52 protein-coding genes (2 of these 52 cut by a window edge) are annotated in these 57,671 nt (G+C 32.1%); 28 read left to right on the forward strand and 24 right to left on the reverse strand.

The window, feature by feature from the left end; genetic code table 11:
• A protein-coding gene (locus NMK29_RS14355) for a spondin domain-containing protein (RefSeq protein ID WP_108803567.1) crosses the window boundary here: on the forward strand, window positions 1-190 show its 3' end. It extends 722 nt beyond the left edge of the window; the window shows 190 of its 912 coding nt (coding positions 723-912); the start codon falls outside the window, past its left edge; its stop codon occupies window positions 188-190.
• 1 nt (window position 191) lies between these two features.
• Here NMK29_RS14355 and NMK29_RS14360 read toward each other — a convergent pair whose 3' ends face one another.
• The 5 genes from NMK29_RS14360 to NMK29_RS14380 form a co-directional block, all read right to left on the reverse strand.
• Window positions 192-1,229 (reverse strand): quinone-dependent dihydroorotate dehydrogenase, encoded by a 1,038-nt coding sequence (locus NMK29_RS14360; RefSeq protein WP_108803566.1) that lies wholly within the window; start codon window positions 1,227-1,229, stop codon window positions 192-194.
• Window positions 1,230-1,313: 84 nt separating this feature from the next.
• Window positions 1,314-3,512: a PepSY domain-containing protein gene (locus NMK29_RS14365; RefSeq protein WP_108803565.1), complete on the reverse strand. Its 2,199-nt coding sequence runs from the start codon at window positions 3,510-3,512 to the stop codon at window positions 1,314-1,316.
• Between the two features lie 13 nt (window positions 3,513-3,525).
• Entirely contained in the window at window positions 3,526-4,014 is a 489-nt protein-coding gene (locus NMK29_RS14370) for a DUF2271 domain-containing protein (RefSeq protein ID WP_027392282.1), read from the reverse strand.
• A 27-nt stretch (window positions 4,015-4,041) separates the two neighbouring features.
• Complete coding sequence (locus tag NMK29_RS14375; protein ID WP_108803564.1) at window positions 4,042-5,544, reverse strand: ankyrin repeat domain-containing protein; 1,503 nt, start codon at window positions 5,542-5,544, stop codon at window positions 4,042-4,044.
• A 1-nt stretch (window position 5,545) separates the two neighbouring features.
• Window positions 5,546-6,457, reverse strand: coding sequence for a DUF6607 family protein (locus NMK29_RS14380; protein ID WP_108803563.1), 912 nt, complete (start codon window positions 6,455-6,457; stop codon window positions 5,546-5,548).
• Window positions 6,458-6,574: 117 nt separating this feature from the next.
• On the opposite strand from NMK29_RS14380, the gene NMK29_RS14385 reads away from it, so the two are divergent.
• The 4 genes from NMK29_RS14385 to NMK29_RS14400 all read left to right on the forward strand — a co-directional run bounded on the left by NMK29_RS14385 (window position 6,575) and on the right by NMK29_RS14400 (window position 11,893).
• The gene (locus tag NMK29_RS14385) at window positions 6,575-8,734 is read left to right on the forward strand and encodes a TonB-dependent siderophore receptor (RefSeq protein ID WP_108803562.1); all 2,160 of its coding nucleotides are present in this window, start codon (window positions 6,575-6,577) and stop codon (window positions 8,732-8,734) included.
• A gap of 11 nt (window positions 8,735-8,745) precedes the next feature.
• Entirely contained in the window at window positions 8,746-9,492 is a 747-nt protein-coding gene (locus NMK29_RS14390; protein WP_108803561.1) for an HmuY family protein, read from the forward strand.
• 156 nt (window positions 9,493-9,648) lie between these two features.
• A complete protein-coding gene (pepT, locus tag NMK29_RS14395; RefSeq protein WP_108803560.1) occupies window positions 9,649-10,884 on the forward strand; it encodes a peptidase T in 1,236 nt (411 codons plus the stop codon).
• Window positions 10,885-11,014: 130 nt separating this feature from the next.
• Window positions 11,015-11,893, forward strand: coding sequence for a mechanosensitive ion channel family protein (locus tag NMK29_RS14400; RefSeq protein ID WP_108803559.1), 879 nt, complete (start codon window positions 11,015-11,017; stop codon window positions 11,891-11,893).
• 74 nt (window positions 11,894-11,967) lie between these two features.
• Here NMK29_RS14400 and yajC read toward each other — a convergent pair whose 3' ends face one another.
• From yajC to NMK29_RS14420, 4 genes are all read right to left on the reverse strand, one after another.
• Window positions 11,968-12,267, reverse strand: a complete 300-nt coding sequence (gene yajC / locus NMK29_RS14405; protein WP_027392289.1) for a preprotein translocase subunit YajC — start codon at window positions 12,265-12,267, stop codon at window positions 11,968-11,970.
• A gap of 5 nt (window positions 12,268-12,272) precedes the next feature.
• Entirely contained in the window at window positions 12,273-12,752 is a 480-nt protein-coding gene (locus NMK29_RS14410; protein ID WP_027392290.1) for a DUF1573 domain-containing protein, read from the reverse strand.
• Window positions 12,753-12,801: 49 nt separating this feature from the next.
• Entirely contained in the window at window positions 12,802-13,713 is a 912-nt protein-coding gene (gene nusB, locus NMK29_RS14415; protein WP_108803949.1) for a transcription antitermination factor NusB, read from the reverse strand.
• Window positions 13,714-13,876: 163 nt separating this feature from the next.
• Window positions 13,877-14,971 carry a Glu/Leu/Phe/Val dehydrogenase gene (locus tag NMK29_RS14420; RefSeq protein WP_108803558.1) on the reverse strand — a complete coding sequence of 365 codons (1,095 nt, stop codon included), beginning with the start codon at window positions 14,969-14,971 and terminating at the stop codon, window positions 13,877-13,879.
• A 141-nt stretch (window positions 14,972-15,112) separates the two neighbouring features.
• Here NMK29_RS14420 and NMK29_RS14425 point away from each other — a divergent pair, with 141 nt between their 5' ends.
• The 4 genes from NMK29_RS14425 to NMK29_RS14440 all read left to right on the forward strand — a co-directional run bounded on the left by NMK29_RS14425 (window position 15,113) and on the right by NMK29_RS14440 (window position 20,699).
• Entirely contained in the window at window positions 15,113-16,870 is a 1,758-nt protein-coding gene (locus tag NMK29_RS14425) for an ABC transporter ATP-binding protein (RefSeq protein ID WP_108803557.1), read from the forward strand.
• A 78-nt stretch (window positions 16,871-16,948) separates the two neighbouring features.
• On the forward strand, window positions 16,949-17,344 hold the full coding sequence (locus tag NMK29_RS14430) for a PUR family DNA/RNA-binding protein (protein ID WP_027392294.1): 396 nt from the start codon (window positions 16,949-16,951) through the stop codon (window positions 17,342-17,344).
• Window positions 17,345-17,449: 105 nt separating this feature from the next.
• On the forward strand, window positions 17,450-19,963 hold the full coding sequence (locus tag NMK29_RS14435) for a M14 family metallopeptidase (RefSeq protein WP_108803556.1): 2,514 nt from the start codon (window positions 17,450-17,452) through the stop codon (window positions 19,961-19,963).
• An 85-nt stretch (window positions 19,964-20,048) separates the two neighbouring features.
• Window positions 20,049-20,699, forward strand: a complete 651-nt coding sequence (locus NMK29_RS14440) for an alpha/beta hydrolase (protein WP_108803555.1) — start codon at window positions 20,049-20,051, stop codon at window positions 20,697-20,699.
• Between the two features lie 45 nt (window positions 20,700-20,744).
• On the opposite strand, the gene NMK29_RS14445 is transcribed toward NMK29_RS14440, so the two are convergent.
• On the reverse strand, window positions 20,745-21,629 hold the full coding sequence (locus tag NMK29_RS14445) for an alpha/beta fold hydrolase (RefSeq protein ID WP_199915047.1): 885 nt from the start codon (window positions 21,627-21,629) through the stop codon (window positions 20,745-20,747).
• On the reverse strand, window positions 21,616-22,080 hold the full coding sequence (locus tag NMK29_RS14450; protein ID WP_108803554.1) for a DUF962 domain-containing protein: 465 nt from the start codon (window positions 22,078-22,080) through the stop codon (window positions 21,616-21,618). The genes NMK29_RS14445 and NMK29_RS14450 overlap by 14 nt, the downstream gene beginning before the upstream one ends.
• A 90-nt stretch (window positions 22,081-22,170) precedes the next feature.
• Here NMK29_RS14450 and NMK29_RS14455 point away from each other — a divergent pair, with 90 nt between their 5' ends.
• Window positions 22,171-22,728, forward strand: a complete 558-nt coding sequence (locus tag NMK29_RS14455) for a thioredoxin family protein (RefSeq protein WP_027392299.1) — start codon at window positions 22,171-22,173, stop codon at window positions 22,726-22,728.
• Between the two features lie 14 nt (window positions 22,729-22,742).
• On the opposite strand, the gene NMK29_RS14460 is transcribed toward NMK29_RS14455, so the two are convergent.
• The 5 genes from NMK29_RS14460 to NMK29_RS14480 form a co-directional block, all read right to left on the reverse strand.
• Window positions 22,743-23,264 carry a YfiT family bacillithiol transferase gene (locus NMK29_RS14460; protein WP_108803553.1) on the reverse strand — a complete coding sequence of 174 codons (522 nt, stop codon included), beginning with the start codon at window positions 23,262-23,264 and terminating at the stop codon, window positions 22,743-22,745.
• A gap of 8 nt (window positions 23,265-23,272) precedes the next feature.
• Window positions 23,273-24,073, reverse strand: a complete 801-nt coding sequence (locus tag NMK29_RS14465; RefSeq protein WP_108803552.1) for a hypothetical protein — start codon at window positions 24,071-24,073, stop codon at window positions 23,273-23,275.
• 255 nt (window positions 24,074-24,328) lie between these two features.
• Window positions 24,329-25,261 carry a peptidylprolyl isomerase gene (locus tag NMK29_RS14470; RefSeq protein WP_108803551.1) on the reverse strand — a complete coding sequence of 311 codons (933 nt, stop codon included), beginning with the start codon at window positions 25,259-25,261 and terminating at the stop codon, window positions 24,329-24,331.
• A 149-nt stretch (window positions 25,262-25,410) separates the two neighbouring features.
• A complete protein-coding gene (locus tag NMK29_RS14475; RefSeq protein ID WP_108803550.1) occupies window positions 25,411-26,208 on the reverse strand; it encodes a tol-pal system YbgF family protein in 798 nt (265 codons plus the stop codon).
• Window positions 26,205-26,771: an RNA polymerase sigma factor gene (locus NMK29_RS14480; protein ID WP_108803549.1), complete on the reverse strand. Its 567-nt coding sequence runs from the start codon at window positions 26,769-26,771 to the stop codon at window positions 26,205-26,207. Before NMK29_RS14480 ends, NMK29_RS14475 begins: the two co-directional genes overlap by 4 nt.
• A 104-nt stretch (window positions 26,772-26,875) precedes the next feature.
• Here NMK29_RS14480 and NMK29_RS14485 point away from each other — a divergent pair, with 104 nt between their 5' ends.
• The 7 genes from NMK29_RS14485 (at window position 26,876) to NMK29_RS14515 (ending at window position 34,225) form a co-directional block, all read left to right on the forward strand.
• A complete protein-coding gene (locus tag NMK29_RS14485) occupies window positions 26,876-27,439 on the forward strand; it encodes a hypothetical protein (protein ID WP_159092226.1) in 564 nt (187 codons plus the stop codon).
• Window positions 27,440-27,449: 10 nt separating this feature from the next.
• On the forward strand, window positions 27,450-30,182 hold the full coding sequence (locus tag NMK29_RS14490; RefSeq protein ID WP_108803547.1) for a CHAT domain-containing tetratricopeptide repeat protein: 2,733 nt from the start codon (window positions 27,450-27,452) through the stop codon (window positions 30,180-30,182).
• Window positions 30,183-30,406: 224 nt separating this feature from the next.
• Window positions 30,407-30,652 (forward strand): hypothetical protein, encoded by a 246-nt coding sequence (locus NMK29_RS14495; protein WP_108803546.1) that lies wholly within the window; start codon window positions 30,407-30,409, stop codon window positions 30,650-30,652.
• A gap of 207 nt (window positions 30,653-30,859) precedes the next feature.
• Window positions 30,860-31,108, forward strand: coding sequence for a hypothetical protein (locus NMK29_RS14500; RefSeq protein ID WP_159092225.1), 249 nt, complete (start codon window positions 30,860-30,862; stop codon window positions 31,106-31,108).
• A 77-nt stretch (window positions 31,109-31,185) separates the two neighbouring features.
• Window positions 31,186-32,391, forward strand: coding sequence for a lanthionine synthetase C family protein (locus NMK29_RS14505; protein WP_108803544.1), 1,206 nt, complete (start codon window positions 31,186-31,188; stop codon window positions 32,389-32,391).
• A 279-nt stretch (window positions 32,392-32,670) separates the two neighbouring features.
• Window positions 32,671-33,876: a hypothetical protein gene (locus NMK29_RS14510; RefSeq protein ID WP_108803543.1), complete on the forward strand. Its 1,206-nt coding sequence runs from the start codon at window positions 32,671-32,673 to the stop codon at window positions 33,874-33,876.
• A 169-nt stretch (window positions 33,877-34,045) separates the two neighbouring features.
• A complete protein-coding gene (locus NMK29_RS14515) occupies window positions 34,046-34,225 on the forward strand; it encodes a hypothetical protein (RefSeq protein WP_027392313.1) in 180 nt (59 codons plus the stop codon).
• A gap of 64 nt (window positions 34,226-34,289) precedes the next feature.
• On the opposite strand, the gene NMK29_RS14520 is transcribed toward NMK29_RS14515, so the two are convergent.
• Complete coding sequence (locus NMK29_RS14520; protein ID WP_108803542.1) at window positions 34,290-36,497, reverse strand: ATP-dependent DNA helicase RecQ; 2,208 nt, start codon at window positions 36,495-36,497, stop codon at window positions 34,290-34,292.
• Between the two features lie 230 nt (window positions 36,498-36,727).
• Here NMK29_RS14520 and NMK29_RS14525 point away from each other — a divergent pair, with 230 nt between their 5' ends.
• The 4 genes from NMK29_RS14525 (at window position 36,728) to lptB (ending at window position 39,702) form a co-directional block, all read left to right on the forward strand.
• Complete coding sequence (locus tag NMK29_RS14525) at window positions 36,728-37,693, forward strand: SIS domain-containing protein (protein WP_108803541.1); 966 nt, start codon at window positions 36,728-36,730, stop codon at window positions 37,691-37,693.
• Window positions 37,693-38,535 (forward strand): twin-arginine translocase subunit TatC, encoded by an 843-nt coding sequence (tatC, locus tag NMK29_RS14530; RefSeq protein WP_234424272.1) that lies wholly within the window; start codon window positions 37,693-37,695, stop codon window positions 38,533-38,535. Before NMK29_RS14525 ends, tatC begins: the two co-directional genes overlap by 1 nt.
• On the forward strand, window positions 38,532-38,888 hold the full coding sequence (locus NMK29_RS14535; RefSeq protein ID WP_108803540.1) for a carboxymuconolactone decarboxylase family protein: 357 nt from the start codon (window positions 38,532-38,534) through the stop codon (window positions 38,886-38,888). Before tatC ends, NMK29_RS14535 begins: the two co-directional genes overlap by 4 nt.
• Before the next feature lie 73 nt (window positions 38,889-38,961).
• The gene (lptB, locus tag NMK29_RS14540) at window positions 38,962-39,702 is read left to right on the forward strand and encodes an LPS export ABC transporter ATP-binding protein (RefSeq protein ID WP_027392318.1); all 741 of its coding nucleotides are present in this window, start codon (window positions 38,962-38,964) and stop codon (window positions 39,700-39,702) included.
• A 12-nt stretch (window positions 39,703-39,714) separates the two neighbouring features.
• Here lptB and NMK29_RS14545 read toward each other — a convergent pair whose 3' ends face one another.
• From NMK29_RS14545 to NMK29_RS14560, 4 genes are read right to left on the reverse strand one after another with little or no spacing between them, the layout of a single operon-like run.
• On the reverse strand, window positions 39,715-40,683 hold the full coding sequence (locus NMK29_RS14545) for a CapA family protein (RefSeq protein WP_108803539.1): 969 nt from the start codon (window positions 40,681-40,683) through the stop codon (window positions 39,715-39,717).
• On the reverse strand, window positions 40,677-43,148 hold the full coding sequence (locus NMK29_RS14550; RefSeq protein ID WP_108803538.1) for a DUF3160 domain-containing protein: 2,472 nt from the start codon (window positions 43,146-43,148) through the stop codon (window positions 40,677-40,679). Before NMK29_RS14550 ends, NMK29_RS14545 begins: the two co-directional genes overlap by 7 nt.
• A gap of 12 nt (window positions 43,149-43,160) precedes the next feature.
• Entirely contained in the window at window positions 43,161-43,709 is a 549-nt protein-coding gene (locus NMK29_RS14555) for a hypothetical protein (RefSeq protein ID WP_199915046.1), read from the reverse strand.
• 8 nt (window positions 43,710-43,717) lie between these two features.
• The gene (locus NMK29_RS14560; protein ID WP_108803537.1) at window positions 43,718-44,497 is read right to left on the reverse strand and encodes a phosphatidylcholine/phosphatidylserine synthase; all 780 of its coding nucleotides are present in this window, start codon (window positions 44,495-44,497) and stop codon (window positions 43,718-43,720) included.
• Window positions 44,498-44,624: 127 nt separating this feature from the next.
• Between NMK29_RS14560 and NMK29_RS14565 the strand changes: the two genes are divergently transcribed.
• Window positions 44,625-45,713 (forward strand): PorV/PorQ family protein, encoded by a 1,089-nt coding sequence (locus tag NMK29_RS14565; RefSeq protein ID WP_027392322.1) that lies wholly within the window; start codon window positions 44,625-44,627, stop codon window positions 45,711-45,713.
• 96 nt (window positions 45,714-45,809) lie between these two features.
• Window positions 45,810-47,396: an apolipoprotein N-acyltransferase gene (lnt, locus tag NMK29_RS14570; RefSeq protein WP_108803536.1), complete on the forward strand. Its 1,587-nt coding sequence runs from the start codon at window positions 45,810-45,812 to the stop codon at window positions 47,394-47,396.
• A gap of 62 nt (window positions 47,397-47,458) precedes the next feature.
• Here the strand turns inward: lnt and NMK29_RS14575 are convergent, their stop codons facing one another.
• Window positions 47,459-48,907 carry a hypothetical protein gene (locus NMK29_RS14575; RefSeq protein ID WP_108803535.1) on the reverse strand — a complete coding sequence of 483 codons (1,449 nt, stop codon included), beginning with the start codon at window positions 48,905-48,907 and terminating at the stop codon, window positions 47,459-47,461.
• Between the two features lie 153 nt (window positions 48,908-49,060).
• On the opposite strand from NMK29_RS14575, the gene NMK29_RS14580 reads away from it, so the two are divergent.
• The 4 genes from NMK29_RS14580 (at window position 49,061) to NMK29_RS14595 (ending at window position 53,804) form a co-directional block, all read left to right on the forward strand.
• Window positions 49,061-50,926 (forward strand): ABC-F family ATP-binding cassette domain-containing protein, encoded by a 1,866-nt coding sequence (locus NMK29_RS14580; protein ID WP_108803534.1) that lies wholly within the window; start codon window positions 49,061-49,063, stop codon window positions 50,924-50,926.
• Window positions 50,927-50,950: 24 nt separating this feature from the next.
• Entirely contained in the window at window positions 50,951-51,523 is a 573-nt protein-coding gene (locus NMK29_RS14585; protein WP_234424271.1) for a hypothetical protein, read from the forward strand.
• Window positions 51,524-51,588: 65 nt separating this feature from the next.
• Window positions 51,589-52,275 (forward strand): ABC transporter ATP-binding protein, encoded by a 687-nt coding sequence (locus NMK29_RS14590; protein ID WP_027392326.1) that lies wholly within the window; start codon window positions 51,589-51,591, stop codon window positions 52,273-52,275.
• 71 nt (window positions 52,276-52,346) lie between these two features.
• Entirely contained in the window at window positions 52,347-53,804 is a 1,458-nt protein-coding gene (locus tag NMK29_RS14595) for a sodium:solute symporter (protein WP_108803533.1), read from the forward strand.
• On the opposite strand, the gene NMK29_RS14600 is transcribed toward NMK29_RS14595, so the two are convergent.
• A complete protein-coding gene (locus tag NMK29_RS14600; RefSeq protein ID WP_108803532.1) occupies window positions 53,781-54,149 on the reverse strand; it encodes a CoA-binding protein in 369 nt (122 codons plus the stop codon). The two genes, NMK29_RS14595 and NMK29_RS14600, sit on opposite strands and share 24 nt — an antisense overlap.
• 423 nt (window positions 54,150-54,572) lie before the next feature.
• Here NMK29_RS14600 and NMK29_RS14605 point away from each other — a divergent pair, with 423 nt between their 5' ends.
• Entirely contained in the window at window positions 54,573-56,993 is a 2,421-nt protein-coding gene (locus NMK29_RS14605) for a TonB-dependent receptor domain-containing protein (protein WP_108803531.1), read from the forward strand.
• A 262-nt stretch (window positions 56,994-57,255) separates the two neighbouring features.
• On the opposite strand, the gene NMK29_RS14610 is transcribed toward NMK29_RS14605, so the two are convergent.
• On the reverse strand, window positions 57,256-57,671 hold the end of the coding sequence (locus tag NMK29_RS14610; RefSeq protein WP_108803530.1) for a 3-oxoacyl-ACP synthase III family protein. 595 nt of this gene lie beyond the right edge of the window; 416 of the gene's 1,011 nt are visible here — the last part of the coding sequence; its start codon lies off the right edge, out of view; the stop codon is at window positions 57,256-57,258.

Raw genomic sequence — 57,671 nt, forward strand, 5'->3', positions numbered from 1 at the left:
AAACCAATCATCGACGATAAAAGAAATTGAAGTTTACAATGTTTTAGGGAAACAAGTCAGACGTTACAATTTTAAACAAAGTAATAGTAATATTAATCTAAATTTAAGTAATCTAAACGCTGGAATTTATCTAGTGCGACTTCATACTAATTCAGGAACAACAGAAACTCAAAAAATAATTCTGAGATAGTTTACAATCCTTTTTGAACAACCATTTTATTGATATTTTTTATCAATTTTGGCCCTTCATAGATAAAACCAGTATAAATCTGAACTAAGCTTGCTCCTGCTTCTAATTTTTCAATTGCATCCGCAGCTGTATGAATACCTCCTACTCCAATTATAGGAAAAGCTTGGTTACTTTTTTCTGATAAATATTTTATCACTTTTGTACTTCTGCTCTTGATTGGTAGCCCACTTAATCCTCCATTACCAATATCTTCTAATCTTTTCTTAGAAGTCTGTAATCCTTCTCTATTAACAGAAGTATTACTAGCAATTACACCATCCAATTTTGTTATCTTAACTAGTTCTATTATTTCATCTAATTGAGTGTTGTTTAAATCGGGAGCTATTTTTAGTACAATTGGTTTTTGTGCCGAAAATGTAAGATTTGCTTTTTGAACAGTTCTAATTAACTCTTCTAAATATTCTTTGTCATTAAGTTTTGCATGACTCCCAACATTAGGACAACTAACATTTAGTACAAAATAATCAACATATGGGTGTAATGCATTAAAACAAGCTAAGTAATCTCTCGTATAATCCTCGGGAGCTGTATCTGTGTTCTTTCCAATATTACCACCTATTATGAGTTTACCTTTATTCTTTTTTAATTGAGTAATCGCTGATTCTAATCCTTCATTATTAAATCCCATTCTATTAATGATCCCAGAATCTTCTTTTAATCGAAATAACCGTTTTTTAGGATTACCTTCCTGAGCTTTCGGAGTAACCGTTCCGATTTCAATAAAACCAAACCCAAAATTAGCTAACTCGTTATACAATACTGCGTTTTTATCAAATCCAGCTGCTAATCCAACAGGGTTTTTAAATTTCAATCCAAAAACTTCTCTTTCTAATTTGGAGTTTTTGACTTGATATAAACTTCTAAAAACACCTGATACAAAAGGAAACTTTGATAGCGTTCTAATCATTTTGAAGGTAAAGTGATGTACACCTTCTGGATCATATTTAAATAATATTGGTCGAACTAGGGATTTATACATGTAACAGCTTCTTTTGGTTTGCAAAAATACGTGTTACAAAAATTTTACCATACAAATATTTAATTTTTATAATATTCATTAGATTCAATAACAATCCATTCTGATCTGTTTATTTTTTTGAAAGGTACTTAATGGAGTGTTTAATTTATTTTTAATTATGCTTTCCAAAACGTCAAGAACTTCGTCTTGCATATTGACAGAGCCACATATCATGATCAGGCCATCTTTCTGAAGAACATCCACTATCACGCTGTACTCTCTCTGTATAACATTTTGAACATATTCATTATTATCTTCTCTAGAATAAACCCCTTGAAAAGCGTACAATTGCTTTGTTAATCTACCTCGTTTTAGATAATCTTCATATATCTCTTTAGATTCTCGAGTTCTTCCACCCCAAAACAAATGAGTTTTAACATATTTATTCTCACCCGCAATCATTCCTAAAAAAGGAGCTATACCAGTACCATTTGCTATTAAAACTGCATTCTTTGTATTCGTAGGTAAATAAAATTTTTCATTACGTTTAATTCTACCTTTTAAGACATCTCCTTTATTTAATTGGCTTAAATATGAGGAACAAAGACCTAAATCATGCTTTTTAATACTTAATACAATACCTCCATCAACTTTTCCTATTGAATAAAGTCGTTCTATAGTATTTTGATCTGGGCGAATAGCTAATAAATCTCCGGATCTAAAATCAATAGAAGAATCTTTTGATTGCAACCGAAGTAAAAATGTATCATCAATATTCAATGGTGTTCTATCGATGACTTCAAAAACATCATATTCTTTATCAGCAAAATCTTTAAAAACTTCAATCTCTAATGTAAGCCCTTCATATACACTCCATTTTTGAATCCAATACCGAAAATCATCTGTTGATTTGTTATTTATTTTTTCTATCGGTAAACTAGCAGTAAATTTAGAATGTTCTCTAAACAATTCATCTACATCTTCTGCAAATTTGCAAAATTCAGGATATGCTAAAGATCCAAAACCTACTACAGAAAATCGAAGCTCATTAATAGGTTCTATACTATTGAACAACTGATTAAATTTTTTAGCATTTGTGGGAGCTTCTCCTTCACCATAAGTAGCAGTAATAACAATTATGTGTTGCGCTCTTTGATATGTTGTATATGAATTAAGTTCTGCTACAAAAACTGTTTTACCTACTGAAAATAGTGCTTTTCTTAGATAATTAGCAAACGTATACGTAGAGCCATTCTCTGATCCTACTAAAATTATATAATCGCTTGTATCCTTATCTCCTTTATTACATACCAGTTTACTCCCGTTACGACGCTTAATCGTCATATAAAAACCTGAATACATAAAAAACAAAATAACTATAGAGGTAACCAATAAAACAAAAGACCATAAAACATTGCCTTTACCTGTATGTAAGATGAGTGCGTAATATGTTGCTAATTTCACAAACGGGTATTCTTGCTCACTAAGTACATTGCCATTAAATTGATTTACAATAAGTTCTTTATTAATCAATTCTAATCTAAAGTAATCCTCTATATCATCAGAAAATGGAAATTCTATGTTCTTAACTTCGGCAAGAGATATCTTTTTAAAAACTGAAAAATCTGTGATTGCTATTATATCAGTATTCTGATCTCCTTGAAAATTAATTTGATGGGGAGATGTATATTTCGGCAGTAGAGAAAACTTTTCAATAGATAAATATACACCAGTCAATGCTACAATAAGAATTGGCACAAAAAACCACCTTCCTAAAACAACATGATAAAATTGATTTGCGTATTCTTTATTAACCTTTGAAAAAAGTTTTAAAACTCCTCCTTGTCGCTTAACAATAAGAATAATACCGGTAATCGCAATCACAACTAACAAGAAAGAAATAAGGCCAACAAAAAAACGCCCTAAACTTTTAAGAAATAAGGATCGATGGAGGTTCGTAGCAAACTTAAAAATTCCGGATTTACGTTTTGGTACACCTAACTTCTCTCCTGTTCTTGGGTTTATATAAATTCTTTCATCATTTCCCTCTTTCGTTACTACAGAAGCAATTACAAAATTTGTTTCATCTACAGTAATTGCAATAATATCATCATACTCTTCCCGTAACGCCGCAATAGTTTCAGAAATCGTTACCTCTTTAATGTTATCTACTACATATGGTTTTGCAATATCAGATATTGGCTCTAAGGCAAGAATTACTCCCGTTACTGAAGCAATAAATAAAAAAATAGCAGAAGATATAGCCAAAAGAAGATGGCTATATCTCCACAACGAAATAGTCATTATATTCTATATATTATTGAGGAAGCATTCTTATATATCTAATAAAACCCTTCCCTGCCACTTTAGACTTAATAGTTTCAGTAGTTAATTCAAACTCAACATCATCCTTATAATATTCTTGATCTTCTACAGCAGTTTCAAAACGAATTTTATATCCAGCATCAATTTTATCCTTAGGTATTTTAATAATACTTATAGTTCTTTCTCCTCCAGCTATGGTAGCACCAGAAATCGCATCTATATCTGGCCTCCTTTTTCCATAGAATTTCCACCACTCTGTAATATCACTATACCACTCACTATCTTTTCCTTGCACATATAAAGTCTGATCATACTCCCCATCTGGTTTCATAAGTGAAATTACCACATAGGCAGCTTCTCCTGTATAATTAACCATCTGAATCATACACTTAAGATTCTGAGTCTTCGTTTCATTAGTAAAAGAGACCAAAGTAAAAACAGCTAATGCTGTTAAGAATACTATTTTTAAAAGTGTTTTCATTTATTCAAATATTTTATTTCCAGCAATCTACTCTTGCAGAAAATCTAACTCAATGTTTTGTTTTTGTAATAATTCGTTTTCAGATGCTAAATCAAAAACGGTTTCATTAAAACTCGTTTGCATGTTTTTATCAGCTCCTTTCTCTAAAAGAAATTTTAACACATCAATACTCTTTGCCTTCATTGCAGCCAAATGTAGTGCTGTGTTACCTTCATCATTTTTACTATTTAATGGAATATTTAATTTCTCAATTTTTTCTAAAAGAGCTACATCATTTTCTTTTACTGCCAAATGCCATAATGTTTCTCCTTCTGCTTGATGTTCTGTAAAATCAACTCCTTTTTCTAATAGTAAAGTAATTTTTTGATCGAACTCTTCTGAAGTTTTTTTATCGTATGACTCCAAAGCATAATATGCTAGTGAATTCCCTTCTGTATCCTTTAGCAATGGATTTGCTCCATTATTTAGTAATAAATTAACAACGTCAATATTATTTCTTCCAACGGCTTTCATCAATGGCGTTACACCAATTTTATTAGACTGATCAATATCTTTTACGTATTTAATCAAATATTTAATCGCCTTTAAATCATTTCTAGAAACGGCATTTGAAAAAGGAGTATCACCTTTACTATTTGCTTGATTAATATCTACCCCTTTTTTTATAAAATAATCGAATATATCTTGTTCCTTATTCTTAAAAGCTAATGCATGCAACGAATTTACTCCATCAGTTGTTACTACACCTGGGCGAATACCTACATTTTCTAAGTATTGATAAAGCTCTAAATTATTAGCACTATTCCGAGTTCCTTGACTAGCAAATATAAAAGCATTTCCTCCTTTACCATTCAACGTTTTATAAGCCACACCTTTTTTAATAAGCAACTCTAAGATCTTTGTATTACCTTTTTTAGATGCGTAATTAAAGATTCCATTCCCGTGATCATCCTGACTTTGTATATCAATACCTTTATTAACGAAATAAGTGATCAAAGCTTCATCTTCCAGAAATGGTGCAACAAGTAATAGTGGATTGGCACCATCGTTATTTTTTTCTGCCATCGGATTAGCACCATTTTCTATACAGAAATCATATAATTTAGTGTTTTTTTGACCAGTAACAGCTGCAAAATTTAATAATGAATATCCATGACTATCAATAATATCTGTTCTCGCTCCTTTTTCAAGTAAGAATTCCATCATCTCAAGATTATCCCGATAAATTGCCCAAAAAATATAGGTTCTGCCATCGTGAGTTTTCTTATTAACATCATTCCCTTTCTTGGTTAATAGATATTCTATAGTAGAATTATCCACTTTTTCTAAAAGTGCAAATGAAATAGCATCAAAAGCAAACCTATTTAATGCTGTTGGATCATTGCCAGCAACTATATCCTTATCTATTTGATCAATACTAGGATTAGATTTCCAGTATGCTCTGTCTAAAAAAACATTTTCTTGGGCTTGCATTTCTGTACAGATCAGCACAAAAACAACAACCAACCACATATTATGTATGTTTTTCATATTATTGTTTTTTTACAAATGATTCTATGATAGAATTAATGTCTGCTTCGACTGTATAATCTTCTGTAAAAAGATGTTTGTATAGTGCTTTGTTTTTTACTTTCTGCTCTAATGACAAATCTTTATTTCTAGCAAAAACTTCATCCCATTTACCACGTACCATCGCCCATTTATCACTATGTTCTTTCCACCAATTAGCAGCTACTTCACAACGCTTATCATCCACACGCTTATAGACATTATATCCTTTTTCTTTTGCAATGATCACATCTTCTTTACCCGTTTCTCTTATGACTTTATCATTATCTTGATCATGCACCCATCCCGTTTTTGTGATTTCATGACGATTCCCTCTAATAGTAACATTATAATCACTTCTGGTAGTATATTCTCTTCTTGGTAGTGGTGCTGGTGTTGTGTTTTCCCAAAAACTCTTTCCATCAACATGAACCCAACTAGCTGAACCTTCATAACGAGGACTATCATCTACTTGAAAAACCTTTTGTGACCATTGTCCAGATACTTCGCTTTCTGGCTTTTGCACATATTTCCAATTATTATCTCCATCATAGAGGTAAAAATTTAGATTTTCATATTCCCAATCTTGTCTCCAATGTTTTACAATATGTGGATCAGTAGGATTACCAACTTGTAAAATATGTTGAATAGATATTTTATCCTTTTCATCAACAATTAACTGCGCCCATTCTAATCCTTTCGATATTTTATTTTTAGAAGGCTTGTATAAAGAATCATTCGTATAATTAAATGTCTCTGCAAAGTTAAAAGTGACTTCATAGCAACCGCACATTGACTTTATAGCGGTAAGATCATTTTCTTTTTTGTCTGTTTGCCCCATAACTAAACTTGACATAAATAGTGACGAAACAATTGCTAACTGACTAATTTTCATTTTAATAATTATTAAAAAGTTTAAAATATAAAAAATTAACTACCCTTATTTAGACTGAATTAAAATAAGATTATATATTTGCCAAAATTAATCATTATTTTTAATTAATCTAAATTAATGAATAAATTCATTGTTTTTATATTATTATTAAGTAGTACTATCTATTGTCAAACAAAAGTTTCCCCTAAGGAAAATGATTCTTTAAAAACGGAAAAATTAGAAGAGGTAATTCTTACTGCAACAAGAACAGAACGACAACTATCTTCTATTCCCCTTCCGGTTACTTTAATCTCCGGAAACACCATAAAACGATCAGGAAGTGTTCGAATCGATGACATTTTAGCAGAACAGACTGGGCTTATTCTTGCTACCGACGAAAGCGGTTTTGAAGGCATCCAGATACAAGGAATAGATTCTGACTACACTTTAATTCTCATGGATGGTGTTCCTTTAGTAGGAAGAAGTTCGGGAAACTTTGATCTTAGTCGACTTACTGTAGGTAATATCAAACAAATTGAAGTTGTAAAGGGTCCTACAAGCAGTCTTTATGGATCCGAAGCGTTAGCAGGTGTTATTAATATCATCACAGAAAAACCAAAAAACGAAAAACTTAAAGGACAGGCTTCTTATCGTATTGGATCATTTACCGCCCAAGATATGAACTTATCATTTCAACAAAAGAAAGGAAAAGTAAGATATGCTTTATTCGGAAATCGTTTTTCTAGAGATCGATATACCTTAAATCCTGATAACAGTGAGCGTTCGATAACGGTTAACCCTATTGAAAACTATACGGTTAATGGTAGATTCTATTATGATGTGAACGAAAAATTAAAACTAAGTGCTTCTGGGAGATACTTTAATCAATTACAAAATTCTGGCTTCACTTTCACAGACACTAATGAAGATGGACAAGAAATCACAGTAAATGCGCAAGGAGAAGCAGTAGAAAAAGATTTAAATGCTCTATTAAAATTAGATCAAAAATGGTCAGAAAAATTTAATACTACTTATGAATTTTACTACACAAATTACATTGCAGAAGATATCAGTAGAAATACCGAAACTAATGATATCGTATTCAATAATTTGTTTGATCAAAAATTATTTAGAGGCGAAATACGTGCTAACAACATTATCAAAAATACTGGAACCATAACCACCGGTGCTGGTTATCAATATGATTTTCTAGATCGTACTTTATTTGAAAACGAAGTTAGTTTTAACTCACAGTATATATATGGGCAATTCGACTTGAATCCTTTAGAAAATCTTAATATTATCATTGGAGCTAGATTCGACAACCATTCTGAATACAATAACCAAGTAAGTCCAAAATTTGCATTTAACTATAAAATCACTGATCAACTCTCGATTAAAGGATCTACGGGATATGGATTTAAAGCTCCTGATTTCCGACAATTATACCTAAACTTCACGAATCCTTCTGTAGGTTATTCTGTTTTAGGTTACCAAACAGTACCAAGAGAATTACAACTTTTATTTGATCAAGGTCAGTTAGCATTAGGAGAAAATTTAACTCCAGCTCAAGGACAAGCCAGAGTGGATGAACTTATCCAAGCATTTGATAGAGATCTTAAAGCAGAAAGTTCTATTGGATACAACATTGGAATTAACTATAGACAATCCAAAAAACTTATTCTGGATATTAATTTCTTCAGAAACGATTTTAGAAACCTTATAGACACCTTCGTACTGGCAAGAAAAACTAATGGCCAAAATGTATTCAGCTACCAAAATTTTGACGAAATATACACAGAAGGAATAGAGTTTAGCGCAACCTACAACATTTTTGACAATTTAGAAATTAGCGGCGGTTACCAGCTTTTATATGCCTTTAATAAAGATATTAAAGAACAAGTAGAAAATGGAGAACTATTCGTACGAGACGAAAACTTAACATCCATTGTACTTTCAGAAGAAGATCATTACGGTTTTTTTAATAGATCAAGACATAATGGAAATCTAAAAGTGTTTTGGGATATCCCACAATGGAAATTAAACGTAAATGCTCGTGCCATCTATCGAAGTAAATATGGGTTAGGTGACACCAATGGAAATGGAACATTCGATGCATTTGACGATGATGCTGTTGTAGTTGATGGATTTGCCACTCTAAACATAGCAGCAAGCAAAAAACTGTTCAAAAATTTTGAAGTACAAGCAGGTGCGGATAATGTACTTAATTATCAAAACATCAATATCCCCGGTAACCCAGGAACCAGAGGATACATAAGAGTTAATTACCAATTTTAATATTTATAAAAATGAAAAGAGGATTTTATTTATTACTAACGTTTAGTCTTATCATAGCTTCATGTAGCAGTGATGATGATTCATGTGCAGAAACTGTCTTTTTCGAAGATGCGGATGGAGATGGACTAGGTAACGCAGAGACATCACAACTTGCGTGTACAGCGCCAGACGGGTTTGTTTCAAACTCGGATGATAATGATGACACACAAGCTCTTGCTAATCTTGTATCCGAAACAACCAACAATTTACCAGCGCCTCAAGAAGGTGGACAAGGCCAGCCAATTTCTGGTGAGTTTACACTATTTGACTTAGACACAGGAGAAATTACAACAGATGCAAACGATTGGGATATTGCTTTTAGAGCGACAACAATTATTGTTAACGGAGGTGTCTCTCAAGGAACCACTGATGAACCCAGCAGAACCGGAAACGCCGCAGCTTATATAGCTACTGGAACAATGTCGGATATCACTTCTGTAGATACTAGCCTATTTGTACAAGATGCAACAGATGCACTTGCTATACCATCTGGAAGTGACGAAGGTTGGTACAACTATTCTGGATCTCCATTATTCCTAATTACTCCTTTACCAGGAAAAATCTTAGTAATACGTACTTCAGAAGGAAAATACGCCAAAATAGAGATTCTTAGTTATTATAAAGATGCTCCAACTAGTCCTGATGCACTTGTTAATGAAAGTAGATTTTTTACATTCAATTATGTATACCAACCTAATAACAACATTACGACATTTTAAATTCTTAATTAATATTTACAACTTATTACCCCTAGAAGCAATAATCGTATCGCTTCTTTTGCAGAAAACCTTGCTTGGCAAGGTTTTCTTATTTTTTAAAAACAACATATTATAATAATACCGTATTTTTGAAATCTTCTGAAAAAAAATGTTACTATGATTCCGAAAAAACATATTATTGATCGATTTATTAGTTATGTAACTATAGACACAGAAAGTGACCCTAATAGTGATACTACTCCTAGTTCGGAAAAACAATGGGATCTAGCTAATAAATTGGTAGAAGAGTTAAAATCGATAGGGTTACAAGAGGTAACAATTGATGAAAATGCATACATCATGGCAACCTTACCCTCTAATGTAAATCATGAAGTACCTACCATAGGTTTTATTTCGCATTTTGATACTACTCCGGATTTTACAGGAGCAAATGTAAATCCTCAAATTATAGAGACCTATGACGGAAAAGATATCGTTCTTAACGAAGAAGAAAATATCGTATTATCTCCTGATTATTTCGAGGATCTAAAACTATACAAAGGACAAACATTAATTACCACTGACGGAACTACACTTTTAGGAGCTGATGATAAGGCTGGTATCGCAGAAATTATCTCTGCTATGGAATATCTAGTACAACATCCAGAAATCAAACACGGTACAATACGTGTTGGATTTACTCCTGATGAAGAAATAGGTAGAGGAGCGCATAAATTTGATGTCTCAACATTTGGAGCAGAATGGGCATACACCATGGATGGAAGTCAAATTGGAGAATTAGAATATGAAAATTTTAATGCTGCAGGTGCAGTGGTTACTATAAAAGGAAAAATTGTGCATCCTGGATATGCTAAAGGAAAAATGATCAATAGTATGTATATCGCACAGGATTTCATTAATTCTTTACCTCGATTAGAAACTCCAGAACATACCAGTGATCGTGAAGGTTTCTTTCATTTATATTCTATGAATGGAGAAGTTGAAGAAACTAAACTTCAATACATTATCAGAGATCATGATAAAAAACATTTTGAAGCTCGTAAAGAGATGATGGCAAAATTGGGAGATGAACTAAATAAACAATACGGAAAAGATGTGGTTCATGTAGTGATCAACGATCAGTATTACAACATGAAAGAAAAAGTGGAACCTGTAATGCATATTGTAGATATTGCTGAAGAAGCAATGAAAGAGTTAGGCATTACCCCACTCATAAAACCAATCCGTGGCGGAACGGATGGATCACAATTGAGTTATATGGGATTACCATGTCCTAATATATTTGCTGGCGGACATAATTTTCACGGAAGATATGAATATGTTCCTGTAGAAAGTATGATTAAAGCTGTAGAAGTGATTATAAAGATCGCCGAACTTACCGCAAAAAGGTAATTCGCAATTCATCGAGATTTAATAACTTTTAACGATTTTACATTTTTTTCTTATCTAAGAATAAAAACAATGTACCCACTATAGTAGTAGATTTATGTGATAACTATTTAATCACTTTAAAACATAAATCATGCAAACTACAGACAAGGTCGTAGATACTGCCGTATCTGCGACTACAGAAACAGGAGGTGCAATAATGAGCTCTCTAGGCGGTTTTTTCAATTCTATACAAGAAGGTGTTGGTCAATATGGACTCAAAATTGTTGGAGGAATTGTTGCATTAATTATAGGACTTTGGATTGTAAAAATGATCATGAAAGCTATAAAAAAAGCTTTTGATAAAAGCAAAGTAGACAGCACCTTAAAACCATTCTTAGTCACCTTAGTAAATTTCTTATTAAAAATATTATTATTTATTTCTATAGCAGGTATTGTAGGTATACCAACCGCTACATTTGCAGCGTTATTGGCAGCAGTTGGTTTAGCTATCGGAGGTGCTTTTAATGGATCTTTAGGTCATATGGCAGCTGGAGTAATGCTACTTGTCTTTAGACCATTTAAAGTAGGTGATCTTATCGAAACGGGAGGTAAACTTGGTTTTGTAAAAGAAATCTCGGTCTTCGTTACGATTTTAGAAACTTTTCAGAATAAAACGGAAATTATTCCGAATGGAGCTATCACTGCCGGTACAATTACAAATTTAACAACCATAGGTAACCTAAGGGTAGATATGCCTTTTGGAATCCAATATGGCACAGACATCGAAAAAGCAAAACAAATTGTGATGGATGTTATGAAAGGCGACAAAAATGTAATGGAAAATCCAGCTCCTAGAGTAGCAGTAAATAATTTAGGTGCAAATGGTGTAGAATTATTAGCATTACCTTATTCTACCTGTGATGACTATTGGGATGTATACTGGGATACTAGACAAAGAATTGTAGAAGCTTTAGGTACCGCTGGATATGCAGCTCCTCTACCACAACGAATTGTTACCATGAAATCTTAATCAACCTTTACTTATATATTACACAAAAAAAGCGCCGTATTAAATACGGCGCTTTTTTTTAATAAGAGCATATGTTATTTTTTCTTTTCAGCGGGTGGTGCATTTAATTTCTGGCTCATTTCTAAAGAAATAGCAGATTTATCAAATGTTAATTTACCAGCTCCTGTTTCTATAACAACTGCATTATTTTTTTCACTGAAGTCAAAGACTTTTCCGTGAAGACCACTTTTAGTAACTACACGATCTCCTTTTTTAAGCTCTTCAGCAAATTTCTTCTCCTTTTTTGCCTTTTGCATTTGCGGACGTATCATAAAAAAATACATCACTACAAATATCAAAAGTATAAAAGGTAATTGTCCTCCAAATCCTTCCATAAATATTACTCGCTAACTGGAGTTCCGCTTACTGGTTTAGCTTTTGGAGTTACCATTGCCTTAATCTTAAGGATTTCTTTTCCTGCTTCAGTATTAGCAGTAATAGTAACTTGCTTGTTTTGAGCGTTTGGCTTACCGTTAGAGTTAAACTTTACTAACATTGATCCTGTAGCTCCAGGAGCAACTGGCTCTTTTGTCCACTCAGGAACAGTACAACCACAACTTCCTTTTGCGTTTACAATTACTAAAGGTGCTTTACCTGTATTAGTAAATGTAAATGTATGCTCTACTACATCACCTTCATTGATTGTTCCAAAATCGTGCTCAGTTTCAGAAAAGCTCATTACAGGAAAATCTGTGTTTTTTGCATCACGATCTGCAGCATCTGCTACATTTTCTTCTTTAACTTTTTCTGCTGCATTATCTTTACAAGACATAAATGTCAAAGCAAAAACACCAGCTAAAATTAAGATTCCTTTTTTCATTACTTGGGTTTTTAATTAATTGAGGGTTAAAAATACTATTTTTTTTGAACTACATAAGTCCGCGGCCAACTTTATTTAATTTACCGCTCTCTTGATATTCTTTAGATATTTTATCCAGAATTCCATTGATAAAGATACTACTCTTTGGGGTACTATATTCCTTAGCAATCTCTAAATATTCGTTAATTGTTACTTTTACTGGTATTGACGGAAATTTTTGGAACTCGCAAATTGCCATTTTAATGACCGCTTTATCCAACTCTGCAATTCGATCTTTATCCCAATTTGGGGTCTTCCCCTCTATTTCTTTTGCAAATTCTACTCCGTTTAACGCTGTTTTCCTAAAAATATCTTTTGCGAATTTTTTATCATCTGCATCTTTATATAGTTTAGGTAACGCCATATGCTCATCATGATTTTGCTTTACCTTTCTAAGCATTTTTATAATCCCCGTATTAATAAGAGGCAAATCATCTATCCAAGTAAGCTTCTTATCTTCAATATACTCATATAACTTATCATTAGGAGCTATAATTTCTTTGAAAACATCTAGGATAAAATCTTTATCTTCTTTAAAAGAACTCATCTTAGTATCCATATAATCTGAATACAACTCACTAGTACTAATCTCTTTCCAAAGAATTTTAACGTACTCATCATCTAGATCCCAACAATTCATTTTCTTGTGATCCATAGCTTCCTTAAGCTCTGTATTCTTTTCTAATAACAAAAGAACTTCGTTATTAATAAATTTTTGATTTGGATTTTTTTCTTCTGAAGTTGCTAAATACTTTTTCTGACTCTTTTCTAAAAAATCAACAGCATGCTTTCTTATTTCCACCAAAAGCTGAAGATTTATAAGAAACAAATCATACATCTGATCAATACTAAATAGCAGGAATTTTTCTTCTTTATCTAGATTATCACTTTTCGTCTGCTCTAGCGCGTAGAGGGACTGCATTACTTTAACTCGAATATGTCTTCTGGTTAACATAAGAAATTACAAAGAACATTAATAAAATGGGCGAAAGTGAGTCTCACTTTCGCCCTGCAAAAATACTATTATTTTTAATCTACCAATTCTAAAATTCACTTTTTATACAGTAAATTTTAGATTCTTTTGGCTATTGATTTTTTTTAGCTGCAATTCTTTCATCTGCTATACTAACAGCAGCAGCATTCGTTGTCATACCTGTTGCCTTTGCCTTATTTAAAATATCCAATGTCGTATTGTAAATATTTTCAGTTTTTTTCATGATCTGATCTCTACCGTATCCTTCTATTTCTGCATAAACATTAATAATACCTCCTGCGTTAATTAAAAAATCTGGAGCATAAACAATTCCTTTTTCTTGTAATAATGGACCATGTATATTTTCTGAAGCCAATTGATTATTTGCTGCTCCAGCAATTACTTTCACTTTTAATTTATTAATAGTCTCATCATTAATTGTTGCTCCTAACGCACAAGGTGCATAAATATCAGCAGTTTCAGAATATAAGTCTTCTCCTTTATATATTTCTACTCCATATTTACCGCTTACTTCTTCAAGTCTTTCTTGATTGATATCCGTGATAATTACATTAGCTCCTTCTTCTGCTGTTAAACGCACAAGCTCTTCTCCTACATGACCAATACCCTGAACTAGTATTTTCTTACCTTCTAAATTATCAGTCCCATAAGAAAACTTAGCCGAGGCTTTCATCCCCATATAGACACCATAAGCGGTAACGGGAGATGGATTTCCGGCACCTCCTTTTGATTCAGAAATTCCAGTTACATAAGGTGTCACCTCTCGTACAGTATCCATATCAGACGTTTCCATACCAACATCTTCTGCGGTATAGTATTTTCCACCTAGTGTATGCACAAACTCTCCAAAACGTCTCATAAGAGCCGGAGTCTTCATTACTTTTGGATCCCCTATAATCACAGCCTTTCCTCCACCAAGATTTAATCCTGTAATAGCTGCTTTGTAGGTCATACCTCTTGACAATCTTAATACATCATTAAGTGCGTCCCATTCTGTTTGATAATTATACATTCTAGTTCCTCCAAGAGCTGGTCCTAAAATTGTGTTATGCACCCCAATTATTGCCTTTAATCCTGTATCTTTGTCTTGACAAAAAACAACTTGTTCGTGATCGTTAAAAGACAATTGCCCAAACACAGGAGCTTGTTTTTTTAATTGATTCGCAGTAAGCACTTCGGTTATCATTTTTCAGAAATTTTAAAATGTTATAATTATATTATAGTCAAAATTGAAGCGCTAAAATACGGTATTTTTACGAATTTAAAATTTTTTGTTGTTAAACTTTAAGAATTTGTTAATAATTGAGTTTCTAAAAATCAATACTTTATGCGTGCATTACGCCATCTAAACAAGTACTTCCTAAAATATAAATATCGTCTCCTTATTGGACTAGTAATTACTATAATTGCTAGAATTTTTGCAGTTGCAGTTCCTAAATTTGTTGGGGATTCGGTAGATATAGTAGAACAATATATCAATAATAGTATTACTAATATAGAAGATGTAAAAACGGGATTGATCACCAATATACTCTTGATTTTTGGATCTGTTCTGATCGCTGCTTTTTTTACTTTTTTAATGCGACAAACGTTTATTGTAGTATCTCGATTTATCGAGTTTGATTTAAAAAATGAAGTTTTCCAACATTACCAAATATTATCACTTAACTTCTATAAAAAAAATAGAACTGGTGATTTAATGAGTCGTATTAGCGAAGATGTATCCAAAGTAAGAATGTATGTTGGTCCTGCAATCATGTACAGCGTTAACACCATTACATTGTTTGTTGTTGTTATTGGTTATATGATTAGTATTGCTCCACAATTAACTTTATATACCGTAGCACCACTACCTATTTTATCCATTTCTATTTACAAATTAAGTGTTGCTATACACAAAAGAAGTACAATTGTTCAACAATTTTTAGCTAAACTAACTACATTTACACAAGAGTCTTTTAGTGGTATTTCTGTCATCAAAGCCTACGGAATAGAATCTCAAACGTTATCAAACTTTACAGATTTATCAAACACCAATAAGGAAAAAAACATAGATCTCGTAAAAGTTCAAGCACTATTTTTCCCTCTAATGGTTTTACTTATTGGTGTTAGTAATATCATGGTAATCTATATTGGAGGAAAACAATATATTGATGGAACTATCCAAGATCTTGGTGTAATAGTAGAGTTTATTATTTTTGTTAACATGCTAACCTGGCCAGTAGCCACCGTAGGTTGGGTAACATCTATTATACAACAAGCAGAAGCTTCGCAAGTAAGGATTAATGAATTTCTTAGTCAAGAACCGGAAATAACAAACAGTGTCACCGAGCAAACACCTATAACAGGAAATATAGCTTTTGACAATGTATCTTTTACCTACGACGACACCAATATTACTGCCTTAAAAAAGGTTAGTTTTGAAATTAACTCTGGTCAAACCATTGCAATAATTGGAAAGACAGGATCAGGAAAATCAACAATTCTTGATTTATTAGGGAGATTATATGATGTTTCTGATGGAGAAATTAAAGTTGATGGAAAACCTATAAGAAAATTAAATTTAGTAAATCTTAGAGAATCCATTGGGTACGTACCGCAAGATGCTTTCTTATTTAGTGACTCTATAAGGAATAATATAAAATTTGGTAAAACTGATGCTACCGAAACTGAAGTAGTTCAAGCTGCCAAAAATTCTGCTGTACACAAAAACATTGAAGGATTTAGTAAAGGATACGATACTGTTTTAGGAGAACGAGGAATTACTTTATCAGGTGGACAAAAACAACGTGTTTCGATTGCCAGAGCAATTATTAAAGATCCGTCTATCCTTCTTTTTGACGACTGTTTATCTGCCGTTGACACAGAGACAGAAGAAGAAATACTCAATAATCTCAATAGAATTTCCAAAAACAAGACCACTTTTATAGTAAGTCACCGAGTTTCTACAGCCAGAAACGCGGATAAAATCATTGTTTTAGATGAAGGCGAAATCATCCAACAAGGCACTCATAATCAACTGTTAGACGTTGATGGATATTATAAAGAACTATATTTAAAACAGCTCAGCGAAAAAGAAATTTGATATTTTGTTGTACGATTAACAATTTTTTTAGATTTTTGATTCCATCGTAACAGACTAATTAATTAAGAAATAAGGATTATGAGCGATAATGAAATGTTGGAGAAAGAGGAAATTTTCTCAAAAGTTTTAAGAGCAGGAAGAAGAACATATTTCTTTGATGTAAGATCAACAAAAGCTGGAGATTACTATCTTACTATTACTGAAAGTAAAAAATTCACTAATGATGATGGATCTTTTCACTACAAAAAGCATAAAATCTACTTATACAAAGAAGACTTTGTTGGTTTCAGTGAAATACTAAGTGAAATGACCGATTTCATAGTTAATGAAAAAGGTGAAGAAGTAATCAGTGAAAGACATCAAAAAGATTATCAAAAATCTTACGAACAAAATACAGAAGTATCTGCAACAGCAAATGAAGAAGTTACTGCTTCTACTGAAAGTTTTACAGATGTAAGCTTCGATGACATATAAGGCATAATAACTTATGTTAAACTTATGCAAACCGCTTCAATCTCTGAAGCGGTTTTTTTTATTTTCGAAAACTATTAAAGGATACAATCGCACAAACAAACTAAAATGAAGCACTTCTTTACTATCATCTTATCACTATTATTCTTTTCTTCTTTTGCTCAGGAAAACCTTTCGTTAGAATATTATTTACCAAAAGGAGTTTCCTATAATCCTGAAATACCAACACCGCAAAGTGTTTTAGGTTTCGTTCCAGGAAAATGGCACGTTACTCACGATAAATTAGTAGAATACATGAAAGTTTTGGCAAAAGCTTCTCCGCGTATTACCATAGAAGATAGAGGAAAAACATATGAAGATCGGCCTATCATCTTACTAACTATTACTTCAGAAAAAAATCATCAGAATTTAGAACAAATACGAAATCAACATATTCAACTAACCCAAAATAGCAAGAGTGCTAGCGAGATCGCATCCATGCCAGCAGTGGTATACCAAGGTTTTTCTATACACGGTAACGAGCCAAGTGGCTCAAATGCAAGTTTAATTGCTGCTTATTATTTAGCCGCTGGACAAGGAAATCAAGTTGATGAATTATTAGAGAATGTTGTAATTTTATTTGACCCATCGCTTAACCCTGATGGTTTACAGCGTTTTGCTTATTGGGCAAATACTAATAAAAGTAAAAACATAAGCACAGATCCACAAGACAGAGAATACAGTGAAGTATGGCCTGGAGGTAGAACAAATCACTATTGGTTTGACATGAATCGTGATTGGTTACCTGTACAATTACCAGAATCAAGAGCTAGAATTGAGACTTTTCATAAATGGTATCCCAACGTTCTCACAGATCATCACGAAATGGGCTCTAATAGTAGTTTTTTCTTTCAACCTGGAATACAATCTAGAACACACCCATTAACACCTAAATTAAATCAGGAGCTTACTAAAAAAATTGCTAACTATCACGCAGAAGCCTTTAATAAAATAGGATCATTATATTTTACAGAAGAAAATTTTGATGATTTTTATTACGGAAAAGGATCCACCTTCCCTGATATCAATGGAGGAATAGGTATTTTATTTGAACAAGGAAGCTCTCGAGGACATGCGCAGGAAACAGACAACGGAATATTGACATTCCCGTTTACAGTAAGAAATCAATTTACTGCTACACTCTCTACATTAGAAGCGGCAAAATCCATGCGCACAGAATTACTTAGATATCAAAACAACTTTTATAATAATGCTAGAAAAGAAGCGCAAACAGGATCTTACATTTTTGGAAATGAAAAAGATGCGGCTTCTACCTATCACCTTGCAGAAATCTTAAAACGTCATAAGGTTCAGTTTTATGATTTAAAAAATGATATCACTGCAAACGGCAAAAAATTTAAAAAAGGATATAGCTATGTAGTTCCAAAAAATCAAAAACAAAGCCGTTTAATCAAGGCTATGTTTGAAAAAAGAACAAAATTTCAAGACAGTTTATTTTATGATGTATCTGCTTGGACATTCCCATTAGCCTTTAATTTAGATTATACTGAAAAAACAACTACCTCTGACCTAGGAGCAGAAATTACTAAGTTGGACTATAAAAAACCTAAAAGCATTAATAAAAGCAACTATGCATACCTTATGGAATGGCACGAGTATTATACGCCTGCCGTATTATATAAAATTTTAAATAGCGGATTGAGGGCTAAAGTAGGCATGAAACCTTTTTCTATTGAAAATAAAAACTATGACTACGGAACAATTATGATTCCTATTCAGAATCAAAGATTAAACTCACAGGAAATTCATGCATTTTTACAAAATCTTGCTTTAGAAAATCATGTAAATATTACAGGTGTATCTACTGGTTTAACAACAGGAATTGATCTAGGAAGTAATCAATTTAGAGCATTATCATTGCCAAAAATCGCATTGTTAACAGGAAGCGGAATCACACCATATGATGCTGGAGAAATCTGGCATTTAATGGATCAACGTTACAACATTCCTATCACCAAACTAAATACTGAATACCTAGAAAGAAGAAACTTATCTAGATACACTCATATTATTTTACCAAACAGCTGGAATCAAACAATGGGTAAAAATGTTATTGACAAGATTAAATCTTGGATCAGAAACGGAGGAACACTAATCGGATATAGAAACGCAGCTCAATTTTTTAAAAACAATGAGCTTATGAAAATCGAATTTTCTAAACCAGAAAACGATGCTAAAAACATTTCGTTTGAGCAAAGAAGAGATTTCTTTGGAGCTCAGGTCATTGGAGGGGCGATTTTCCAAGCTAAAACCGATAGATCACATCCAATAAATTTTGGTTATAAAAATGATGAAATATCACTTTTTAGAAACACAACCTTATTTATCAAAGCTAATAAACAGAGTTACGACAACCCTATTCAATATACAAAATCACCACTGCTAAGCGGATATATCAGCAAAAAGAATTTGGATTCATTGGCTAATACGGTACCATTTAGACATCAAAGTTTAGGAAGAGGGAACACTATTTTATTTACCGACAATACTAATTTTAGAGCTTTTTGGTATGGTACTAATAAGTTATTAATGAATGCTATTTTCTTTAGTGATGAGATGTAACTAAACAGCTATTTGTTTGAGTAACTTCCAGGAAAAAGAACATTATAAATAAAATATTTTTATAGAAATATAATTTATCAAACCCATGAATACTTATCTAGGACGTATAGTTATTTTTTTATGGGTATTATCGTTATCCTCTTGTAAAAGTGAAAATGACCAGAATGACCGATACATTTTCTTTATTCATAATAGATTTCTAGAAACCCATGAACTACATGAAGTTCACCCAGAATTCGGAAGAACAGAATACCAAGAAATCATTTCAGAATTTAAAAAAAGTGGCTTCCAAGTTATTAGCGAAAAAAGAAATAGCAATGTCAATGCTAATACGTATGCAAATAAGATTGTAAATCAAATAGATAGTTTATTAGCAAACAATATTAACCCTGAAAAAATAACTATTGTAGGCACTTCTAAAGGTGGCTACATCGCTCAATATGTATCCACTATAGCTAATAATCCTGACCTCAATTTTGTGTTCATAGCAAGTTTTAGGGATCGTGATATTATAGAAATTCCTGAAATTAATTATTGTGGAAATATTTTGAATATTTATGAAAAAACAGATCCATTTGGAGTCTCTGCCATAGCTAGACAAAAAGAATCAACCTGCAATATTATCCATTTTAAAGAAATAGAACTTACTACCGGAATGGGCCATGGATTTCTTTTCAAACCATTAAAAGAATGGATAGAACCTACCATACAATGGGCTTCGGGGAAATATGAATAAATTACAATCCGTATTTATTCGAAAACATCATTAGCAACTAATAAATTAAGAAATAATATTTTTTCTAAACTGGTTATAATAATATAACACTTCATTTGGAGCTTCTGTTTGTGGATAATGACCAATTGCATCTAATAACACAACATCAGCATTTGGCACTATTTCTTTATAGAATTCTGCCATATGCTTACCCGAAATAGGATCAACAGCGCCATCAATTAATCGTTTAGGCATATCGCTATATTGTATCGCTTCTCTCCAGCGAATTTTATAAGTATCTCTTTCTTTTAGGTACTTTATCAACTTAGGTATTACATTCTTACCAGAATTATAAGCTATTGTTTCCCAAAAATCATCTATCTCTTGATCACTAGGTTGTGTATCGCTTCCAAATATTTTTTTAAAGTTTTTAGCCAATGTATTTCTACCCATAAAATGTTTAAAAATAAAACCAAAAGGAGTGAGTAACATTTTTTGAGTTAATGTAGGAAAATTAGTTTCTGGAAACATTCCTCCATTAAGAAAACAAACGGATTTAATATCAAATTCATATGCTGGATTCTCTTTTAATCTAGCTAACATTTCCTGAACCACAGTATCTCCATAGTCATGAGCAAGTATATGAAAAGAAGTAACTTCTCTTTCTTCTAAAAAGGCTTCCCATATATCAACCTGGGACGCAATTGTATACTTAAAATCACTTGGTTTAGCCGAAAAACCATACCCCAACATATCAATAGCATATACGCTATACTTTTCTGCAAGTGTGCCCCATATTTTACTCCAATCCCAAGAAGATGTTGGAAATCCATGCACAAGAATCAAAGGCTCCCCTACCCCTTCTTCTTTATAAAATATTTGATAGTTTTTATATGTGTAATACGATCCTGAATCTTTCCAATTCTGTAATTGCATATTATTTTTTTCCAAACATTTTTTGGATTACCCAAGCAGGTCCAATCAACAAGAATTGTAAATCTTGCGCAGCAGAAGGTTTTTTACCTTCTAAATGATGACCATAAAATTGTCCGATCCAAGCAACGACAAAAATAATAAGAGACACCATCCATAATGGTGCATATTGACTGATGTAGTAATTAGCAATTATACAAAAAGCAACAAAAACTAATATTTGTAACGCCATTTTTACTGATAACCTAACGTAAAAAAGTAAAATAAGTAAAGCAACGATAAACGCCCAATTTTCTATAAATGGGTTTTCACCTGGTATTATGGAAGCTAAAAAATCACTAGGAATACTCATAATTAGACCTACAACAGAAAAAAATATAGCTGGTACACATATAAAATGAATTGCAATATTTGTTTTGTTCTGATGGCTCACGGCATATTCCTGAAACCAAGTCTCTAAAGTTTTCATAATTTTATTTTTTGGAATGTAACTAAGATAACAATTTTTATACTTATAAAGTATAATATTGTAATTTCGAAAATATAAAAATTAAACATTATGGCTCGTACTCCATCAAACATGCTACCATTAGGTACTGTTGCTCCAGATTTCACTTTAGTAGACGCTGTTACTAATAATAAAGTTTCCCTGAATGATATAAAAGGAGAAAAAGGTACTATAGTTATGTTTATATGCAATCATTGCCCTTTTGTTATTCATGTAAATGAAGAAATTTCTAGAGTAGCTAATGACTACAGAGTACAAGGATTTGGTTTTGTCGCTATTAGCAGTAACGATATCGAAAATTATCCACAAGATGCTCCAGAACACATGTGGAAAACCGCTCAGAAAAACAACTACACATTTCCCTATTTGTTTGACGAAACTCAAGAAGTAGCGAAAGCTTATGATGCTGCGTGTACTCCAGATTTTTATCTTTTTGATGGAGAATTAAAACTTATTTACAGAGGACAGTTAGACGATTCGAGACCTGGAAACGGGATTCCTGTAAATGGTCGAGACCTACGTCAAGCATTGGATGCAGTACTTAGAAACGCTACAGTTTCCGAAATCCAAAAACCAAGTATAGGGTGCAATATTAAATGGAAACAATAATAAGATAAAAGAGATTACTTAAAAGTACCCGCTACAATCTGTAAATGTGCTAAATGATGGTTTCCGTGCCAAGCGTATATTCCAATATCTTCTGCTAAAGAAATTGCAACATCACCTTCGGGATGAATAAATACTTTTTCTAAATCTTCATCAGACAAACCTTTTAAGAAATACACCCATTTAGCATGCAACGCTTTTATTAAATCTAGAGAGAGGTGAATTGGGGCTGATTTAGTATCAAACAATTCTGCCCATCTATCTTCATAATACGCTTTAATTACTGGTTGTTCTTCGGTGAGCGCCCATTTAAAACGAATATAACCATTATGATGACTATCATGGATATGATGAATAACCTGTCTTGCTGTCCAACCATCAGGTCGATATGGAGTTTCTAACTGGGTTTCGGAAAAACCGGAAACTAATTTTTCTATTTTTTGGGGTAGTTCCTCTATATCTTTTATCCAAGTAGTAATTTGTTCTTTAGTAATAGTATTAGGACATTTAAATTTTCCTATTGGATATTGAAGATTCATAGTATTATTTATTCTATTTTTTTATAAAGGATTAGACTCGAAGATGCATCCTGTAGATCTTTAACTACAAGTTCAAATTCATTTAAAGATTCTATTTTATATTTATAAATATATTTATCTTTTGGAGAAGAACAATGCATTACATCATCTTTAATCTTTACTTTCAATCTTTTTAGAAATTTCCCATCTCGAAAATTGAATCGTATAGTTTCTTCAAAAATCATATGTTCATTAGGAAATTGAACATTTACCCATTTTCCCTGTAGCGCCTCATAAGTACCCCTATTTTTAAACTTATTATCTAACAAAGATTTCATTCTTAAACTATAGGAGACAAAAGTTTCCTCTGGTTCTATGTTAGTTACCGCTTGACCAGAAACTATTTTATAAATTTCATTTCCTTTATCAAAATAATGTTTTGATTCAAATTTTGTAAATGCGTTAGAGTAATCCATCACAACAAAGCCATCATTATTTTTTGTTTCCATATACTGACGTTGCTTATAATTCACATGAATCAATTGATCATTCCAAAAATAAAATACCGTAACTACCATAGCATTAGGCATTCCAATATTTCTTATAATTTTCTTTAAACGTTCGTGCTCATAATATCCATTGAGCTCCGCTCCATGATCCGCAATCTGATCCAAGAACTCCTCAGGATCCAAAGAAAATACATCAGACTCGATATAACTATCAATGATCTCTATTTGATCCTTAATAGCAGTCATTGTAGCTTCATTATCTTGAGTAAAGGAAAAATTTACACAAAAAAATGTTAAAAAAAACAGTAGCTTCCACTTCATAACCATCAAAAATGGGGTTTTTGTATTGGTTTATTATCTTATAACTAGGGGTGTAAATATCTGCATTATAGACGTAAAAGTTTACTTTTTTCTTTAAAACTTCTCTATTTTAATGGATAAATTAACATTTAAAGAGGGATAACAAGTGTTAATTATGAGTTAAAGTAGCTTTTTTATGTAGGGTTGACTGTCTAATAAAACAAAAACCTCTGGAAATATATTCCAGAGGTTTCAAAATTATTGTAAAAAAGAGTTTTACTTTACTCCAACCAATTCTACATCAAAAACTAGTGTAGCATTTGGTGGAATTACTCCTCCAGCTCCATGTGCTCCATATCCTAATGATGGTGGAATTACAAAACGTGCCTTATCGCCTATTTGTAATAAAGCGATACCTTCATCCCATCCAGGAATAACTTGTCCCATTCCTAACGGGAAATCAATTGGCTGATTACGCTTGTATGAAGAATCAAACACAGTACCATCTGTTAGACTTCCTTTATAATGCACAGAAACAGTCTTTCCTTTTTCTGCTTGAGCACCATCACCTTTTTGGATGATTTTATATCGCAAACCACTATCTGTTTTATCAAAACCAGCAGCTAACTCTTCTAATAATTGCTCAGAAGCTTTCTTAGCAGCAGCTTCTCTTTCTGCTTTCGCTCCATTAAATTGTCTAAAAGTTTCTATAGCATTAAAGTTCTCAGCATCAGCTCCTACTCTTAATATCTCTAAAGAATCAATTGTATCACCTTGCGCAACAGCATTTACTACATCTTGTCCTTCTACTACTTTACCGAAAACAGTATGCTTACCATCTAACCAAGCAGTCTCTACGTGAGTGATAAAAAACTGACTCCCATTAGTTCCAGGTCCTGCATTAGCCATAGATAATACTCCTGGTCCATCGTGTTTTAAATCTGGATGAATTTCATCATCAAATTGATATCCTGGGCCACCTGCTCCAGAACCTTGAGGATCTCCACCCTGAATCATAAAATCAGGAATCACTCTATGAAATTTCAATCCATTGTAGTAAGGTTTTCCTTGAGGAATCGCTTGATTCTCCATATTCCCTTCTGCTAAACCTACAAAATTCCCAACAGTACCTGGAGTCTTTTGATACTCTAGATTTACTAAAATGCTTCCCTTTGAGGTATTAAATTTTGCGTATAATCCGTCTTGCATAACTGCGTATTTTAAGCTTGTTAAATTTTAAGCTGCAAAGATAGGTAATTGCTTAATGTTTAACACATAAAACGAATGATTGTTTGTCTCTTTACAATCATCGAATCTACAAAACAATACTGATGAAAACTTCTAAACGAACTGCATACTTAATCAATCTCTGCTAAAAGCTCCTTAGCCTCTTGATACTTATAGGTATTACTATCAGAAACAATGGTTTGCAAAACTGTTATCAGTTCTTTTTTATTCTTTTGTTTTAAAAAAACCAATGCTTTGTACCAATTCGCTTTTTTAGCCTGTAATGTATTAGAACTCCCTAAAAGTTGAAACTGCGACAATGCTTTATCAAACTTATTGAGTTCCATATAAGAGATTCCGTTATAAATATAGCTTAGTGGATCTATCGACTTCTCTTTTTTATGATAGGATGTAAATAGCTTTATTGCTTCTTTATATTTTTGCTCTTCGAATAACAACTGAGCATTTTCTAACATTTTATTGGTGTCTTCTCCTCTGGTAACTAAAGATGGTATTTCATCTAAATGTATATACGAAGCATATAAATCATCATAATTGGTGTCTTTAAAAACAAATAATGAAACGGTGATCAAAACGGCAATAGATGCAGCTATTCCAATAAACCAAAGGGTCTTTGATTGAGAATTTGATCGGTTTTCTGAAATCACCTCGTTAATCGTTGATTTTAATGTTGCTGCTTCATCACTTTGATAAAAAGCTTTTAATTGGGTAGCTTCTGTTGTTTTTAATGCATCTTTATTTCCTTCTACCCACTTTTGATCTTCATAAATAGCTTGCATATCCTGCTGCAACTTCAATTCTTTAGAAAGCTCTGTATCGGTAAGCAATCTTGCCTCAAACGCTTCTTTTTCTGATGTTGACATATTACCGCTTAGATAATCATCAATTTCTATCGGGTAATCTTTCATAATTCTTTGATTTGGTTATATCTCGAATCTTTTTTAATCAATTTAGTCAATTGTGACTTACAATTAAAAATACGTTGTCTCACTACATTATCTGTATTATATCCTAGTTTCTCCACAATATCTTTATATGGTACTTTCTGAAAAAACAATTGTAACAATTGTTTACAATTATCAGATAGTTCCGCTAGCTTTTCCTGAAACAGCTCCCATTTTTCTTGCTCTAAAGTTAACATCGTCATGTCTTCTGCTTCTTTAACATGTTCTATAACCTCATCATTTGTTACTATGCGTTTTTGTTTATTTAGTTCTCTACGCCATAAATTTCTACAAACTGTATAGAAATAAGCATTAAAATTACTCTCAATTACAAATGCTTTTACCTTATATCTAGCAATTAATTGCATCAAAGCTTTCTGAAAAACATCTTCTGCATCCGTAGCATTTCCATTATTATTAAGTACAAAACTTCTTACCTTAGGAAACTCTTTTGTATACAAATCTTGTATGATCCGTTTTTCTCCAGAAACAAGTAGTTTTAGCTGATCTATTTCAGTTATCTTCATTAAGATATCTTTAACTATTTAATTTTTTTTTACTTTCGCGTGGTAACATTTGTTAGGTTAGGGAAACATACTAATAAATAATGAAAACAAAAAACGATTTAAAAATGAAAAAAATCACGTTACTATTGGTAGCGGCAGTTTTTGCGATTGGAATACAAAGCTGCTCTACAGATGATAAACCAGAACAAATAGGAGATGTTATTCCTGAAAACGCATTAAATTCTAATGAATTATTTGGCAAGCAAAACTCTTTAAGCAAAGCTTTGGGCTCAGGAAATATAGATGCTACCTGCTTTACTAAGATTTATGTAGTTTTTCCTAAAAATTCAACCGCGCAAGATCGTATGGATTATTTAGAATTCTCACAGGGTAAAAAAGGAACCTATAGTATTATTTTTGCTTCAACAGTTGCTTATTGCGCAGGAATCTATGAGTGGTATGTGCCATGTAATGAACTTCCAACATCTTATTGCGATTTTATAAAATGTAAATTAGAGTCATTAAATGCTAAAACAAATGGAGCCGTTGTTCATGAGGCTGAACAAAACAAAATCTTATTAGAAGAAACAGAGGGAGATCCAGCTTGTTCGGAATGTCCTGAAACGTCCTATACTTGGATATCTACAGAGTCTTGTGATGAAATATGGAAATCAATAAATTACCAATAAATCATTTATATTGTACAAAAAGAAGATAGTATTCATATTATATATTATTTTTTTCCTGACCCTACCAACAAAGGGTCAGGGAATTTCTCCTGAATTAGATTCTATTCATCAGTTAACTGGCTCTAATTTTAATAAATTAGAGCTTTATTATGGTTTAATAAAAACCCACGAAAGAAGCGAAAACTATACCCAGTTGGGCTATGACGCACATCAAATAGCTAAATGGATTCATAAGGAAAAAAAGTGGGAAGAGGCTATAAAAATAGTTGAAATTGCTTATCAAGCAAGAGAAAAAGCTACTCCCTTCAATAAGGAATTGTTAAAAAGAAGTTATTACAATTACGCCATCTACAACCGTAGACATGAAAATTACACTATTGCTATTGAGTACTTTGAAAAACTACTTGCATTAGGAGGAACAAAATTTTTAAGGGGTAAGTCATATGAGTTAATTGGTGAATCTTACGAAATCCTAGGAGACTATTACAAATCCGTTGACTATAGAATAAAATCTTTACAAAATTATTCAAAAAAAGATATCCAAAAAGGTTTTTTAGTATATGGAAACATCAATTTAGCCTATAGTTATCGCTTAATACGATCTGCAGAAAGTTCTAAGAAGGCAATTGAACACCTCCTAAAAGCAGAAAAGCTTTTAGGAGATAGCAGTACCATGGATAAGCAAAAACTATATAACATAAAAAACAATCTTGGAAACTTGTATTGTGAAGGTGTTGGAACCCAAAACATAGACAATTGTATTAAATGTTATGATGAAGCTTTAACAATTTTGAAAGAATTAGAGTTTAAAGAAAAGTATGCTAAATCATATTACAATTTAGGATTGACTTTTATTGAAATTGATTCTATTCGTTCTCAATTCTTTTTTGATAAAGCATTAGAATATGCTTCCTATGCGCCATCCTTTAAACATAAAATTTTCTTCGGATTAGGGATTAAGGAGTTATCAAATGAAAATTATATCGCCGCCCAAGAAAATTTTAGCTCAGTTTTTTCAATCTATTTTGATAAAAAAATAAAAGATATCTACTGGCTCCCTGCAAAAAATGATTTGGAGCAAGTAGTAAACAAAACTTTTTTCCTAGAATTACTAAAAAGAAAATTAAAAGCCTGGATAGAACTAGGGAAAACAAAAAACGACTCATTGTATTTTGAGGAAGCAATTCGCACGGCACATGCAAGTGACCAACTGGTTGATCTGTTATTAAAAGAAAATATATCTACTAGATCTAAATTACTATGGAGAAGCCTTGCTTCGGAAATTTACATTATGGGCTTAGAGGCTTGTTTACAGCTTAAGAAAAATGAGGATTCTTACTATTTCATGGAAAAAAGTAAGGCTTTATTATTATTACAAGAAATTACAAAAGATAAAACAGCCTTATCGCCTAGTATCTTGGAAAAAGAAAAAAAATTAAAAGACGTTATCGTTGGATTAAGATCAAAGCTCAGATTATTAGATCAAAATTCCTCCGATTCAATCCAAAAAGTTTTATTGTCTAAACAAGCGAGACTAAAAAAAATTAGAGATTCATTAGCTCCTATATATCCAACATATTTTACACATTTTTCTATACCCGAAATTACACCTTTATCTAAACTAGAGCTAAGTCCGAATGAAGTAATTATTGAATACAACATGGCAGAAAGAATCGCTGGTGTAATTCCAGAAGCTTATGGTATGTTTATTACAAAAAATAAAAAAGAAATTTTTAAGATCGAGAATGTAAACAGACTACAAAAAGAAATTTATAGACTCAGAGAGCTACTAAACAAACCATTTACGACATCATTAGATATTTCAGAATATAGTGAGTTAGCTTACAGCTTATACAATTCTTTGATCCCTAAAAATCTGCAAAAGCATTTAGTAAATAATAAAGTTACTTTTATTCCAGATTATATTTTAAATTACATTCCTTTTGAAGCACTCATAACAAACCCTAAAAAAGGAACTTACTTAATACAGCAGACCGAAATAAATTATGCGTATTCTCTATCCTTTTCTAAAGAAAATGCAAAAATTGATCGTAAGCCAAAAAATGATTATTTAGGCATTGCACCTATAACATTTTCAAATATTTTAACCTCACTTCCCAATAGCAAAAAGGAATTAGTTAATGCCAAACATTATTATTCTGGTGATTTATTACTTAACGAAAAGGCGACTATTCAAAATTTCAAAAAAGTAGCCAACCAATATAAAATATTACATTTAGCTACACACGCTGATGCTTCCGACTCTTTAACCCCTTGGATCGCTTTTCAACGAGAAAAACTTACTGAACTACAACTTTCTACTATTGATAATCAATCAGAACTAGTAGTTCTTAGTGCCTGCAACACTTCCTTGGGCAAAATTAATACAGGCGAAGGTGTATTCAGTCTTGCTCGTGGATTCTTTAAATCCGGAGCTAATACCGTGATTCCAACTTTATGGAACACCAATGATAAAGCCACAGCTACTATTACCTCTGACTTTTACAAAAACCTAAGTAAAGGACAAACCAAATCTGCAGCCCTACGAACAGCAAAGCTAAATTATCTTAACAACAATACAGATGCAGAAGCATCTCCTCACTATTGGGCGTCGCTTGTACTGATTGGCGATAGCGGAACGTTGTTGCCACAATCTAATAACTTGTTGTTTTTGTGGATTGGTCTAGGTATTATTTTATTAGTTCTTGTTATATACCGTTTCTATTTGATTAAAAAGAAATAGAAAGAACGGATATGCACATAAAAATTAAAGGAAGGTTAACAAATTTATATCAACCTCCTTTGTTTTTCCCTGTAAATAAATCACTTACAAACTCACAAAGTTATTTCTTAAAAAAAATCAATTTTATATAGTAACATGTAGAAAGCTTCCTGAACGTTCTTATAGACAAAAACTCTGAGTGTCTATAAATGTTCAGGTGAATCAAATTTTTAAATTTTAATACTATGTTGGAAAACATTTTAAATCTTGACGGGATTAATTCAATTAACAAAAATCAACAAAAAACAATTAAAGGTGGAATCAAAAATAATGGATTGCAAATAGAATGTGAGCCAGAAATGCCTTTTGGATGTCAAAATGGAGTAAAAGCTTATGGCAACAGCGACGTAGCAGGAAATGGATCTACCTGTTATATATGGATATGCCAGGGATCAGGAGACACAGGTCCTGATAGCCCTCATAATCTTTAATATGATAATTGAGAAATAATTTCTGATTTAGATAAAAAAGATAAGAACCAGTAAAATTGATTTTTAACTGGTTTTTTTATAAAAGTTAATTATTTCAAAAAACAGAAAAATCATAGTAACATTTCCCTAACTACCAGAACGTTCTTATAGACACAAACTCTGAGTGTCTATAAATGTTCAGGGATGTATTATTCTAAAATTAAAATCATGAAGAAAAAAAAGTTAAACGGTTTATCCTTGAAAAAGAATGTAGTTTCGAGACTTGGTAGTTCTGCGATAAAAGGTGGTGGTAATGACACTTCACTAATAGGACCTATATGCACTGTAGGAACCCGTTATTGTCCTACTGATTCTGCAACTCCCAATTGTTTTTCTAAAAATTGTGAAGTAGTATCAAAAAATATCTGCGGAGAAACAGATATGAACTGTGACTCTGTACAGGTACACTGTTTATAAAAATCAAGTATTTACCTTAAAACTAGGAGAGAAAAGAAAAGACTTTTCTCTCCTAATAAATAAACTTAAAAGAAGCAATGAACATTGATAAGCTTCATCAAAAACTGAAAGAAATCAATACTATTATTGATCAACAACAATATCAAAAAGAGAATATTGGCGTTTTATCTGGTTCATCAGGTATTGCCTTATTCCAATTTTATTATGCAAAGTTTTTAGACAAAGACATCACTGAAACAAGTAATAGTTTGATGAAAAACTGTATCCAAAAGATCAATGAAGGTTATAACCATGGTACCTATTGTTCAGGAATTTCAGGAATGGGATGGGTTCTCAATCATTTAGAACAAAACGATTTTATTGAAATTGATATTGATAATTTATGTTTGGATTTAGACAATTATCTCTATCAATTAATGGTTAACGATCTACAAAAGGGAAATTACGACTTTTTACACGGAGGTTTAGGGTATGCATTTTATTTTCTTAGTAGATATGAAAACACAAAATCTGATAGCGCGAAAAAAAACTATCAGGCGTACCTACTTTTTTTTATACATCTAATAAGTAAAAAATCAGAAAATTATAAGAATACTATAAGATGGATTTCGGAAATAGGTGTAGAACACAAAGAAAAAGTATATAACCTCGGTCTATCTCATGGGATGTCTAGCATAGTCGGAATTCTTACAAAGTTATCGAAGCATCAATATTTTGAAAAAGAAACAAAACTTCTCTTACAACTAACAATTTCTTATATTTTAAAATACCAAAAAGAAAATACAAAAGGATATTCAATGTTCCCTAATGTCATATACGAAAATGGTTTTTATGAATATAAAAGTAGGCTCGCCTGGTGTTATGGAGATCTAGGAATTGGCATCAGACTTTGGTATGCTGCAAAAGCATTAGGGGATACATCATTAAAAGAAAATGCGATCAAAATTCTGGAGCATGCTGCACTAAGAACGAATAATGAACAAAACATGGTTAAAGATGCCGGACTATGTCATGGATCTTTTGGCAATGCCCAAATCTTTCTACGTATGTATAAAGAAACACAGATGTCTGTTTTTAAAGACGCTTGTGATTTTTGGATACAAGATGGATTAAACAAAGCAATCCATGTTGATGGATATGCTGGTTTCAAACAATGGAAAGGTACAAATAAGTGGAAAAAAGAAGTTTCTTTATTGGAAGGGATCGCAGGAATAGGACTTACTCTTATAGATTATTTGGCTGATTTTGAGACCAATTGGGATGAATGTTTAATGATAAGTTAAGCAAAAAAATCATAAACATATGCGATATACAACACTTATATATATAGATATTACCTAGAATGTCTATAAACGATCAAGAATTATTAACATCTTAAAACCACACTATGGTAATCCACAGGATGATGAAAATTAATCATAAAAGAGGTTATCGAATTCGATAACCTCTTTTCCTAAACTTCAACTACGATTTCCTTCAAAAAACTTATTTAGACGTCAAACCATCTGATTTTTAACAAAAAAGCTATATTTGCTGCTTCACACACTCAGATCGTCATATACATGAAATTATTACTTTATTTTGCAGTAGGCCTATTTTGTATAGCTACTTGCAGCGCGCAAAGTCTTTATGAAGCTGGTTATTTTATCGATAACGATGGAAACCGAAAAGAATGCTTAATCAAAAAACTATCCTGGAGAAATAACCCAACAGAATTCGAATGGAAACGAACAATATCCTCTAGCCCTAAAACTGAAACTATTGAAAATGTTAAGGAGTTTGCTGTAGGAGAAGATTATAGATTTAAACGATATATCTTGCAATTTGATCTTAATGGAGATACAGTTGGTAAATCTACTAAATCAAAAGATCCTAATCTTAGGTACCAAAAAATATTTTTAAGAACGATATTACAAAGTAAAACTACCTTATACCAATACTCTGAAAATGGTGTACATCGTTTTTTCTATACAGATCCAAATACAGTATATCCTGAATTACTTTTATATAAAGTATTTTATACGCCAGATGAAAGTAAAAAACCGGGGAAAAAAATTATCCCACAAGAAAACAACACTTATCAACAACAATTACAGGATAAAATAAATTGCGAGAATCAAGATGTGTCTAAACTAACTTACACACAACGAGATTTAAAAAGATACTTCAAAAAATATAACGAATGTAAAGGCAATGAAATAGAATATAGCATTCGTAAAAAAATCAATCAAACTAAAATAGGTATTGTTGCCGCTGCAGATGTAAGCGGCTTTACACACAACTCAATTATTGGTAGCGCTGGTAATGTAAGTTATGATGACGTTTTTGTGCCAAGATATGGTATATTTATAGAAACTTTTATACCTTTTTCTAAGGTAGATTTAAGCTTCTTCTTAGAATCTACATATAAAGCTTTTACCATGGACGGTAGGGATTTTGCAATTTCTAATAGTGAATTCGAATTAGATTACAAAAGTATCAATGTAGCTGTTGGACCACGATTTCATATTTACTTAAGCTCTAAGTTTGAGTTATTTCTAGAAGGAGGTCTTACTGTCGATTTTAATATTGGTACAGAGTCTAATGTTTTCGCAGATAATGAAATAGAAAATACCACTACTGATTATTTTTATGGTGGAGGTTTAGGATCAGGTCGATTTAAAATTGGTTTTAGACAATATACCGCTAAAAATATATCAAAAAGTACTTCTATCCCAGATTCAGAATTAACGACGTCTAGTTTATATCTTTCAATGAATCTATTTTAAAACTTAAAAATTATAATAGTTTCAATAAAAAACTGAATTTTCCCTGTTTATTTAACATCTCTTTAAGCAACAATTATATTATTAATCGTTCTTAATATATTAAATAGACATATACCTTGAGTGTCTATAAATGTTCAGGGCGTTATAAATTATTCTTAAAACTAACAACATGTTAAAGAACATTTTAAAAGAAAACGGAGTTCAGGAAATTAAAAAAAACCAACAAAAATCCATTAACGGAGGTAACGGAAATCCTGCTTGTGCTCAAGCAATCTCTATCGATGGAACTCTATGTCTATGTTTAGGTTGGTATCCTCAAAATGGGGTATGCGTAAACGGGAATCAATAAAATACTTCTAAAAAAAGAGAGGATGTTTTTACATCCTCTCTTTTTTATTTCTATAATATCTACTTTAATTAGCTACATCACTAATAAATTTGATACGATACAATCTTAATTCTTCATCATCATAATCTCCATCAAACTCTTCAATCGCCGTATCTATTTTATCATTTTCCGCCTCTATAAAATATTCATGAATTTCTTCTTGTTGATCTTCATCTAATATTTCATCTATCCAGTATGTAATATTAAGTTTAGTACCACTATATACAATAGCTTCCATTTCTTTAATAAACTCTGGCATATCCATTCCTTTAGCTGCAGCGATATCATCCAACGGAAGTTTTCTATCTACATTCTGGATAATATATAACTTAAGTCCACTATTAGCTCCTGTACTTTTTACGACAAAATCATCTGGACGCATGATATCATTCTCATCTACATATTTAGAGATTAATGCTACAAACTCTTTTCCGTATTTTTTGGCTTTTCCTTCTCCTACTCCATGTACATTTCCTAATTCCTCAATACTTATAGGATATTTAAGGGCCATATCTTCTAGCGATGGATCCTGAAATACCACGAACGGAGGAACTCCTAATTTCTTGGCAACAGTTTTTCTTAAATCTTTAAGCATCCCAACTAATCGGTCATCGGTACCTCCTGCTTTTCCTCCTGCTTTCGCAGCAGTAATAATAGAATCGTCCTTAGTCTGATCATATACATGATCCTCTGTCATCATAAAACTCACAGGCGATTCGATAAACTTTCTTCCTTCTGGAGTAATCCTTATGACACCATAAGTCTCTATATCTTTTTTCAAATACCCAGAAACAAGCACTTGTCTAATCAATGCCATCCAATATTTATCTTCTCTAGACTTACCTGTTCCAAAAAAAGGTTGCTCATGAGTTTTATGAGATATAATAAGCGCATTACTTTTTCCGATCAACGTATTTACTAAGTCTTTCGATTTATAAATTTCTCCTGTCCTATTAACAACTTTTAATAAGAGTTGCACTTCTTCCTGTGCTTCGTGTTTCTTTTTTGGATTACGAACATTATCATCCATATCCGCTCCTTCACCTGTAACCTCATCAAACTCCTCACCAAAATAATGCAATATAAATTTACGTCTGGATATAGAAGTTTCTGCAAAAGCTACTACTTCCTGTAACAATGCATGTCCTATCTCCTGCTCTGCAACAGGTTTTCCACTCATAAATTTTTCTAACTTCTCAATATCTTTATAAGCATAATAAGCTAAACAGTGTCCTTCTCCTCCATCTCTACCGGCACGACCAGTTTCTTGATAATAACTTTCTATACTCTTAGGAATATCATGATGGATCACAAAACGTACATCTGGTTTATCGATACCCATTCCAAAAGCTATCGTAGCAACTACTACATCAGCATCTTCCATCAAGAACATATCTTGATGTTTTGCTCTGGTCTTAGCATCCAGACCTGCATGATAAGGTACTGCTTTTACTCCATTTACCTCTAGTGTTTGAGCAAGCTCTTCAACGCGCTTTCTACTTAAACAGTAAACAATACCACTCTTACCCGAATTTTGTTTTACAAAACGGATGATATCAGCATCTACATTTTTTGTCTTAGGACGTATCTCATAAAACAAATTAGGACGATTAAAGGAAGCCTTAAATGTTTTGGCATTACTCATCGCCAAATTCTTAAGAATATCTTCTTGAACTTTTGGCGTTGCAGTTGCTGTTAATCCTATAATCGGAATATCTTCTCCAATTCGTTTAATAATATTTCTTAGATTTCTATACTCTGGCCTAAAATCATGCCCCCATTCACTTATACAATGGGCTTCGTCCACTGCGAGAAAAGAAATTTTTTGTTCTTTTAGGAAATCTACATATTCTTCTTTTGTCAGAGACTCCGGAGCAACATAAAGTAACTTGGTTACACCACTAACAATATCTCCTTTTACTCTTTTAACCTCGGATTTGTTGAGGGAAGAATTTAAAACATGTGCTATTCCTTCTTCAGAAGAAATACTTCGAATAGCATCTACTTGATTTTTCATTAGTGCGATTAGCGGAGAAACTACAATAGCTGTTCCTTCACACATTAAGGCAGGAAGCTGGTAGCAAAGGGATTTTCCACCACCTGTAGGCATAATAACAAAAGTATTTTGTTTTCCTAAAATACTTTCTATAACCTTCTCCTGCAATCCTCTAAATTGACTAAAACCAAAGTACTTTTTTAAAGCTCCTTGTAAGTCGGTTTCGTTCAAACTCATTAAATCGTTTAACTTTTATATACCAATTAAATTAAAATCGCTATCACTAAAACCTTTTTCCCCAGTAAAGATTTAGTGGATTGTTCTTTTTTTAAAAGTTACCAAAGATAAGCAAAACTAAAAATAGTAAGCTTTTTTCTGGCACTATTTAAAATTCATAAGGTATTACATACCTTTGCATAATTAAAGATAATAAAATCTTTATTTATAACACGCAAATTTTATAAATTTTGAACACCCTCGATACGATTATTTCTTTTGCCCAAAAAACCATTAATGAAGAAGCGAAAGCGATTGCACACTTAGAACAGCTTATAGATCAAGAGTTTGCAGAAGCCGTGAATACTATTCACAATTCTAATGGTCGTGTAATTATCACAGGAATTGGCAAGAGTGCTATTATTGCTTCAAAAATAGTGGCTACTATGAATTCTACAGGGACTCCAGCAGTATTTATGCACGCAGCAGATGCAATTCACGGTGATTTAGGTAATATTCTTAAAGATGATGTAGTAATTTGCATCTCTAAAAGCGGAAATACTCCTGAAATTAAAGTGTTAGTACCTCTGATTAAAAACTTTAACAATACTTTAATTGGTATTACCTCTAATAAGGAATCATTTTTAGGTCAAGAAGCAGACTTTGTTTTAAATGCTTTTGTAGAAAAAGAAGCATGCCCTAATAATTTAGCTCCTACAACCAGTACCACTGCACAATTAGTTATTGGTGATGCTGTAGCGGTAAGTCTGTTAAATCTAAAAGGATTTTCTAGTACAGATTTTGCCAAATATCATCCAGGAGGAGCTTTAGGAAAAAAACTATACCTACGGGTCAATGATATTGTATCCAAAAATGAAAAACCTGAGGTAAGTCCAGATTCTGATATCAACGCTGTGATTGTAGAAATGACAGAAAAAAGATTAGGTGCAACCGCAGTTACCGAAGACAATAAAATTATCGGAATAATTACAGATGGTGATTTAAGAAGAATGCTTACCACGAACACTTCTTTTGCTGGGTTAACTGCTAAGGACATTATGTCCCCTAATCCTAAACGTATCGATGCAGATGCAATGGCGATAGATGCTCTAGATAGACTGGAGGAGTACGGAATATCGCATTTGTTAGCAGAAGAAAAAGGTAATTATGCAGGTCTTTTACATATTCATGATCTAATGAGAGAAGGTATTTTATAATGACAAATAAAGCAACAAAAGATCCGCAGTCCATGTCGTTTCTTGATCACCTAGAAGAGTTACGATGGCATTTAATAAGAGCAACTTTAGCAATAGTTTTGGTTGCTATTTTTGCCTTTATTTTCATAAAAACTATTTTTACGGATATCATCTTTGCATTAAGAGATCCAAATTTTATCTCTTATAGAGTTTTATGTGGTATTTCGGAAACCTTTGGAATGGAAAAAGGCTGTCTAGAAGAAATGCCTTTTAATTTTATAAGTACAGAAATGGCTGGACAATTTAGTGCTGCTATATGGACATCTATTACCACAGGATTTGTAGTAGCATTCCCTTATATATTACACGAGTTTTGGAAATTCATTTCACCAGCACTTTATGAAAAAGAGCGAAAGCATTCCAGAGGATTTATTATAGTCTCTTCTATATTATTTTTTATTGGTGTCCTTTTTGGGTATTATATTATCGCACCGCTTTCGGTAAATTTCTTAGCTACTTTTTCTGTCGCTGAAGTTGTAGAAAATCAGATAAAAATAGGGTCTTATATATCATTAGTTAGAGCTTCTGTAATTGCATCTGGATTTATTTTTGAATTACCTATTATTATATACTTTTTAAGTAAAGTAGGATTAGTAACACCGGAATTTATGAGACGTAATCGAAAATATGCATTGGTTATTGTTCTTATTTTAGCTGCTGTAATCACACCTCCAGATATCTCTACTCAGATAATTGTTGCAATACCAATACTTATATTATATGAGATAAGTATTTTTATTTCCAAAATGGTTGTCAGAAGAGAAAATAAAAAGAATAAAAAATTAACAACACAAACTAGATGAGTAATATAGTTGAAGAATTTAACGAATATAGAGAGAGAATGAACTCTCGTATTCTAGAAGATAATAATAAAATTATTAAAAGAATTTTTAATCTAGATACGAATGCTTTTATGAAAGGAGCATTGGATGTAAAAACGAAAGAGCTATTAGGTTTGGTTGCTTCTGCAGTATTAAGATGTGATGACTGCGTCCGCTATCATTTAGAGACTTGTCATAAAGAAGGTTTAACCAAAGAAGAAGTTGCAGAAACTCTAAGCATTGCAACTTTAATTGGTGGAACAATTGTAATTCCTCATCTTCGTAGAGCATATGAGTACTGGGATGCATTAGATGCAAATACATCTGAAAATTAAGGTTTAAAAGAAATACTATAAATTTACCTGCTCATTATAGCAACACTTACCATCTAAAGAAGTCATTCTGATTATGAAGTTAAAAGCGGACAACTTAATTAAGTCATACAAAGGTCGAAAAGTAGTAAAAGGGATTTCTCTGGAAGTAAATCAAGGAGAAATTGTAGGTTTATTAGGGCCCAATGGAGCTGGTAAAACTACTTCTTTTTATATGATTGTAGGTTTAGTTAAACCTAACGGTGGAAAAATCACTTTGGACAATACCGATATCACCAAATTTCCTATGTACAAACGTGCGCAGAATGGTATTGGTTATTTGGCTCAGGAAGCTTCCGTTTTTAGAAAATTAAGTATAGAAGACAATATTCTAAGTGTTCTTCAACTAACAAAACTTTCTAAAAAAGAACAACTTCATAAAATGGAGTCTCTAATAGAAGAGTTTGGATTAGGACATATTAGAAAAAACCGTGGTGATCTTCTTAGTGGTGGTGAGAGAAGACGTACAGAAATTGCCAGAGCACTAGCTACTGATCCAAATTTCATTCTACTTGATGAACCATTCGCAGGAGTAGATCCAGTTGCTGTAGAAGATATTCAACGGATTGTAGCACAACTAAAAAATAAAAACATTGGAATCCTGATTACGGATCATAATGTACAAGAGACTCTTGCTATTACCGACAGAACCTACTTAATGTTCGAAGGAAGCATTCTTAAAGCAGGTATTCCTGAGGAATTAGCAGAAGATGAAATGGTTCGTAAAGTATATCTTGGTCAGAATTTTGAACTTAGAAAGAAGAAATTAGATTTTTAGATATAGCTTTTCTTAGTCGTTTAAAATTTTTGGTGTACATTTTTCTATCCTAAATTCTGAATGATTAAAAACAACATCTTTTTCGCGAACTTGTAACTGCACTAATAACCCTTTAGAATTAATAGGTTTATTTTGGTCAAAAATAAAATTCCCTATACTATAATAAATCGGTTTTTGTTTATACGACTCTACCGTCTGAATTGTATGAGGATGGTGCCCAATAATACCGTCAGCACCAGCATCTATTAATAAATAAGCTTGTTGTTTTTGATACGTTAGTGGAACTACAGTATGTTCTGCTCCCCAATGCAACTGAACAATAACTACCGAATTAGGTTCTTTACTTTTTAACTCTTTAATCTTATCAGAAATAGTATCAAAAGAATCTTCGCATACACAGGGTTTGTTTTCTAAAAAAGTCCAATTTTCTGATGGAACTTGAAGAGAAGAAAACACATAAACATTCCTAGGAGTAGTAGCGATTAATTGTGGTCTACAGGCTTTTTCCGTATTCTCTCCATACCCCAAGGCGATCAAACCATTGTTTATTATATTTTTATTAGTATCCACGAGACCGTTTCTACCTTGATCCATCGCATGATTATTAGCCATATTAAGATGTGTTATTCCATGATCTTTTAATGACTTTAACCAAGATGGTTCTGCTCTAAAAATAAATTTTTTATTAATCGGTTCCTCTATCTCGGTAGCCGGGCATTCTAAGTTTGCTATAACAATAGCATTTTTTTGAAAAACTGAATCTATGGATGAGTGAAATAGGCTATTCATCCCCAAATGTTCAATACGATTCCGTACACCTCTATCCAACAATAAATCCCCAACAAAAACAATACTAATTTCATCAGTTTTTCCTCTACCTGTATTACAAGAAGAGGCTACTATTAAAAAGGTTATTAAATAAAAAACAAACGCACCTAATCGATATTGAGGCATCAAGTAATATCTAAATTCTGTTAACATCCGGAACTGTAGAATATTTTTTCATTCGTTTTAGGAACTGGTATTGGTACAATAATATCTTTCATCCAAATTGGTATTCCGGTTGCTTCATTATTTTCTAGCATTTCTTGCCATTCTTCGTCTGTTAAACGATTACCCATTGGTAAATGAAATTCATGATATCCAAACACTGCACCTTTAGTTATGTATAAATACCCTTCAATTTCTACTACTGCATATATATCATTTACATTACCTGTTGCAACATGTAAGATTCCTTTATCTGGATTGTTATCACCGTTAGCTGTATAGATATCTGCCACAACAGCCACAGATTTATCCGCTCCTTTTACGTTATGCCAGCCATCGAGATATTGATCTTTTTGCTTAACTAAATCCAACGTTAACCATTCGAATGTACTCCCAATTATTTCTATCTGGCCATATTCTTGCACAGACAATTTCTTTCCTTCAAGCTCTTTTTGACTAGCTGATAACAAAAACTCTGCATTTTCTCTTAGACCTGTTGTAATTCTGGAAATATTAGAATTCAATAGTTTATTTCTTTCTAAAACAGATTTGGTAAGATCTATTAATTCGATTACCGTATTCCAATATCCAATATTAGGTTCTACATACCCAACCGTATATGGACTAGGCACTTCTTCTCCAGATCCACACTCAGCTGCCATAGGTTGTTCTGCATAAAGAATAGAATCATGTTTAAGTTCTGCCCAAGATGCTAATGATGCATTTAAGTTTTTCTTATCCCACTCTGTTGTCTGCATAAAGTACGGATAACTATCATTAGGTTTTTGCAATTCTAACAAACTTTGTATCCATTTGTTATACAAGGTCTTATCCCAATCTAAATCATTCATTTCTTGCTGCATATTAGAAAGCAATTCAGGATAATCATTCCATTTCTCACCTTCTTTCAATTCATTCAGCAATAAATTTTCGGCAGATTCACTCCCAAAAGCAGCCATGACATCTAGACCTTGAGGATAAGGGCGTTTAGAAACTTTACTTTTTAAATCTACTAAATTCTGAAGAACATCATTATCTGATAAATATCGTTGCGGAATAAAATTAATTTTAACTTTACAACTTCCACCACCTGATCTTATTTTATCCTTAATATCTGCCATTTTTTTCACTTCCTCCTTCATGCCTTCAATAACAGTCGTATTTTGCAAAATTTCTTCTATAGACAGCTCTTCCTTTTCAATTAAATCTACTAAATCCAAAAAAGACACATTATCTGGTTGACCTATTATAAAATTAATAGGTTCCATTATTGCTTTGTATTTCTGTAATGTTTCTTTCTTAAAATTTGGACTATTCCCTAAAACAGAAGCATTAACCAAAGCTCTTTTAAATTGTAAATCATTATTGAGGCAAAAAGGTGCAGATTGCAGCCACATCATAGCACTAAAATATCGTTTTAACGTTTCTGTACGAGTGTAATGTCCTCTCGGTTTAAATAAGCTATAAGGAAAATTAACTTCTTCAAATTCTAAAAATTTAGAAGTACTATCCTCTGCTCCTTTAATTGAAACTAATTCATTTTCATAGTGTTGTTCATACCCCAAAGGCACTTCTATTTTTTTGTTAGTTAAAACAGTATAGGCTATAGCATAATAGGTATGATTAAATTTTGCTATTTCCTTTATTGATTCAATAGGTGTAGTTTTTACAATCTCTTGCATATCCTTTATCATAGACTCACAAATCTGTGATAGTATAGGAATAAATTGTTCTTCTTCTATTTGTCTAAGTATGTAACCAAAATACATATGAAACAATTGCATATACATATCGGTAGTTACAAAATTTGGGAACTCAGCATAATCATTTTGTTCATACAAATGAAATAACTGAATATTATTATTAGGAACTATAGCAAACCCATTCTGACTTAACATACTCATTAATTCGGGTGCTGGATCATTTAATTGAAAAAGGTTTACAACATTGTTCACGTTCGCCAATTGTCTATTACCTTTTTTTACTAAATTCTTTAATTTTAATTCTTCTTCTCTCTTCTTTAATTTCTCAATAAAGACTGTTTCTTGGTCAGAATACGAAATAGGTGCTATATCCTTTCCTCCTTCTTCTGCCCAATATCGATTTTCCATTCTTTCGTTATACCAACTAGTAGCACCAAAAGTATACCTAAGATCCCCTTTCATAAAGCAATACCCTTGTTTAGCAGCAAAACTGTTTCGTAAAATCCTAATTTCATAAAGACTAAACGAAGAAATGTCCATTTCTAAATTAATATCCTCTCCCAGCTGTTCTATATCCAGTTTTCCATCAATCAGAACAGGATTCTCTACATTCTCGATAATCTGATCATCCTTTTCAGTTACTTCTACAACATCCGGAGAAACTTCAAGTTGTTTTTTTTCTTCGGATTTTTTATCACCTCCGCAAGCTATTAGAAACAAAAAGAAACTAGCAAATAGTATTTGTCTGTTCATAATTCTTTTAATTTATATGTTTTCGTTTTTAAGTATGCGTGTTGCCCTTAGACTATCAATTTCTCTATGGATATATCTTTTGAACTCCAACCCAAATCTACGCCATTTATATTCTGCTATTAATACCTTTCCACTCTTTTCTTTTTCAACACTTCTAATAAAACTACCTTCTTTATTTTTTATAAAATTAAAGTCTACCAAAGGTTTACCCAACCTGGAACCTAACCATAGTGGACGGACATAACCTTCATAATTTTTAAAAATAAAAAGTCGTTTTCTTTTTATGGAATCAAATCGAGTTGTTTTAATAACTCCTACTAATATATCATTAGATCCATTTTCATCTACATCTCCAATCATATATTGATACACTGGATATTTTAACTCCCAAGTATCTATTAAAGAATCTGATTTGATCTGTATATAAAATAAAGAATCATGTTTTTTGATTAAAGTAATACCACTATCGTATTCAATGGATTCATTTCTAACTTTACTAGAACAGCAAAACATAAAAGATATTCCAACTATAGAAAACAGTACTCTGTAAATATTTTTCATTTACTTAATTAATTGTTCTGCGCAACATCTTTCTCCTTAAAAATTAGGGACATCAAAACATACAACAAGATAACACAAGGTATTGCCATAAACTGAAGTAATACAAACAAAACAATTGTAAGCAATAAGAAAATATATCTGACTTTATTTTCAGCAAACCCCCAAGTTTTAAACTTAAGAGCAAACAGTCCAATTTCGGCATTTAATAAATAACAACTTATCAAAGTTAAACCGATCAAAAACCATTGATTTAAAATAACATCTGACATCCATGGATGCGTCTGATATCTGATGATTAATGGTAAACTTAAAATCAATAACGCATTTGCAGGAGTCGGTAAACCTATAAACGAGGTAGTCTGACGTGTATCGATATTAAATTTAGCCAATCTATATGCAGAAGCTAGTGTTATAAGCAAACCTACTAGTGACAAATAATTCAACCCAAAATCACTAAGTATAAAGTCATAAGAAATTACTTGACCAGAACCTTCAGAAACGCCCCGATAGGGGTATCCAAAAATCTTAGCAAGCATCTGGAACATCACTATTCCCGGAACTAAACCACTAGTAACCATATCCGCTAGAGAATCCAGCTGCAACCCTAATTCGCTTTGTACTTTCAAAATTCTAGCAGCAAAGCCATCAAAAAAATCAAAACCAATACCAAGCGCCACAAAAAGTGCTGCTAATTCTAAAGCCCCCTGAACTGCAAAGATGGTTGCAATACATCCACAAAGTAGATTAAGTAATGTAATAATATTAGGGATTTGCTTTTTAAGCCACATATGATTTGATTTTTGTGTAAAAATAGCAAACTATTTTCGTCTATTAACATAGGCTACACAATATGAAATCACAAATAAAGTTTATCATGTTGAAAAATAGTGAGATATTTGTCAAAAATTGCTTGGATTGAAAAGAATTATAATTGCATTACTACTTTTAGTTGTATCGTTTTCTTCGGCACAAACTAGAAAATATTCTAATGAGTTTCTAAATATTGGTGTAGATGCCGGTGCTTTAGGGATGGCGAATGCTGTAGTTGCTACATCTGGTGATGTAAACTCGGGATATTGGAATCCTGCAGGACTAATCCATTTAGAAGATAACCAAGTATCATTCATGCACGCAGCTTATTTTGCAAATATTGCAAATTATGACTATTTAGCTTTTGCGATGCCTTTAGATGAAAAAAGTGCTATTGCACTTTCCTTAATTCGTTTTGGAGTAGATGATATTTTAGATACAACCAGTCTTGTAGATGCTGATGGTAATATTGATTATACTAGGATCAATTTATTCTCTGCTGCAGATTATGCTTTTACATTTTCTTATTCTAGAAAATTACCTATAGAAGGGTTGAGTTATGGAGCGAATGCTAAGGTAATACGAAGGGTTATTGGAGATTTTGCCTCTTCTTGGGGATTTGGTTTTGACGCAGCATTACAATATCAAAGGAACAAATGGCAATTTGGAATTATGGTACGTGATATCACTACAACTTTTAATGCTTGGAATGTAGAAGATTTTGCTATTGGTGATCTAAACGGAGATGGTATTCCTGATGAAGATCAAATACCTCAAATTAGAGATCAAGAATTACCGGAAACAACAGAAATTACTATTCCCAAATTGCAATTTGGAGCTGCAAGAAAATTTGACATAGGCAAAAAATTCGGTTTAAACACTGAATTGGATATGAATGTACGTTTTGCAGAGACTAACGATATCATTTCCTCATCTGCAATTAGTATTACCCCGGCTTTTGGTTTTGAATTAGATTATTCTAAAATAGTATACCTGAGAGGAGGCGTTGGTAATTTTCAAAATATTGAACAATTTGATGGTTCTGACAACGTAGGATTCCAACCAAATTTTGGTATTGGTTTTCAATATAAAGGAATACAAGTAGATTATGCATTAACAGACATAGGAGATCAAAGTGCCGCTATTTATTCTAATGTATTTTCTATAAAAGTAGACTGGAGTATTTTTAGATAACAATATCACATATTCAATCATAACATTTTTTTAGCTTTGACTTAAAGTTTTGTAACGAAATAAGATTAATTTCGTTACTAAGACAGAACACTCCGTATGAAAAACATTTTACTTGCTATTTTATCTGGTTTATTACTTTCTATTGGATGGCCTACCTATGGTTTTCCTTTATTTCTATTTTTTGGCTTTGTCCCTTTATTAATTATAGAATACAAAACACGTAACAATAAACGTCATAAAACTCAAGTATTAGGCTTTGCTTTTCTAGCATTCTTTATATGGAATATGATTACCACTTGGTGGATATACAACTCTACTCCTTTCGGTATGTGGTTTGCAGAAATTGTAAATACATTATTAATGGCATTAGTATTTCTTATCTATCACATTATTGCCAGAAGATCATCATTTACTATTGGTGCAGTCTTCTTAGTATGCATTTGGATGAGTTTTGAATACCTACACCTGCAATGGCAGTTTTCTTGGCCTTGGCTTAATCTGGGTAACGGATTTGCCAATTTCACTTCTTGGATACAATGGTATGAATACACAGGTACTTTCGGAGGGACACTATGGATTTGGGCAGTAAATATTGGGCTATATAAAAGTGTTTTACTTTATATTGAACACAAAGAAAAGTCTATTTTGTATCGATCCGCGATAAAGAATGGACTTCTTATAATTGTTCCAATTGTAATTTCATTTATAATTCTAAAAACCTATACCGAAGAAGGTAAGGATGTAGAAGTTATTATACTACAACCAAATATAAATCCTTATACTGAAAAATATAACACTTCAGATGATCGTGTAGGTGCATTATTAAGCTCTCTTACCGCTAAAGAAATTTCCCAAAAGACAGATTTTATTATAGCTCCAGAAACTGTTTTTGCAGATAATAATAGACTAAAGAATTTTAATAATTCTATTGCAAGAAAAACAGCAAGTAGTATTATTAATAACTATCCCAATGCTAATTTTCTTTCAGGAATTTCCCTATTAGATGTATTTAGAAGTCCTGCTAAAGTTCGGCCACAAACAAATGAGCACAAAAGTGGAGTATTCTATGATGATTATAACTCTGCTTTCTTAGTAAGACAAGATGGAACAACAGAAATTTATAATAAAAGTAAACTGGTAGTTGGAGTAGAAAACTTTCCTTATCAAAGTGTTTTTAAACCATTAGTTGGTGACGCCATGATAGATTTAGGAGGTACTGTTGCCAAAAAAACAACACAAGATGATCGAGAAGTTTTCTTTACTAAAGAAGGTCTTGGTGCGGGCCCTATTATATGTTATGAAAGTGTTTATGGCGAGTTTGTTACTGGTTATGTGAGAAATGATGCTGATTTTCTTGCGATCATTACCAATGACGCTTGGTGGGGAGTAACACAAGGACATAAACAACATTTGGCCTATGCAAAATTAAGAGCAATCGAAACTAGAAGAAGTATCGCAAGAAGTGCTAATACAGGTATCTCTGCCATTATAAATCAAAAAGGTGATATTGTATCTTCTTTAGATTATAACGAACAAGGAGTTCTAAAAGGAAGTCTTAAAACTAATGAAAAAATCACTTTTTATGCAAAAGCAGGTGATTACCTAGCTAGAGTTGCTATTTTTCTAATGATCTTTATATTCCTATTTTCAATTACCAGACGAAGACAAAAAATCAATGCTTAGTAAGAGATAGTTTGAGCCTAAAAAAACAGTGAATTGCACTCTATTTAATTTATCTAAAACATTTAATAATTAACTCTATATGTTTTATTTCGATTGGTAATAACCGTACAACTTATTCTTAATCTTGTTACTCCTGATATTTGAAGTACTGGATCACCAGGTAATCCACCATACTCTACAATATACCCTTGAGCTTGATAAGCTCCGCCTCCTCCTGTAATTGGTAAATCATTCCATGAATTCTGAATACCAATAGTATCATCTGTTATATGCGCATAATTTTCTTGACCAGGTATTGCATCGTTAGGATAATCATTAGGCTCATTATTATTCCAAAATGCAAATTCACCAGGTGCTACAGCTCCTGTTTCATCTCCATTCCAAAATACTGTTCCAGCTTCTGGTCCAGTTTCCCACCTCCATTCACCTTCTCCCGAACCAAAATTATCACTAGCTCCTATCCAACCCGTCCCTGTAATTTGATCTCCAGCAAAAGTAGCCTCAATAGCACTCGTGAGTGTAGCCATATATCCCTGAAGTCCAAAAAAAGTTCTTAATTCTGCCTCATCTCTGGCATCATCCCATCGTATCCCTAAAGAAGGAATAAACTCATAATAATGACCTGTTTCCGGGAGAAATAAAGGAGATCCCAAAACTATAGAAAACTCTCTTAAACCATTAACAATAGGAGGTGTAGACGAAAAAACTGTAGCTAAAACAGCTGCCTCAAACTCTGCAAAAGTAGCTGGACCAGTTAATGTCAATCTTCCTTCTGTAACATCCCAGCTATCTGTAATATTGGGATGCACACCTGTTAATGTTAATAAATCCGATCCATTTTGGTATCCTGTAGATACCTGAATCGTAAGTTGTTCTAAATTTACATCATCAGGATCTGTAATAGAAATTGTCTCTGCCACTGGGGTAGAATTTGATCCATTGAGACAAAAGTGTCTATCTCCCGTTACAACAATCACCGGAGGATCATCTGGAAATATAGCTTCAATTTGTATATTATCGATCTCAGCAATATCGCCAGTACTAGTCCAAACAGTACTATCTGGATCTAGAAACCTTATTGTTGTATTTGCAGAAATATATGCTGTAATGTCTTCACTAAAAGTTCCTGTTGTGGTGCCAGTAAAACTACCTAAAGTATCAAAATTAATACCGTCATCCGACACCTGAATCAATAATTCTTCATTGGATTCTATGTTGTCTGTTTCCCAATCAAAAGATAATGTAGCGAATGTTGCTCCTGTTAAATCAGCACTCCTAGAGATAATTTCATTTCCAATTCTAAAGAATCTTAGTTTATTACCAGTAATACGTATAAAACCCGCTGCAGGATTATCATCATCATTGTCCTCGTTCCAATCACCGGACCAATTAGAGCTACCGTCATTATTACTATAAGAAACTGTATTAAATTCATCTCTATATATATCCTGAGCGGATAGAAAATGAATACTTAATAACAATAAGGGAATTACAAGTAGTTTTTCCTTCATAGGCAAAGTTATAATCGGACTTAAGGATTGAAAATATACAAAAAAAAGAAAAAAGAATATTTAAATTATATTCAAAAGAAATATTATACCTCCAGTAAAACCTTTCATAGAATCTATTTCTATTTATCTTTGCGTCAATTTTAAAATAAATAAGTGAATTACGTATCAGTAGAAAATATTGCTAAATCGTTTGGAGAACGCATCCTGTTTCAGAATATCTCTTTTGGAATTAATGAAGGTCAGAAAATAGGTTTTATTGCAAAAAATGGAACAGGTAAAACATCTCTACTCAACATTGTTGCTGGTGATGAAGAACCTGATAATGGTCAAGTCGTATATAGAAAAAATCTAAAAGTAGCTTTTTTACCTCAAGAACCTAATCTAGATCCTAATCTTACTATCGAACAAACCATTTTTGCTGCTGATAATGATACTTTACGAGTAATAAACACTTATGAAAAAGCGCTGCAGAATCCTGATGATAGCGAAGCTTACCAAAAAGCTTTTGAGCAAATGGATGCTTTGAATGCGTGGGATTTTGAAACACAATACAAACAAATTCTTTTTAAACTAAAGTTAGAAAACCTAAATCAAAAAGTAAGTTTACTTTCTGGAGGTCAAAAAAAAAGGTTAGCACTTGCTAATATTCTACTCAGTAAACCTGAATTATTGTATCTGGATGAGCCTACCAACCATTTAGATTTAGAAATGATTGAATGGCTTGAAGAATATTTTGCCAAAGAAAACTTCACTCTTTTTATGGTGACTCACGATCGTTATTTTCTAGAAAACGTTTGTAATGAAATTGTAGAACTTGAAAACGGAAAATTATATAGCTACAAAGGAAATTACGCCTATTATCTTCAGAATAAAGAAGCTAGAGTCGCTAATGAAGAAATTGAAACCAACAAAGCAAAACAACTTTATAAAAAGGAGTTGGATTGGATGCGAAGACAGCCTAAAGCTCGAACTACAAAATCAAAATCAAGAATTGATGATTTTTATGAAATAAAAGAACGAGCGCATAAAAGAAGAAATGATCATGAAATACAATTAGAAATAAATATGGAACGACTAGGAAGTAAAATCCTAGAAATCCATAAGGTTTCTAAAAGTTATGAAAACCTTGTTCTTTTAGACAAGTACGAATATGTTTTCCGAAAAGGAGAACGAGTTGGAATTATTGGTAAGAACGGAACCGGAAAATCAACGTTTCTAAATATGATTACCGGAGCTACCCAACCTGATCAAGGTAAAATAGTGATTGGAGATACTGTAAAATTTGGTTACTACACCCAAAAAGGTATTACTATCAAAGAAGGGCAAAAAGTAATAGAAGTAATCAGAGAGTTTGGTGACTATATCCCTTTGAAAAAAGGAAGGCAGATTTCTGCACAACAACTATTAGAACGTTTTTTATTTGACCGTAAAAAGCAATATGATTTTGTAGAAAAACTGAGTGGTGGTGAACGAAAACGATTATATCTGTGTACTGTTCTAATACAGAACCCTAATTTCTTAATACTTGATGAACCTACGAATGATTTAGATATTGTTACTCTAAATGTTTTGGAAAATTTCTTATTAGATTTTCCTGGCTGTCTAATTGTAGTATCACACGATCGTTATTTTATGGACAAAATAGTAGATCATCTATTTGTATTTAGAGGAAATGGAGTAATAGAAGATTTCCCTGGTAATTATTCGGATTATCGTATTTACGAAAATAGTCGACCACCAGAAAAAACTAAATCGATTGACACGGAACCAAAAACAAAGACATCTTGGAAAAAAGATAATAAGACCGCTTTGTCCTATAATGAACAAAAAGAATATAACCGTATCGAACGTGACCTAAAGAAATTAGAAATTCAGAAAAAAGATATAGAGAAACTTTTTGCAAATGGTTCTTTGGAAGGAGATAAAATTAATGAAGAGTCAGCGAAGCTAAAAGAGATTATAGATAGTATTGAAGAAAAAGAAATGCGATGGTTAGAACTTTCTGAAAAAATGGAATAGATACTTATACTTATTACTTCATTCATGTTTTTTAAAATCAAGTCTTATTTTCAGTTTTTAATTAAATCTACTAACCAACACGGCGTACATTCCCCTTTTGTTTATAATTTGGTTACTAAGTGTTTTTATGATTCTAAAAAAAAAGACGCATATCCCAGAATAAAATCAATTCTTAAAAATAATACTGTTGATATAAATTTTAAGAATGCTAAACTTATAAATCGATTAATACCATATCTAGATTACAAATCGGTTTTAATCCCTGAAAAATCCTCTAATAATATTGCAGAGATTTTAACCATTAACAATTCCATTTCAATTTCTAATTCTGAAGCCAACAACAAAGAATACGATTTCATATATCTAAACATCAACAAACTGAAAGAAAACACAGAATATTTAGAAACATTATTCTCTAGAGTTCATAATGATTCTCTGCTTCTTTTACAGGCCATACATTCATCGAAGGAACATCAGCTATTTTGGAAAAAATTACAAGATCATTACAAGGTTAAAGTTACTATAGACACTTTTGATTTAGGCTTTATTTTTTTTAGAAAGGAACAAGAAAAAGAACATTTTACAATTAGAGTGTAACAACTTCTTCATTGATGCGTCATATAAGCTAAAATCGTATCTTACGGCTATAATTAATTCATCGCATGGAAAACGTTATCGATATTAAAGGTATCATTAGAAACTTTCAATTAGGTCAAGAAACAGTGTATGTACTTAAAGGCATTGATCTAGAAATAAAACGAGGAGATTATATCGCTATCATGGGACCTTCTGGATCGGGAAAATCTACACTTATGAATCTTTTAGGTTGTTTAGACACCCCAACAGATGGCACCTATAACCTTAATGGAAATGATGTTAGCAAAATGACGGATGACGAATTAGCAGATATTAGAAATAAAGAAATTGGTTTTGTATTTCAGACTTTTAATCTTCTACCAAGAACTACAGCCTTAGATAACGTAGCACTGCCTATGGTTTATGCTGGAACCTCTAAAAAAGATAGAAATGCAAGAGCCGAAGAAGTATTAACAGATGTAGGCTTAGCAGATCGTATGGATCACAAACCAAATCAACTTTCTGGTGGTCAACGACAACGTGTTGCGGTTGGTCGTGCATTGGTTAACAAACCTTCCATTATATTAGCAGATGAACCTACTGGAAATTTAGATTCCAAAACTTCATTAGAAATCATGCAGTTATTTGATGATATTCACGGAGCTGGTAACACTGTAATTTTGGTAACTCATGAAGAAGAAGTAGCTGCTCATGCGCATCGTGTAATACGATTACGTGATGGTGTCATTGAGAGTGATACCAGAAACAGATAACTTATAATTTCAGGTTAGTATCGTAAAAATATTAATTCGTATTTTGGTGTTTTACTAATTCGAATTTTTATATGCAACCCATACATATTCTACTTTTAATCGCCGCTTACTTTGGTGTATTACTTTTAATTTCATATTTCACAGGAAAAAGTTCGGGAAACGAAGCCTTTTTTAAAGCGAATAAACAATCTCCTTGGTACGTAGTTGCTTTTGGTATGATCGGCGCTTCATTAAGTGGAGTTACATTTATTTCTGTTCCTGGATGGGTTGAAGGGGCACAGTTTAGCTATATGCAGATAGTTTTTGGATATCTGGTTGGTAATTTTGTTATTGCATATATCTTAATGCCAATTTACTATAAGTTAAACGTCACCTCTATTTATCAATATCTAGAAGAAAGATTTGGAGTAGTAAGTTATAAAACAGGAGCTTTCTTCTTCTTTATATCTAGAGTTTTAGGTGCTTCTTTCAGACTCTATCTTGTGGCAATTGTATTACAACAATATATTTTTGACGAATGGAATGTACCTTTCGAAATTACCGTTATACTTTCTATACTATTAATCTGGATATATACCTTTAGAGGAGGGATAAAAACAATCGTTTGGACTGATACGTTACAGACATTATTTATGTTAATCGCCTTAGGAACCGCAATCTATTATATTAATAATCAAATAGGATGGTCTTTTTCAGAATTTCTCTCTTCGGAAGAATTAAAAAATTATGATAAAATATTTTTCTTCGATAGCTTTTTAGAAAAGAATCATTTTTTCAAGTCATTTATTGGTGGTATGTTTATCGCCATCTGTATGACTGGATTAGACCAAGATATGATGCAAAAAAATCTAACCTGTCGTAACTTAAAAGAGGCACAGAAAAACATGGTTTCTTTTAGTTTTGTATTGATTGTGGTCAACTTTATTTTTCTTTTACTAGGCGCTTTATTATTCATATATGCTGATCAATTTAATATTGCCACCCCAGTTGTAGATGGAAATGTAAAAACGGATTTGTTGTTTCCAGAAATCGCAATTAATGGCGGATTAGGCATCGTATTAGCTGTTGCATTTATACTTGGATTAATTGCTGCTGCATACAGTAGCGCAGATAGTGCTCTAACATCACTAACAACTTCTTTCTGTGTAGACTTTTTAGGTATCGAGAAAAAAGAAAAGCAAGATCAAGTAGCGATTCGAAAAAAAACTCATATTGCCATGAGTGCCTTGTTAATCATCGTGATTATAGTTTTTAAGCATGTATTAACGGAAAATGTAATCAGTAATTTACTAACCGTAGCTACTTTTACTTATGGTCCACTTCTAGGTTTATTCGCATTCGGAATTTTTACTAATTATAAAATCAAAGATAAATACACGTGGATTGTAGCTTTAATATCTGTTCTAATTATTATTGGAGTATGGAAAATACCTTCTGAATTCATTGGTGGTTATAAAATCGGTTATGAATTACTTCCACTCAATGGATTACTAACATTTCTAGGCCTAATACTGATTCGTAGAAAGTAACACCAAAGTACAAGCTACTTCTATATCTATATTCGCTTGTCTTAAAACCTTATAAAGCTCTGGGTTTTCAGTTCCTGGATTAAAAATGACTCTTTTTGGATTAAGGCCTACTATATATTTGTAGTATTGTTCTTGACGGGTAGGATTTAAATATAAAGTAACTGTATCGACATTTTTGAAATCCATTAAATCTGTTTCAATTTGAACTCCTGATACTTCCCCTTTACGCAATCCAATGGCTACAACATCATGATTAAAACGAACCAGTTTATTTATTGCCAAATTAGAATATCGATTGGATTTTAAAGAAGCACCTAATACTAAAGTTTTTTTTTTGGATGTCATACGTATTAATTTGATTGCAAAATAAAGTTAATCTATCCATTAAAAGTTAAAAATAAAGGCTAAAATGTTAAAAACAAAAAACAGGTGTAACATAAGTCTTACCACTCACGTCTTATAGGTAAAGAAATATGATTTTTCATAAATTTAGTTAGTTAGTTACTTAATAATCAAATTTTATTCATAGTTGATGGTTAGTGTTACTATTTGATTATTATAAGAAGACCGCCCCTAATTAAGGGGCGGTTTTTGGTTATATAATTTATTGTTAAAAAAAATTATTAGTGTAACAGATTTTATAATGAATCGTCATATATCAAACACACGATTAATCAACGTGTTTAAAACAGGGAAAACAAATGCCTTTGTATTATGTAATACAAAGTACAATGCTTAGCATAATTATCAATCAAATAAACGTTCGAAATGAAAACAATCAATCTACCTAGCCAACAGGCAGGCCAAAAAGCAATCTTATTATTTTTATTATTTTGCTTTTCTCTTGTCATAGCGCAACCCAGTAATAATGTAATACTAGGAACAATCTCAGGAAAAGTAATTGACAAAAACCTTAACCAACCTATACCGTACGCAACTATTATAATTAATGATGGCGCTGACAAATTAATCAGCGGAGGTATCACTACAGAAGATGGCACATTTTCAATTACAGATATCCCCAACGGAAATTACATTTTAAAAATACAGTTCATAGGATATAAAAGTCATAGTCAACCTATCGAAATTTCTAAAAAAAGTAAAGACATTAATGTTGGCACTGTTTCATTAGAAGAAGAGGCACAAGCTTTAGATGACGTAACTATCATAGCTGAACGTACAACCATTGAACAAAAAATAGATCGAAAAGTAATTAACATCGGAAAAGATCTAACTACTACTGGTGGTACAGCAGCAGAAATAATGCAAAACATCCCATCTGTAAACGTGGATCAAGATGGTAATATAGCACTACGTGGTAACCCAAATGTTCAAGTTTTAATTGATGGCAAGCCAACAAATATCTCGCCAACTCAATTATTGAAACAAATACCTTCAACCTCTATTAAATCAGTTGAACTTATAACGAATCCATCTGCTAAATATAACCCAGAAGGTATGAGTGGAATCATTAACATTGTATTGCGTAAAAACGCTAATATTGGATTTAATGGAAACATAAATCTTGGAGTAAACTGGGATGAGAATGCTAGATTTAACAGTTCTATAGACCTAAATTACAGAAGTGGAAAAATAAACGTCTATGGAAATTATGGCGCAAATATTACAAAAAATTTAAATCAAGGGTTTGTATTTAGAGGCGACCAAAATTATAGAACCGATTTCCGTTTTCAGGATAATAATAAATCACATTTATTCAAAGTAGGTTTTGATTATTATATAAATGAAAAAAACACCATATCATTATACACCAATCAAAACATATTTGATGGAAAAACTATTGGAACTACCGACATTTTGTTTTTTGACAACCCAGAAAATAACATTTTTCAGGATCTAATCAATAAAAGTGACAATTTAGGATCTACTTATAATTTTGATTATAAACATGATTTTAAAAAAGAAGGGCATAATATAGAATTAGAAGTTGATTATAATGTTTTTGAAGGTGACAGCAATGATGATTTTAATTTTGTAGGAGGATTAACTCCCAATTATGATGATATATTGGACAACGAAAGAACGAATACAACAATCAATCTTGACTATGTAAATCCATTATCAGAAAAAGCCAAATTAGAACTAGGATATGAGGGACGATTAAGACGTACAGATAATGAATATCGCTCTACACTTTTTGATGATTCTAAATATCGTTATGACAGAGATATTCATGCTATATATGCTACTTACGGTAAAAACTATGAAAAATGGTCATATCAAGTGGGAGCTAGATTAGAAAACTATCAAGTAGAAGCTATTTTTAATAATGAAAAAGTATTTGAAGATGATATTTTCACAATCTATCCTTCTGCATATTTGACATATACACCTGGAGAAAAAAATAGTTACCAGTTAAGCTATAGTAGACGAGTGGATCGTCCTGGTCTTAACCAAGTAAACCCTATAAGAGAATGGAGTACACCACGGATTACCTCTAGAGGAAACCCCGAATTAGATCCACAATTCACAAATTCGGTCGAATTAAATTATACACGTAAGTTGACTGGAGGTTCAATTACTGCAGGTACATTTTATCGTTTAATTAATGATGAAATTAATCAAACCTTACTAGCCGATCCAACGGTAGAAGAAGGACAGATACTTACTTTTGAAAATTTTGACAATAACTCTGCATATGGAATAGAAATTTCAAGTAATTATCGCCCTACCAAATGGTGGAATTTTAATGCTAGTTTTGATTTATACGCACAAACACAAAAAGGAATTGTAGAAGATATTGTAGAAGTAAATGGAATGGACGAAATAGTTCAGGTCGCTAGTGAAGTTGATGCCGTTGTCTATAATTTTAGAATGAACAACAATTTTAAAGCTACTAAAAATCTTACTTTTCAAATATTTGGATTTTATCGCGGAGAACAAGAAGGTATTCAATTTAAGACAAAACCTTTCTATTTTATTAATACTGGTGCTAGATACAATTTCTTACAAGGAAAAGGAACTGCAAGTATTAACTTTAATGATATTTTTAATACCATGCGTTTTAGATTCTCAGGTGATTTTCCTTTTGAACAAAACGGACAATTTCAAGGAGAGACGCAGACAATATTCCTTGGATTATCATATCGTTTTGGTAGCGGAAAGAATAGAAAAGTTTCAAGGAAGAGAAGAGACAAAAATGAAAAAAGTGGCGGCGGAATACTCTAAATCAATCAATTAATATGTTAAATTCATAAAATATCTCTATAATATTTGTTAAATTTAAGTATTAATTAAAAAAAAGATTAGTTAGTTAAATATTCGTAAAAAACACACTGTTTTTGTAACACTATCCGATTTGTTACGTCTATTATAGTACCATTTGGTTATAATTTATTTGAATTAGCCTTTAAAAAAAATAACCCAAGTGCATATAAAAAATCGCGAAACATTGTTTCGCGATTTTTATTTTATTTATTTCCTTATAATACTACCATTTGATAATAGCACTTCCCCAAGTAAATCCGCTTCCAAAAGCTGCTAACACTACAAGATCACCTTCTTTAATTTTTCCTTCTTCCCAAGCTTCGGTTAAAGCTATTGGAATTGAAGCAGCAGTAGTATTTCCATATCGTTGAATATTATTATAAACCTTATCATCAGACAATTTAAATTGTTTCTGAACAAACTGAGATATTCTAAGATTTGCCTGATGCGGAATTAACATGTTAATATCCAAAGGAGTAAGATTATTTTTCTGTAATCCTTCATTAATAACTTCAGAAAAACGAACTACTGCATTTTTAAACACAAATTGTCCATTCATATATGGATAATAAGGAATATTTTCTTGATCATTCTCTGCAATGATTTCTGGCACCCAATGATCTGTACTAGGACCTTCTA

The organism is Aquimarina sp. Aq107 (genome assembly GCF_943733665.1).
Taxonomy (GTDB): domain Bacteria; phylum Bacteroidota; class Bacteroidia; order Flavobacteriales; family Flavobacteriaceae; genus Aquimarina.

Coding starts and splice junctions, on each gene's coding strand:
- NMK29_RS14360 (WP_108803566.1), bottom strand. CDS start 1,229: ATGTATAAATCCCTAGTTCGACCAATATTATTTAAATATGATCCAGAA.
- NMK29_RS14365 (WP_108803565.1), bottom strand. CDS start 3,512: ATGACTATTTCGTTGTGGAGATATAGCCATCTTCTTTTGGCTATATCT.
- NMK29_RS14370 (WP_027392282.1), bottom strand. CDS start 4,014: ATGAAAACACTTTTAAAAATAGTATTCTTAACAGCATTAGCTGTTTTT.
- NMK29_RS14375 (WP_108803564.1), bottom strand. CDS start 5,544: ATGAAAAACATACATAATATGTGGTTGGTTGTTGTTTTTGTGCTGATC.
- NMK29_RS14380 (WP_108803563.1), bottom strand. CDS start 6,457: ATGAAAATTAGTCAGTTAGCAATTGTTTCGTCACTATTTATGTCAAGT.
- NMK29_RS14385 (WP_108803562.1), top strand. CDS start 6,575: ATGAATAAATTCATTGTTTTTATATTATTATTAAGTAGTACTATCTAT.
- NMK29_RS14390 (WP_108803561.1), top strand. CDS start 8,746: ATGAAAAGAGGATTTTATTTATTACTAACGTTTAGTCTTATCATAGCT.
- pepT (WP_108803560.1), top strand. CDS start 9,649: ATGATTCCGAAAAAACATATTATTGATCGATTTATTAGTTATGTAACT.
- NMK29_RS14400 (WP_108803559.1), top strand. CDS start 11,015: ATGCAAACTACAGACAAGGTCGTAGATACTGCCGTATCTGCGACTACA.
- yajC (WP_027392289.1), bottom strand. CDS start 12,267: ATGGAAGGATTTGGAGGACAATTACCTTTTATACTTTTGATATTTGTA.
- NMK29_RS14410 (WP_027392290.1), bottom strand. CDS start 12,752: ATGAAAAAAGGAATCTTAATTTTAGCTGGTGTTTTTGCTTTGACATTT.
- nusB (WP_108803949.1), bottom strand. CDS start 13,713: ATGCAGTCCCTCTACGCGCTAGAGCAGACGAAAAGTGATAATCTAGAT.
- NMK29_RS14420 (WP_108803558.1), bottom strand. CDS start 14,971: ATGATAACCGAAGTGCTTACTGCGAATCAATTAAAAAAACAAGCTCCT.
- NMK29_RS14425 (WP_108803557.1), top strand. CDS start 15,113: ATGCGTGCATTACGCCATCTAAACAAGTACTTCCTAAAATATAAATAT.
- NMK29_RS14430 (WP_027392294.1), top strand. CDS start 16,949: ATGAGCGATAATGAAATGTTGGAGAAAGAGGAAATTTTCTCAAAAGTT.
- NMK29_RS14435 (WP_108803556.1), top strand. CDS start 17,450: ATGAAGCACTTCTTTACTATCATCTTATCACTATTATTCTTTTCTTCT.
- NMK29_RS14440 (WP_108803555.1), top strand. CDS start 20,049: ATGAATACTTATCTAGGACGTATAGTTATTTTTTTATGGGTATTATCG.
- NMK29_RS14450 (WP_108803554.1), bottom strand. CDS start 22,080: ATGAAAACTTTAGAGACTTGGTTTCAGGAATATGCCGTGAGCCATCAG.
- NMK29_RS14455 (WP_027392299.1), top strand. CDS start 22,171: ATGGCTCGTACTCCATCAAACATGCTACCATTAGGTACTGTTGCTCCA.
- NMK29_RS14460 (WP_108803553.1), bottom strand. CDS start 23,264: ATGAATCTTCAATATCCAATAGGAAAATTTAAATGTCCTAATACTATT.
- NMK29_RS14465 (WP_108803552.1), bottom strand. CDS start 24,073: ATGAAGTGGAAGCTACTGTTTTTTTTAACATTTTTTTGTGTAAATTTT.
- NMK29_RS14470 (WP_108803551.1), bottom strand. CDS start 25,261: ATGCAAGACGGATTATACGCAAAATTTAATACCTCAAAGGGAAGCATT.
- NMK29_RS14475 (WP_108803550.1), bottom strand. CDS start 26,208: ATGAAAGATTACCCGATAGAAATTGATGATTATCTAAGCGGTAATATG.
- NMK29_RS14480 (WP_108803549.1), bottom strand. CDS start 26,771: ATGAAGATAACTGAAATAGATCAGCTAAAACTACTTGTTTCTGGAGAA.
- NMK29_RS14485 (WP_159092226.1), top strand. CDS start 26,876: ATGAAAAAAATCACGTTACTATTGGTAGCGGCAGTTTTTGCGATTGGA.
- NMK29_RS14495 (WP_108803546.1), top strand. CDS start 30,407: ATGTTGGAAAACATTTTAAATCTTGACGGGATTAATTCAATTAACAAA.
- NMK29_RS14500 (WP_159092225.1), top strand. CDS start 30,860: ATGAAGAAAAAAAAGTTAAACGGTTTATCCTTGAAAAAGAATGTAGTT.
- NMK29_RS14505 (WP_108803544.1), top strand. CDS start 31,186: ATGAACATTGATAAGCTTCATCAAAAACTGAAAGAAATCAATACTATT.
- NMK29_RS14510 (WP_108803543.1), top strand. CDS start 32,671: ATGAAATTATTACTTTATTTTGCAGTAGGCCTATTTTGTATAGCTACT.
- NMK29_RS14515 (WP_027392313.1), top strand. CDS start 34,046: ATGTTAAAGAACATTTTAAAAGAAAACGGAGTTCAGGAAATTAAAAAA.
- NMK29_RS14520 (WP_108803542.1), bottom strand. CDS start 36,497: ATGAGTTTGAACGAAACCGACTTACAAGGAGCTTTAAAAAAGTACTTT.
- tatC (WP_234424272.1), top strand. CDS start 37,693: ATGACAAATAAAGCAACAAAAGATCCGCAGTCCATGTCGTTTCTTGAT.
- NMK29_RS14535 (WP_108803540.1), top strand. CDS start 38,532: ATGAGTAATATAGTTGAAGAATTTAACGAATATAGAGAGAGAATGAAC.
- lptB (WP_027392318.1), top strand. CDS start 38,962: ATGAAGTTAAAAGCGGACAACTTAATTAAGTCATACAAAGGTCGAAAA.
- NMK29_RS14545 (WP_108803539.1), bottom strand. CDS start 40,683: ATGTTAACAGAATTTAGATATTACTTGATGCCTCAATATCGATTAGGT.
- NMK29_RS14550 (WP_108803538.1), bottom strand. CDS start 43,148: ATGAACAGACAAATACTATTTGCTAGTTTCTTTTTGTTTCTAATAGCT.
- NMK29_RS14555 (WP_199915046.1), bottom strand. CDS start 43,709: ATGAAAAATATTTACAGAGTACTGTTTTCTATAGTTGGAATATCTTTT.
- NMK29_RS14560 (WP_108803537.1), bottom strand. CDS start 44,497: ATGTGGCTTAAAAAGCAAATCCCTAATATTATTACATTACTTAATCTA.
- lnt (WP_108803536.1), top strand. CDS start 45,810: ATGAAAAACATTTTACTTGCTATTTTATCTGGTTTATTACTTTCTATT.
- NMK29_RS14575 (WP_108803535.1), bottom strand. CDS start 48,907: ATGAAGGAAAAACTACTTGTAATTCCCTTATTGTTATTAAGTATTCAT.
- NMK29_RS14585 (WP_234424271.1), top strand. CDS start 50,951: ATGTTTTTTAAAATCAAGTCTTATTTTCAGTTTTTAATTAAATCTACT.
- NMK29_RS14590 (WP_027392326.1), top strand. CDS start 51,589: ATGGAAAACGTTATCGATATTAAAGGTATCATTAGAAACTTTCAATTA.
- NMK29_RS14595 (WP_108803533.1), top strand. CDS start 52,347: ATGCAACCCATACATATTCTACTTTTAATCGCCGCTTACTTTGGTGTA.
- NMK29_RS14600 (WP_108803532.1), bottom strand. CDS start 54,149: ATGACATCCAAAAAAAAAACTTTAGTATTAGGTGCTTCTTTAAAATCC.
- NMK29_RS14605 (WP_108803531.1), top strand. CDS start 54,573: ATGAAAACAATCAATCTACCTAGCCAACAGGCAGGCCAAAAAGCAATC.